Source organism: Micromonospora sp. C41 (genome assembly GCF_018070485.1).
GTDB lineage: Bacteria > Actinomycetota > Actinomycetes > Mycobacteriales > Micromonosporaceae > Micromonospora > Micromonospora chalcea.
Genome location: NZ_JAGPXP010000018.1, coordinates 54,786 through 112,456 on the forward strand (window position 1 = coordinate 54,786; position 57,671 = coordinate 112,456).

The window sequence follows — 57,671 nt, forward strand, 5'->3', positions numbered from 1 at the left end:
TCGCTCTCCCCGCAGGCGGTGAGACCGACGCCGAGGGCGAGCGCGGCGGTGAGTGCGACGGCGAGACGACGCATGGTGTTCCTTTCGGTGGTGCGGGTCGGCGCGCTCAGGCGTCGCCGACGGGGGCGCCGGCCGTGGCCGGCGTGGCGGCCGGAACGGCCGAGGTCTGGGTGAGGGCCGGCACCACGAGCGGGGCGCCGCTGACCGGGCAGGGCACGACCACGCAGTCCAGCCCGAACACGTCGCGGACCAGGTCGGCGGTGAGGATCTCGCGCGGCTCGCCGGCGGCGACCACCGCGCCGTCGCGCATGGCGATCAGGTGACCGGCGTACCGGGCCGCCTGGTTGAGGTCGTGCAGCACGGCCACCACGGTCCGGCCCCGCTCGGCGCGCAGCCGGTGCAGCAGGTCCAGCACCTCCACCTGGTGGGCCAGGTCGAGGTACGTGGTGGGCTCGTCCAGTAGCAGCGCGTCGGTGTCCTGGGCCAGCGTCATGGCGATCCACACCCGCTGGCGCTGGCCGCCGGAGAGCGTGTCCACCGCCCGGTCGGCCAGCCCGGCGACATCGGCCAGCCGCATGGCTTCCTCGACCGCCCGGCCGTCCTCGGTCGACCACTGCCGCCACCAGCGCTGGTAGGGCTGCCGGCCGCGCCCGACCAGGTCGGCCACGGTGATCCCCTCGGGCACCAGCGGGCTCTGCGGAAGCACGCCGAGCCGCCGGGCCACGTCCCGGGTGGGCAGGTCCCGGATCGCCGCGCCGTCGAGCAGCACCGCGCCCCGCCGGGGCGTGAGCAGCCGGGCCATGGTGCGCAGCAGCGTCGACTTGCCGCAGGCGTTCGGGCCGACGATCACGGTGAACGTGTCGGCCGGCAGGTCGAGGTCCAGTCCGTCCAGCACGGTCCGGCCCTCGTAGCCGACGACCAGGTCGCGGGTGGACAGCAGCGCGGTCACGAGCGCCTCCCTCGGGTGCGCAGCAGCACGAAGATCAGGTACGGCCCGCCGATCGCCGCGGTCAGCACGCCGGCCGGCAGTTGGGTGGGCGCCAGCAGCCGCCGGGCGCCCAGGTCGGCGAGCACCAGCAGCAACGCGCCCAGCAGCGCGGCGCAGAGCAGCGGCGGTCGCTCGGTCCGGGCCAGCCGGCGGGCCACCTGCGGGGCGACGAGCGCCACGAAGTCCACCGCGCCCACCTGGGCGGTGACCATCGCGGCGGCCAGCACGCCGGTGCCGGCCAGGCCGATGCGCCGGGCCACCGGCCGCAAGCCGATCCCCCGCGCGGTGTCGTCGTCGAGCGTGCTGCTGCGCAGCGCCCAGCCGGCCCAGAGCAGCACCGGCAGCAGCACGGCGAGCGTGCCGGCGATCCAGGCCGCCTCGCTCCACCCCTTGCCGGCGAGCGTGCCGATGAGCCAGATCTGCGCGCGCAGCCCGTCGATCGGGTCGGCGGTGAGCATGACGACCTCGATCAGCGCCCGGAACGCGAACGCCACCGCCACGCCGGCGAGCACGAACCGCTGGGCGGCCAGGCCGTGCCGGGCGCCGAGCGCGAACACCAGTACCGCCGCGGCCAGGCCGCCGAGCAGCGCCGCCGGCGCCACCAGCACCGCCGCCGCCCCGCTGGTCAGCGCGATCGTGGCGGCCAGCCCGGCGCCCTGGGTGACGCCGATGACGTCGGGGCTGGCCAGGGGGTTGCGGGCCACGCTCTGGATCAGCGTGCCGGCCACGCCGAAGGCCGCACCGGCGACCGCCGCGAGGACGGCGCGGGGCAGTCGCAGGTCGCGCACCACGAGGTCGTACGGGGTGCCCGCGCCGGAGAGCGACCGCACCACGTCGACGGGGGCCACGTACGGCGTCCCCAGCGACAGGCTGACCACCACCGCGAGGCAGAGCAGCACGAACAGCACCAGCGCCAGAACGACAGGACGCCACCGGAACGGCACCACCACCGCCGCCCCGACCCGCAGAACCCCGCGCCCGGCCCCCAGCGGCCCACGTCGTTGATCTTGCACTTGCTGCCCCGACCGCGCCGGGATCGCCCCTTTCGCCGGGGCGGCAAGTGCAAGATCGCGGGAGTCTGTGCAGGGGACCGGGGTGGTCATGTCGTCACCGTTTTGGCTCGGTGGACCAGGTAGGCCAGCAGCGGGGCGCCGAGCAGGGCGGTGATGATGCCCGCGGGGATCTCGCCGGGCGGGGCGACCAGGCGGCCCGTCACGTCGGCCGCCAGCACCAGCGCGGGGCCGAGCAGCGCGGCGACCAGCAGCGTCCACCTGTGGTCGGCGCCCACGAGCGCCCGGGCCAGGTGCGGCACCGCCAGCCCGACGAACGCGATCGGCCCGGCTGCGGCCACCGCGGCGCCGGTGAGCAGCACGCCACCGCCGCCGGCGGCGAGCCGGACCAGGGCGACCCGGTGGCCGAGCCCCCGGGCCACGTCGTCGCCGAGGGCGAGCGCGTCCAGGCCTCGGGCGGCCAGCAGGGCCAGCAGCACGCCGGCCGCCACGAACGGGAGCACCTGACCGGCGACGCCGACGCCCCGGCCGGTCAGCCCGCCGACCACCCAGAAGCGGTACTCCTCGAACGTACGGGCGTCGATGCTGAGCAGCGCGTACACGATGGCGCCGAAACCGGCGTCGATGGCCGCGCCGACGAGCGCGAGGGTGACCGGGCTGGCGCCGTCGCGGGCGCGGTTGGCGACCGCGAACACGAGCAGCCCGGTGAGCAGCGCGCCGGCGATGCCGAACCAGACGTACCCGGCGAGCGTGCCGACCCCGAACACGGCGATGGCCAGCACCACGCCGAACGAGGCCCCGGCGCTGATGCCGAGAATGCGCGGCTCGGCCAGCGGATTGCGGGTGACCGCCTGGAACAGCACCCCGGCCAGCGCCAGCGCGAGGCCGACGACCAGCCCGAGGACGGTACGCGGCAGCCGCAGTTCCCGGACCACGGTGGTGGCGTCGCCGCCGTCCGGAGAGACGAGCGCGTGCCACACCTGGTCGACGGGGAAATGACGGCTGCCGAGCGCGAGACTGGCCAGCAGCGCCAGCAGGAGCAGGAGCGCCGCCGCCACGGTGACCGCGACGCGGCGGACGGTGCCGCGGCGGACGGGAGCCCCGGCCCGCGCGGGCCGGACGGCGACGGTGGTCACGAGGGGTTTCGCCTTCCGGTTAGGTGCGCCTTACCTTAGCTGACCTGCTAAGGCGTACCTAAGCGGGTTGCGCCTCCACCAGGGGGAGGCACGATGGTGGATGCCATGGACGGTGCGGAGCGCTACTCGATCGGTGACCTGGCCCGGCGGACCGGGCTGCCGGTGAAGACCATCCGGTTCTGGTCCGACCGTGGCGTCGTGCCGCCCACCGACCGAGGGCCGGCCGGTCAGCGCCGCTACGACGCGGCCGCGGTGGCCCGGCTCGACCTGGTACGGACGTTGCGCGAGCTGGGTGTGGACCTGCCCACTGTGCGCCGGGTGGTGACCCGGGAGGTCACCCTGGCCGAGGTCGCCTCGGCGCACGCGGACGCGCTGACCGCGCAGATCCGCCTGCTGCGGACGCGCCGCGCGGTCCTCACGGTGATCGCCCGGCGCGGGGCCACGCCGTCCGAGGCCGACCTGCTGCACCGGCTGGCGGGCCTGGCCGTGCGGGAACGACGGCGGCTGGTCGACGAGTTCCTCGACGCGGCGTTCGGCGGCCTGACCGATCCGGGGTTCGCGGGCATCCGCCGGTCGCTCACACCAGAGCTGCCGGACGATCCGGACGACTGTCAGATCGAGGCGTGGGTGGAGCTGGCCGAGCTGACCCTGGACCCGGGATTCCGGGCTGGGCTGCGCCGGCTGGCCGAGCAGCACGCGGCGGACCGGAACGGCGCCGAGGGCGTACGCCGGGACGTGGTCGCCGTGGTCCGGGATGAGGTGGCCCCGGCGCTCGCCGACGGCGTCGAGCCGGCCTCGCCCGACGCGGATCCGATCGTGGCCCGGGCGGCGGCCCGGTACGCGCGGATCTGCGGCCGGCCGGACGACGCCGACCTGCGCCGGCGGATGCTGGACCGGTTGCGGACCGCGAGCGACCCTCGCCGGGAGCGGTACCTGGAGCTGCTCTCCGTGATCAACGGCTGGCCACCGGCCGAGAGCCTGGCGCCGGTGCTGGACTGGTCGATCCGGGCACTGCGCGCCCGGCAGCACCTAGCCTGAGGACATGCGATTCGACAGGCACACGGTGGTGCTCCTGGTCCGTCCGGACGACGCGCCGGACCTGCCGCCCGACGCCCTGGAGCGGATCCAGGACGCCCACCTGGCCCACCAGGCCGGGCTGGTGGAGCAGGGCGCGGTGCTCGCGGCCGGGCCGTTCCTCGACGGCGACGACGAGCGGATCCGCGGCGTCGCGGTGCTGTCGGTGGACCCGCAGATGGCCCGCGAGCTGTACGCGAACGACCCGGCGGTCCGCGCGGGACAGCTCATCGCGCGGGTGAGCAGCTGGATGGTGCCGGAGGGGCAGGTCCGCTTCGAGCAGGTGCCGGTGCCCCGCTCGATGCTGGAGGCCGCAGCCGGCGACTGAGCGCGCGGGTCAGTCCTCGGCGGCCTGCCGGACGCCCGGCACCACAGGCGTCGGCCACAGCGGGGCGCGCGGTCCGGCCGGCACCTCGACCTGCTGGTCGGACCAGACGTACGTCTCGGGCAGCAGGTCGCTCACCGGCACCGCGCGCAGCCCGTCCGGCGGCCCGACGATCACCCGGATCGCCGGGAAGTAGTCGAGCAGCACCTGACGGCAGCGCCCGCACGGCGGGATGACGCCCCGGCCCCGGTCCCCCACCGCGACGATCGTCTCCAGCTCGCCGGCGCCCTGGGTCGCGGCGGCCCCGATCGCCACCACCTCGGCGCACGGGCCGCCGGTGAAGTGGTAGACGTTGACGCCGCTGAACACCCGGCCGTCGGTGCTGCGTACGGCGGCGGCGACGGTGTGGTTGTCGCTGCGGCAGCGCAGCTTCGCCACGGCGGTGGCGGCCTGCACGAGCGCCCGGTCGGTGTCCCGCATGATCATCCCCGCCCCTCGTCGGCCCCGTCGGCCCCCGTCGGCGGCAACTTTATCCCCGCCGGGCGGCCCGCCGGTGACGGCGCGCCCGTCGCCGGTAACCCGGGGGCGGTCCGCCGCGCGGCTGCCTATCCTTGGCGACGACATGCAGAAGCCAGCCGTACCCGCCGCCCCTGACACCGCCCGCGACCTGCACCGCCGCCTCGCCCCGCTGATGTTCCGCGACCAGCGCCGCCTCCAGCGGCGGCTCGACGGCGTGCGGCGGCTGCGTGACCCGCAGCGGCGGGACGCGGCGCTGGCCGAGATCACGGCCGAGGTGACCCGGGCGGAGGCCCGGCTGGAGTCGCGTCGCGCGGCCGTGCCGGCGATCACCTATCCGGCGCAGTTGCCGGTGAGTGAGCGCAAGGACGACATCGCCGCCGCGATCCGCGACCACCAGGTGGTGATCGTGGCGGGTGAGACCGGCTCCGGCAAGACCACCCAGCTCCCCAAGATCTGCCTGGAGCTGGGGCGCGGGATCACCGGCCTGATCGGGCACACCCAGCCCCGCCGGCTGGCGGCCCGTACGGTCGCCGACCGGATCGCCGACGAGCTCGGCACCGAGCTGGGCGACGTGGTCGGCTACAAGGTGCGCTTCACCGACCAGGTGGGCGAGAACAGCCTGGTCAAGCTGATGACCGACGGCATCCTGCTGGCCGAGTTGCAGACCGACCGGATGCTGCGGCAGTACGACACGCTGATCATCGACGAGGCACACGAGCGCAGCCTCAACATCGACTTCATCCTCGGTTACCTCAGGCAGCTCCTGCCCCGCCGGCCCGACCTCAAGGTGGTCATCACCTCGGCGACCATCGAGACCGACCGGTTCGCGAAGCACTTCGCCGACGCCGAGGGCAACCCGGCGCCGGTGGTCGAGGTGTCCGGACGCACCTATCCGGTGGAGGTCCGCTACCGGCCGCTGGTCGAGGTGACCGAGGCCGAGGAGGAGGACGAGGCCGACGAGGAGAACGTCCGGGACCAGATCCAGGCCATCGGCGACGCGGTCGAGGAGCTGGCCGCCGAGGGGCCGGGCGACATCCTGGTGTTCCTCAGCGGCGAGCGGGAGATCCGCGACACCGCCGACGCGCTGGGCAAGCTGGTCCAGAAGAAGCGGTCGCTGCTCGGCGCCGAGATCCTGCCGCTGTACGCCCGGCTGTCCACCGCCGAGCAGCACCGGGTCTTCGCCGCGCACTCCAACCGCCGGGTGGTGCTGGCCACCAACGTCGCGGAGACCTCGCTGACCGTGCCGGGCATCAAGTACGTGGTGGACCCGGGCACCGCCCGGATCTCCCGCTACTCCAGCCGGCTGAAGGTGCAGCGGCTGCCGATCGAGCCGGTCTCGCAGGCCAGCGCCAACCAGCGCAAGGGCCGCTGCGGGCGTACCTCGGACGGCATCTGCATCCGCCTCTACGACGAGCAGGACTTCGACTCCCGCCCCGAGTTCACCGACCCGGAGATCCTGCGCACCAACCTGGCCTCGGTCATCCTGCAGATGACGGCGATCGGGCTCGGCGACGTCGCCGCGTTCCCGTTCATCGACCCGCCGGACCGGCGCAACATCACCGACGGCGTGAACCTGCTGCACGAGCTGGGCGCGCTCGACCCGGCCGAGACCGACCCGGCGAAACGGCTCACCGCGCTGGGCCGGCGGCTGGCACAGCTCCCGGTCGACCCCCGGCTGGCCCGGATGGTCCTGGAGGGCGAACGCAACGGCTGCGCCACCGAGGTGGTGGTGATCGCCGCCGCGCTGTCCATCCAGGACCCGCGCGAACGCCCGGCCGACAAGCAGGCCCAGGCCGACCAGGCGCACGCCCGGTTCGCCGACAAGGAATCCGACTTCGTCGCGTACCTGAACCTGTGGCGCTACCTGCGGGAGAAGCAGCGGGAGCTGTCCTCCAGCGCGTTCCGCCGGATGTGCAAGGCCGAATACCTCAACTACCTCCGGGTACGGGAGTGGCAGGACATCGTCAGCCAGTTGCGCCAGGTGCTGCGAACCTCGGACAAGGGTGAGGGCCGGCGCGGCGCCGGCGCCGACCTGCCGGAGGAGATCGACACCCCGAAGGTGCACCAGTCGCTGCTGCCCGGCCTGCTGTCGCACCTCGGCCTCAAGGACGCGCAGAAGCACGAATACCTGGGCGCGCGGGGCGCGAAGTTCGGGATCTTCCCCGGGTCGGCGCTGTTCAAGAAGCCGCCGCGCTGGGTGATGGCCGCCGAGCTGGTGGAGACGTCCCGGCTGTGGGGGCGGGTGGCCGGGCGGGTCGAGCCCGAGTGGGTCGAGCCGCTGGCCCAGCACCTGGTCAAGCGCAGCTACAGCGAGCCGCACTGGGAGAAGAAGCAGGCCGCGGTGATGGCCTACGAGAAGGTCACGCTGTACGGCATCCCGCTCGTCACCTCGCGCAAGGTGAACTTCGGGCGGATCGACCCGGTGCTCAGCCGGGAGCTGTTCATCAGGCACGCCCTGGTGGAGGGCGACTGGCAGACCCACCACCACTTCTGGCGGGACAACCAGAAGCTGCTGACCGAGATCGAGGAGCTGGAGAACCGGGCCCGGCGCCGCGACATCCTGGTCGACGACGAGACCATCTTCGCCTTCTACGACCAGCGCATCCCCGCCGACGTGGTCTCCGGCCGGCACTTCGACTCGTGGTGGAAGAAGACCCGCCGGGAGCGGCCGGACCTGCTCACGTTCACCCGCGAGCTGCTCGTCAACGACGGCCGGGGCGGGGTGGACGAGGAGGACTTCCCGGACGAGTGGCGGGCCGACGGCGTGACGCTGCCGCTGACGTACACGTTCGACCCGACCGCGCCGACCGACGGCGTCACTGTGGACATCCCGCTGCCGCTGCTCAACCAGGTGCCGGCGGAGAGCTTCGACTGGCAGGTGCCCGGGCTGCGCGAGGAGCTGGTGATCGCGCTGATCCGGTCGCTGCCCAAGCCGGTGCGGCGCAACTTCGTGCCGGTGCCCGACTACGCGCGCGCCGCGCTGGCCGCGATCACGCCGGGCGAGGAGCCGCTGCTGGCCGCGCTGACCCGGCAGCTGCGCCGGATGACCGGCGTGACAGTGCCGCCGGACGCCTGGGACCCGGGGAAGCTGCCGCCGCACCTGCGGGTCACGTTCCGGGTGCTCGGCGAGGACGACAAACCGGTCGCCGAGGGCAAGGACCTGCCGGCGCTGCAACGCGAGCTGCGCCAGGAGGTACGGCAGGTCGTGGCCGCCGCCGCGCCGGACGTGGCCCGTTCCGGGCTGACCGAGTGGTCGATCGGCGCGCTGCCGCGCACCATCGAGCAGGTCCGCGCCGGCTTCGCGGTGACCGCGTACCCGGCGCTGGTGGACGAGGGCGCCACCGTCGGGGTGAAGGTGTTCGACTCGGCCGCCGAGCAGGAGGCCGCGCACTGGGCGGGCACCCGGCGGCTGCTGCGGCTGACGCTGCCGTCGCCGGCGAAGTTCCTCCAGGGGCGGCTGAGCAACGAGGCGAAGCTGGCGCTGTCCCGCAACCCGCACGGCAGCGTGCCGGAGCTGATCGAGGACGCGGCCGGGGCGGCGATCGACAAGCTGATCGGCGACGCGGGCGGCCCGGCCTGGGACGCCGAGGGCTTCGCCGCGCTGCGCGACAAGGTGCGGGCCGACCTGGTGGACACCGTGGTCGAGGTGATGGACCGGGTCCGCCGGGTGCTGGCCGCCGCGTACACGGTGGAGCAGCGGCTCGGCGCGACCCGCAACTTGGCGGTGGTGGCCGCGCTGGCCGACATCCGTGCCCAGCTCACCGGCCTGGTGCACAAGGGCTTCATCACCGAGACCGGCTACGCGCGCCTGCCCGACCTGCTGCGCTACCTGACCGCGATCGAGCGGCGGCTGGACCGGCTGCCCGGCAACCCGCAGCGCGACAAACAGCAGCAGGACCGGATCGCGGTGGTGCAGAAGGAGTACCAGGACATGCTCGCCGCGCTGCCCCCGCCGCGGCGCGCGACCCCGGCGGCCCGCCAGATCCGCTGGATGATCGAGGAGCTGCGGGTGAACGTGTTCGCCCAGGCCCTCGGCACCCCCTACCCGGTCTCCGAGCAGCGCATCTACCGGGCCATGGACGACGCCGAGGGCCGCTGATCCGCCGCGCCGGCCGACGCCGGCGCGGCGGTCCGGTCAGCGGCGGATCACCGCGCCGAAGCCGAGCCAGCGACCGGCGTACGGCCCCTCCACGAGGCGGACGTGCTCGCGGCCGTTGAGCACCGAGCGGCCGTCGATGGCCACCGCGTCACCGACCCGGTAGGTGGTGGGCACCGACTTCATCAGCCCGGCGGCGTCGATCGAGTACGCCGGTGGCGCGTCGACGGCTATCGTGCCGGGCCGGTGCAGCTTGTAGCCGAACCCGGCGCAGATGCCGACCTGGTACCGGTAGGGCGAGTACTCCTGCACGTAGTAGCCGGCCAGGGTGCCGGCGGTGATCGCGTACCAGATCCCGGTCTGCCGCATGATCTTCACGCGGTCGCCGGAGGGCGCGGCGCTGGCGCGGGCCAGCGTCATCTTCGTCCGCGCGGTCACCGTGCCGGCGCTGTTGAACTTGTACGCGGTGTGCGTGCCGGAGGAGAACCGGATGTTGCCCTTCACGCCGTAGGGCGGGTAGTCGGTGTACCAGAGGTCGGCGAGCTGGGCCAGGTACGTGTCACCGGTGATGGCGTACTGCTGGACGAACTGGAACATGTGGGTGGAGTGGTACTGGCCGGCGTCGATGCCGTGGGTCAGGCAGTAGCGGCTGCGCCAGTGCCGCACCCGGGTCTTCTCCCACACGTCCCGGTAGGTGGTGATCGCGCCCTGCAGCATGAGTTTGGCGTCGGCGTTGCGGGTGAGCACCCAGTAGTCGTAGAGGCCGTACGCGGAGAACATGTGCCCGTTGTAGGTGCGGTCGCCGCGGACCGCCTTCGGGTGCGGGTACTCCTCCAGCCACAGCAGACCGTCCACCACGTACACGCCCCACGGCTGGCCGGCCACCGCGGGCAGCAGGTACGAGGCGAAGGTGGCGTCCGCGGCGCCCTTCCACTTCGTCTCGCCGGTGCGCTGGTAGAGCCGGGTGAACAGGCTCAGCGCCTGCCCCTGGGCCATCATCGAGTACCAGGGCGCCGGGTAGAGGTCGGGGCCGCCGTGCAGCCGGTGGTCGAACGGGTACGGATAGAACCACGCGCCGGAGCGCAGCGTGCGGCGGTCGATCAGGCGCTGCGCCTGCCGCTTCGCCCGGTCCAGGTATGTCAGGTTCCCGGTGATCCGGTGGGCCTCCATCAGGTGCAGGCCGTACTGCGCCTGCGCGACCGGGTGGTCGTAGAGGCGGCCGCCGAGGCGCACCATGCGCACACCGGTGGAGTCGTGCACACCGGGATCGACGAGCGGGACCGGCGAGGTCATGTGGTAGGGCTCGATGCCGATCGGCAGTTCCCGGATCTCGAAGTCGTCGTACCGGAACTGGAACGGCACCGACGCCGCGCCGGCGAACCGGCGGGTCGGTCCGCCGACGCGGCCGGCGCCCGGGGTGGAGGCCGCGCGCGGGGCCAGCCGGGGCATGTCCCGGGCCGGGATCGCGGACAGGTTCGGCAGTGGCTCGACCGGCCCCGGCGGGCCGATCTCCAGGGCCGGGTCGATGACCGGGTCCGCCGGCGCCAGGAGCGAGGTCGCCGGGGACGCCGCGGCCCAGGCGGGGCCACCGCCGAGCAGCGGGACCGAGGCGGCGGCCAGGGAGCCGGCGACGACGGCACGCCGGCTCAGTGCAGGTGTCGGGCCGGCGGCCCCGGACGGGTCTTGATGGCGCATGCGAACCTCCCGTGTCTTCACATGCTGGGCATCAGCCTTCCCATGCTGTTCCGGTCGGCCGGGACGAGCAAGGACATTCGTCGCGACATGTCGGAGATCCGTCAAATGGCGGCAAGCGGCTCGACACCGGCGGGGAGCTGGTCGGCGGCGGTGGCGTCGTGGACGTACTCCAGGAGGATGCGGCGCAGCTCGCGCCCGGCGTGGGTGGGGACCACGTCGCGGCGGCGGGCCACCGCGATGGTCCGGCGGACCCCGGGCGGTACGAGCCGGGTGACCCGGATGCCGGCGCGGCGGGCCACCACGATGCCGGGCACCAGCGCGACGCCGAGCCCGGCCTCGACGAAGCTGAGCACGGCGTCCATCTCTCCGCCGTCGACGGACAGGGTCGGCTCGAACCCGGCCGCCCGGCACGCCTGGAGCGTGGCGTCGCGCAGGTCGTAGCCCTCGCGGAACATGACCAGCGGCTGGTCGCGCAGGTCGGTGATGCGCAGCTCCCCGGCTTCCGAGGCGCCCGGCAGCGGGTCGACCGAGGCGACCACCAGGCTCTCGCGCAGGATCGGGTCGGCGCGCAGCCCCGGGTCGGTGCCGGCCGACGGCATGATGATCAGGGCGAGGTCGAGGTCGCCGCGGAGCAGGTCCCGGACGAGATCCTGCGAGCCGCCCTCCTCCACGCGCAGGTCGATCGTGGGGTGCGCGTCGCGGAACCGGCGCAGCACCGGCGGGGCGAGCGAGGTGGCCAGGCTGGGCGTGGCGCCGAGCCGGACCCGGCCCCGGCGCAGCCCCACCAGTTCCTGCACCTCGCGGGTGGCGGTCTCCACGTCGGCGAGGATCCGCTTGGCCAGCGGCAGCAGCACCTCGCCGGCCGCGGTGAGGGTGATGTTGCCCCTTACCCGTTCGAACAGCGGGGCCCCCAGGTCGGCCTCCAGCGCGTGAATTTGCTTACTCAACGAGGGCTGGGTTATGCCGACAAGATCGGCCGCCTGGGTGAAATGTCGTACTTCGGCGACCGCCACGAAGTACCGAAGCTGATGGAGCTGCATCTACATAGCCTACGGCTATCAACGCTGCGATTTCGATGCATTGGACGCCTGATCGAAGTGCTCCTAGCGTCGTTCGCGTGGTAATCACGAAAACTCGGTCGCCCATCCGCTCCAATGTCGGCCTCAAGGCCGTCATGGCGGTGACGGGCATCATTCTGGTGCTGTTCCTGATCGCGCACATGCTCGGCAACCTGAAGATCTTCACGGGCGAGACCTCGTTCGACCACTACGCGCACTGGCTGCGCGACATCGGCACGCCACTGCTGCCGACGACGTGGTTCCTGTGGATCCAGCGCACCGTGCTCACCGTCGCCGTGCTGGGGCACATCGGCGCGGCCACGCTGCTCGCGATGCGGTCCCGGGCCGCCCGCCCGGTGCGGTACGCGCACCGCCGCAAGATCCACGTGAACTACGCGGCCCGCACGATGCGCTGGGGTGGTGTGATCATCCTGCTCTTCGTGATCTACCACATCCTCGACCTGACCACGGGTCACCTGAACCCGCAGGGCGACCCGGCCAACCCGTACGGCAACGTCGTCGCCGACTTCGCGCCGGAGCGGTGGTACGTCACGCTCTTCTACACCCTCGCGCTGGTGACCCTCGGCTTCCACCTGCGCCACGGCGCGTTCAGCGCGTTCCGCAGCCTCGGCCAGCAGACCCCGAAGGGCGAGCGCCGGGCCAGGATCGCCGCGCTCGTCTTCGCCGTCGCGCTCGTCGGCGGCTACCTGCTGGTCCCGTTCGCCGTGATCACCGGATTGGTGTCCTGACATGGATCTGTACCGCGAAGGCGACCCGATCGCCGACACCCGGGCCCCGGACGGCCCGATCGAAACGCGGTGGGAGCGCCACCGCTTCGAGATGAAGCTGGTCAACCCGGCCAACCGCCGCAAGATGACGGTGATCGTGGTCGGCACCGGCCTGGCCGGCGGTTCCGCCGCCGCCACGCTGGCCGAGCAGGGCTACCAGGTGCGGTCCTACTGCTACCAGGACAGCCCGCGCCGGGCCCACTCGATCGCCGCGCAGGGCGGCATCAACGCCGCCAAGAACTACCGCAACGACGGCGACTCGGTGCACCGCCTCTTCTACGACACGGTCAAGGGCGGTGACTTCCGCTCCCGCGAGTCGAACGTGCACCGGCTGGCCGAGGTGTCGGTCAACATCATCGACCAGTGCGTGGCGCAGGGCGTGCCGTTCGCCCGCGAGTACGGCGGCCTGCTGGACACCCGCTCCTTCGGCGGCGCGCAGGTGCAGCGCACCTTCTACGCCCGGGGCCAGACGGGCCAGCAGCTGCTGCTCGGCGCGTACCAGGCGCTGGAGCGGCAGATCGGCCTGGGCAACGTGGAGATGAACGCCCGCCACGAGATGCTCGAACTGGTGATCGTCGACGGCCGGGCGCGCGGCATCGTGGTCCGCGACATGGTCACCGGCGAGATCAGCACCGAGATGGCCGACGCGGTGGTGCTCGCCACCGGCGGCTACGGCAACGTCTTCTACCTCTCCACGAACGCCAAGGGCTGCAACGTCACCGCCTCCTGGCGGGCGCACCGCAAGGGCGCGTACTTCGCCAACCCCTGCTACACGCAGATCCACCCGACCTGCATCCCGGTCTCCGGCGACCACCAGTCGAAGCTGACCCTGATGAGCGAGTCGCTGCGCAACGACGGCCGGGTGTGGGTGCCCAAGGCCAAGGGCGACCAGCGCAGCCCCCGGGAGATCCCCGAGGACGAGCGGGACTACTACCTGGAGCGGATCTACCCGTCCTTCGGCAACCTGGTCCCCCGCGACATCGCCTCCCGCGCCGCGAAGAACGTCTGCGACGAGGGACGCGGCGTCGGCCCGACCGGCCTCGGCGTCTACCTCGACTTCGCCGACGCGATCAACCGGCTCGGCCGCAAGGCCATCGAGGCCAAGTACGGCAACCTCTTCGAGATGTACGAGCGGATCACCGGCGAGGACCCGTACGAGGTCCCGATGCGGATCTACCCCGCCGTGCACTACACGATGGGTGGCCTCTGGGTCGACTACGACCTGCAGTCGAGCATCCCCGGCCTGTTCGTGATCGGTGAGGCCAACTTCTCCGACCACGGCGCGAACCGGCTCGGCGCCTCGGCGCTGATGCAGGGCCTCGCGGACGGCTACTTCGTGCTGCCGAACACGCTCGCCAACTACCTGGCCTCCTCCGGCCCGCTGGACAAGGTCGACGCGAGCCACCCCGAGGCGGTCGCGGCGCGTACCGACGTCGAGGACCGGATCAAGCGGCTGCTCGCGATCAACGGCGACCGCACCGTGGACTCGTTCCACCGTGAGCTGGGCCAGATCATGTGGGAGCACTGCGGCATGGAGCGCTCCGAGGCCGGGCTGCGCAAGGCGATCGACGAGATCCGCGCGCTGCGCGAGCAGTTCTGGCAGCGGGTGCGCGTGCCGGGCGACGGCGAGGGGCTCAACCAGTCGCTGGAGAAGGCCGGCCGGGTGGCCGACTTCTTCGAGCTGGCCGAGCTGATGTGCATCGACGCGCTGCACCGCGAGGAGTCCTGCGGCGGTCACTTCCGGGCCGAGCACCAGACGCCCGACGGCGAGGCGCAGCGCGACGACGACCGGTTCGCGTACGTGGCGGCCTGGGAGTACACCGGCACCGGTGAGCCCGTGCTGCACAAGGAAGACCTGACCTTCGAATACGTCCACCCCACGCAGCGGAGCTACAAGTGAACCTGACCCTGCGCATCTGGCGCCAGCACGGCCCCGAGGACAAGGGTCGGATGGTGACCTACCCGGTGCAGGACGTGTCCCCGGACATGTCCTTCCTGGAGATGCTCGACGTGCTCAACGAGCGGCTGATCCTCGACGGCGAGGAGCCGGTCGCGTTCGACCACGACTGCCGCGAGGGCATCTGCGGCATGTGCAGCCTCATGATCAACGGTGAGGCGCACGGCCCGCAGCGCGGCACCACCGCCTGCCAGCTGCACATGCGGCAGTTCTCCGACGGCGACACGATCGACATCGAGCCGTGGCGGGCCCGGGCCTTCCCGGTCGTCAAGGACCTGGTGGTCAACCGCAACGCGTTCGACCAGATCATCGCCGCCGGCGGCTACGTCACCGCGCCGACCGGCAGCGCACCGGAGGCGCACTCGGTGCCGGTGCCGAAGGCCGACGCCGACGCCGCGTTCGAGTCGGCCGCCTGCATCGGCTGCGGCGCCTGCGTGGCGGCCTGCCCGAACGGCTCCGGCATGCTGTTCACCGCCGCGAAGATCACCCAGCTCTCGCTGCTGCCGCAGGGCCAGCCGGAGCGCTACACCCGGGTGATCGGCATGGTGGACGCGCACGACGAGGCCGGCTTCGGCGGCTGCACGAACATCGGCGAGTGCGCGGCGGCCTGCCCGAAGGGCATCCCGCTGAACACCATCGGCCGGCTCAACCGGGACTACCTGAAGGCGACGGCCAAGCGCGCCGGCTCCTGACCGGACACGGCACGACCCACGCGACCGCCGCACCCGCATCCAGGGGTGCGGCGGTCGCGCTCGTACGGGGGCCGCCGCCGATTCAAGCCGCCTCTCGCGGGTAGCAGTCCGATGGACGGCACCGGAGAGGGGACATACAGGCATGAAGGCACTGACCTGGCACGGCAAGCGGGACGTTCGCGTCGAGGACGTCCCGGACCCCCGGATCGAGGAGCCGACCGACGCGATCGTCCGGATCACCTCGACCGCCATCTGCGGTTCCGACCTGCACCTGTACGAGGTGCTCGGGCCGTACCTGAAGCCCGGCGACGTCCTCGGGCACGAGCCGATGGGCATCGTCGAGGAGGTCGGGCCCGGGGTGACCCGGCTCAAGAAGGGCGACCGCGTGGTCGTCCCGTTCAACATCTCCTGCGGCTCGTGCTGGATGTGCGAGCGGCAGCTCTACGCCCAGTGCGAGACCACGCAGGTCAAGAGCCAGGGCAAGGGCGCGTCCCTGTTCGGCTACACCTCGCTGTACGGCTCGATCCCCGGCGGCCAGGCCGAGTACCTGCGCGTGCCGCAGGCCCAGTTCGGCCCGATCACGATCCCGGACACCGGCCCGGACGAGCGCTGGCTCTACCTCTCCGACATCCTGCCAACCGCCTGGCAGGCGGTGAAGTACGCGGACGTCCCGCCCGGCGGCACGCTCGCCGTGTTCGGGCTCGGCCCGGTCGGGCAGTTCAGCGCCCGGATCGGCCGCCACCTCGGCGCGGGCCGGGTGATCGGGCTGGACCTGGTCCCCGAGCGGCTGGAGATGGCCCGCCGGCACGGCATCGAGGTGCTCGACGTCAGCCAGCTCGACGACGTGCCCGGCACGCTCATCGACCTGGTCGACGGGCGCGGCCCGGACGCGGTGATCGACGCGGTCGGCATGGAGGCGCACGGCGCGCCGCTGGGCAAGATGGCCCAGACCGCCGCCGGGCTGCTGCCGGACAAGCTGGCCCAGGCGATGACGGACAAGGCCGGCGTGGACCGGCTCGTGGTGCTGCACGCCGCGCTCAAGGCGGTACGGCGCGGCGGCACCGTGTCGATCTCCGGCGTGTACGGCGGCGAGCAGGACCCGATGCCGCTGATGGAGATGTTCGACAGGGGCATCCAGCTGCGCATGGGCCAGTGCCACGTACGCCGCTGGGTCGACGAGATCATCCCGCTGCTGGAGCGCGACGACGACCCGCTGGGCGTCGAGGACCTGCGGACCCACCGGCTGCCGCTGACCGACGCGCCGCGGGCGTACGAGATGTTCCAGAAGAAGGAGGACGGCTGCGTCAAGGTCGTGCTCGCGCCGTGACCCGGACGGTGGTCGTCACCGGCGCGACCAGCGGGATCGGCCGGGCGACCGCCCTGGAGCTGGCGGGCCGCGGAGACCGGCTGGTCCTCGCGGCCCGCTCCCCCGCCACGCTCGACGAGGTGCGCGACGAGTGCCGGGCCGCGGGCGCGCGGGCGATCGCCGTACCGATGGACGTGACCGAGCCCGGCGCGGTGGCCGCGCTCGCCGACGCGGCGCAGGCCGAGTACGGCCGCGTCGACGCCTGGGTGCACACCGCCGCGGTGATGGCCTACGGCCGTTTCGACGAGACGCCGGCCGAGGTGTTCGACCAGGTGGTCCGCACCGACCTGCTGGCCGCCGCGGCGGTGGCCCGGGAGGCGCTGCTCCGGTTCCGGGCCGGCGGCGGCACGCTCGTGCTCACCGGCTCGGTGCTCGGGCACATCACCGCGCCCTACATGAGCGGCTACGTGGCCGCCAAGTGGGGCCTGCAAGGGCTGGCCCGCACGCTCCAGCAGGAGGCACGGGAGACGCCGGGCGTCGCGATCTGCCTGGTCAACCCGGGCAGCGTGGACACACCCGTCTACCGGCAGGCGGCCAACTACCTCGGCCGGGTCGGCCGTCCGCCGCCGCCGATCGCCTCGCCCGAACGGGTGGCGCGGGCCATCGCGCACTGTCTCGACCGGCCGCGCCGCGAGGTGTCGGTGGGGCGGCTCAACGTGGTGATGCGCTTCGGCTTCACCGCCCTGCCCGGGGTGTACGACGCGCTGGTCGGACCGCTGATGCGCCGGGCCGGGCTGACCCGGCAGCCGATCGCCGCCCACCGGGGCATCGTGTTCACGCCGAACCCGGCCGGTGAGGCGGTCCGGGGCGGGTGGCTGCCGGAGGTGTCCCAGGTGGTCCGGGCCGTGGGCGGACGCGCGGCGACTGTGGCGTCCGCGGTACGCCGCCGGCTGCCCTGACCGTGGCGTGGGTGGCCGGGCGTGCGGGCGGACCGGGACGACTGTGGTTACCGTGTACGGCGGGACACGGCGGAGGGACGAATATGCGGGAAGCAACGGGGCAGGAGCCGGACCGGACGCGCGGCGGGCGGGTGTGGAAGCTCGCCGGGCTGGCCGCCGTCGCCGGGCTGGCCTGGGCGGCGCGGGACGTACCGGCGCAGCTCGGCGGACGGCTCACCGGCGCCCGGGCGGAACGGGCGGCCCGGTCACCGCGCTTCCGCGACGGCACCTTCCACAACCCGGCCGGCGCCAGCGCCACGATGGTCGCCGACCCGGGCCGCAACCTGCTCCGGGAGCTGGTCTTCGGCAAGCAGAAGCGGCGGCCGGGCAGCCCGGTGCCGCTGCTGCGCCCCGGCGCCGCGCCCGCCGCCGACCCGGCCCGCGAGCTGAACGTCGTCTGGTACGGCCACGCCTCCACGCTCGTCGAGATCGAGGGACACCGGGTGCTGCTCGACCCGGTGTGGAGCGACAGGTGCTCCCCGTCCGGGCTGGTCGGCCCGCGGCGCATCCACGAGCCGCCGGTCCGCCTCACCGACCTGCCCCCGCTCGACGCGGTGCTGATCTCACACGACCACTACGACCACCTCGACATGGAGACCGTCCGCACGCTGGCCGATCTCCAGTCCGCACCGTTCGTGGTGCCGCTCGGCGTCGGCGCCCACCTGGCCCGCTGGGGCGTACCCGAGCACCGGATCGTCGAGCTGGACTGGTCGGAGAGCCACCGGGCCGGCGGGCTGACGCTCACCGCCACCGCCGCGCAGCACTTCTCCGGGCGCGGACTGCGCCGCGACGGTACGCTGTGGAGCTCCTGGACGATCACCGGTACGCACCGGAAGGTCTTCTACACCGGCGACTCCGGCTACTTCGACGGATACGCCGCGATCGGCGCCGAGCACGGCCCGTTCGACGTGACGCTGATGCAGATCGGCGCGTACGACAGGGCGTGGCCGCACATCCACATGTTCCCGGAGGAGGCGGTCGCCGCCCACCTCGACGTACGCGGCGGACTGCTGGTGCCGGTGCACTGGGGCACGTTCAACCTGGCCCTGCACGACTGGTCCGAGCCGGTGGACCGGCTCTGGGCCGAGGCGAAGGCGCGCGACGTGCGGCTCGCAGTGCCGCGCCCGGGCGAGCGGGTGGTGGTCGACGAGCCGCCGGCGGTGGACGGCTGGTGGCAGTCGGTCGCCTGAGCCACGCCGAAAAATTCGGACAAGGCAATCTTCTGCGCATATTTGCGTACTCTGTTCGCTGACGAGTCAGCGGCCGGAGGACAGCATGCAGGTTCGCCTCTCCCCAGGCGTGGAAGAGCCCCGCACACCCACACCGCAGGCAGGCGTCGCCGCCACCGTCAAACGGGGTGTCGACGTCGTCGTCTCGGCGACCGCCCTGCTGGTGACGGCACCGATCCTGGCCGCGGTGGCGGTCGCGGTGCTGCTCGGCATGGGCCGCCCGGTCCTCTTCCGCCAGCAGCGCATCGGCCGGTACGGCGGGGAGTTCACCATCCTGAAGTTCCGGTCCATGGCGGGCGGCGGCGACGGCTTCTCCCCCGGCGACGACCAGGCACGGCTGACGCCCCTGGGGCGTTGGCTGCGGGCCACCAGCCTGGACGAGCTGCCCAGCCTCTGGAACATCCTGCGCGGCGACATGAGCCTGGTCGGCCCGCGCCCGTTCCCGACCAGCTACCGCGACCTCTACACGCCGGAGCAGTTCCGCCGGCACGACGTCCGGCCCGGCCTCACCGGGCTCGCGCAGGTCAACGGCCGCAACGAACTGGGCTGGGCGGAGCGTTTCGCCTACGACCTGCGCTACGTGGAGCACTGGAGCCTGCGGCTGGACGCCCGCATCCTGGCCCGGACCGCAGTCGCGGTGCTGCGGCGGCAGGGCATCAGCGCGCCCGGCGCCGCCACCGCGCACGAGTTCCGTGGCACCGCCGCGGAGGATCCGGTGGCGGCGACCGCGGGAAGCGGGTCCCGGTGACCCTCGACCTCGTCGTCGTCGGGTGCGGCGGCCACGGCCGGGAGATCGCCCAGATCGTGGCGGCGGTCAACGAGTCCGCCGCTCGACCGCCGTGGCGGCTGGCCGGCTTCGTCGACGACAACCCGTCCGAGCGGAACCGCAAACGCGCCGAGTCGTGTGGCGCGCCGTACCTGGGGACCGTGGCGGCGCTCGGCCAACTACCGCCGCAGACCCACGTCGTCCTCGGCCTGGGCGACCCACGTGTCCGGCAGAAAGTGGGCGCGCGGGTCGACACGTACGGCAGGCCGGCGGCGAGTCTCGTCCACCCGGACGCCACCGTCGGCCCGGACCTGGTGTCGGCCGAGGGCCTCGTGGTGTTCGCCGGTGGCCGGATCACCACCAACGTCACCGCCGGGCGGCACCTGCACGTCAACCAGAACGCCACGCTCGCGCACGACTGCGTGGTCGGCGACTACGTCTCCCTGCACCCGCTCGCGGCCGTGTCGGGCGACTGCCGCCTCGACACCGCCGCGCTGATCGGAGCGGGCGCGGTGGTGCTCCCCGGCCTGCGGGTCGGCGCCGGCGCGACGGTCGGCGCCGGCGCGTGCGTGGTACGCGACGTGCCGCCGGAGATCGTGGTCAAGGGAGTACCGGCCCGCTGAGCGGTCCTCAGAGCACGAAGGCGTCGGTCCAGAGCGCGCCGGAACGGCCCGACAGCGCGTCCAGCATGGCCACCGCCTGACCGTCGGTGAGCTGCGCGACGAAGTCGACGATCGCCCGGCCCCGGGCCCGGCCGATCCGGTCCGGGGTACGCGGGTGCAGCTCCGCCTCGGCCAGCTCCACCAGGTCGTGCAGCCGGCGCGGCAGCCGGGACTCCTCGTCCGGGTCCAGCAGCCACTCCCAGAGCGCCTCCACCAGCGTGCCCAGCAGCCGGGCCTGGCCGCGCTGGTGCAGCGCCAGGTCCGGGCGGGCCAGCACGAACCGGTGGTGCACGAACTTGAGCACCTGCACCTCGTGCCACTGCGCCTTGGCCAGCAGCACGTACCCGGAGCGGACGTGCGGGTCCGGGGTCACCGTGATGGCGTCCACGAAGCGGGTGGACCAGCGCGCGGAGAACCGGGCGACGTACTGCTCCGCCTCGATCGAGCCGTCGAACGGCAGCGCCAGCAGCCCCTCCACCAGCTCCTCGCGGACGTGTTCGACTGCGGCGGCGAACGCCTCGTCGTCGGCGATCCAGCCGTCCTTGCGGTGCAGTTGCCGGCGCAGCCGCTCGATCGCCGCGCCGGGGCGCCGGCCCGCCGCCTCCAGCGCGGACGCGGTGATCGACCGCAGGTGCCCGCACTCGCGCTGCCAGGCCATCAGCTCGGCCGCCACCGCGCCCTGCTGGAGCACCCCGACACGGTAGAAGTCCTCCACGTCGTGGATCGCGTACGCGATGTCGTCGGCGGTGTCCATCACTGACGCCTCGGGCGTCTGCTGCCAGTCCGGGATGCGGCCGGCGAACGGCTCCCGCGCCTGACGCAGGTCGTCCAGCTCGGTGCGGTACGCGCCGAACTTCACCGACCCGCTCTCCGGGTCCTCCGGCGGGGCCGCCGCGCCGCGGGGCGCCGGGTCGAGGTGCCGGGGGTGCGGGTCGGGATGGTCCAGCCGGGTCCACGGGTACTTCAGCATGGCGGCCCGGACCGCCGCGGTCAGGTCCAGCCCGGTGGTCGCCGCGCCGCGGATCTCGGTGCTGGTGACGATCCGGTACGACTGGGCGTTGCCCTCGAAGCCGTCGGCCAGCCCGAGCCGCTGCCGGGCCAGCCGGTCCAGCACCCGCTCCCCCAGGTGCCCGAACGGCGGGTGGCCGAGGTCGTGCGCGAGCGCGGCGGCCTCCACCACCTCCGGGTCGCAGCCGCCGAGCTTGTCCAGCAGGTCCCGGTACGCCGGGTCGGCCATGAGCCGCTCGGCGATCGCCCGGGCCACCTGGGCGACCTTGAGGCTGTGGGTGAGCCGGTTGTGCACCAGAAGCCCCGACCCGCCGGGACTGATCACCTGGGTGACACCGTTCAGCCGGGCGAAGAACGGCGAGCCGACGATCCGGTCCCGGTCGGCCCGGAACGGGCCGGCCGCCAGGTCGCCGAGCGCCCGGGCGCTGCCCCCGAAGAGCCGCCGGGCCCGCGGATCCGCAGGTGCCTCCATGATCGCCACGCTAGCGCAGCGACTCGCCCGGCGCGCCGCGACCTGTGGCTAGGGCAGCGGGGGCGCGTCCCCCAGCACCAGCCCGGGGGCCGCCGGCAGCCAGTAGCCCAGGTAGGTGCCGGCGGTGACCTGGTAGCTCAGGCGGCCGTTCACCCAGGCACTGGCCCCCATCGGCGCGCCCGAGGTGCGCGGGAAGGTGACGGTCTTGGACCCGACCACCTGCCACCTGCTGTCGTAGGCGTAGCCGGTGTAGGTGCCGGGCTCCACGGTCAGCAACCGGGTGGGCGCGTACGTGTGCTGGACGAACTTCCCGGCGAGCCACCGGTTCGCGGCGTCCTCCTCGACGAACATGCCGGCGAACACGCCGTTGGCCATGCGGTAGTAGACGCCCCGGCCGGTCACCCGGACGCGCTGGTCGGCGGTGGCGGTGGAGAAGCGGATCAGATTGATCGACTTCTGCGCGACGATCCGGCCGGCCGCATCGAACTGGTAGGCGACGTGGGAGCCGGGACCGAACCACACGATGCCGTCGACCGGTGGGTACGGATAGTCGGCGCGCAGCACGTCGGCGTACGCGGCGAACACGCCGGCATGGGTCAGCTGGTGCAGCGAGAGCATCTGCTGGATGTGCACCTGGTGGTAGCTCGGGTAGGAACGCGCGCAGCCGACCGAGTACCGGCTGGCCCACTGCGGGACGCGCAATATGGCCGGCACGTACCGCCGCACCGTCGTGGCCGTCCCGTCCATCAGGCTCACCGCCCGGCTGTCCCGGGTGATCCGCCAGTAGTCGTACACGCCGTAGAACGCGTAGATCATGCCGTTGAGGACCCGTTCCCCGCGCACCCCCGGGCTGTCCGGGTATTCCTCCAGCCACAGGTAGCCGTCCGCGTCGGTCCAGCTGACCCAGGGCACGCCGAGCTGCGGTTCGAGCGTTAGGCTGAGGAACGTGCGGTCCGCCGCCGTACGCCACGTGGCGTCGCCGGTCACCTCGTACAGCCGGACGAACAGGCTGAGCAGCTCCCCCTGCGCCATGGCGCTGTACCAGGGCGCCTGGAGCACCAGCCCGGTGCACCGGGGCAGGTCGAAGGGGTACGAGTACCACCACGCCCCGCGGGACTCCACCTTGCGGTCCAGGTTCCGCCGGGCCTGCGCGATCGCCCGGTCCAGGAAGAAGCGGTCACCGGTGACCTGGTAGGCGTTGAGGTTGTCCAGCCCCCAGTCGGCCTGGACCACCGGGTGGTCGTAGAGGACGTCCTGCCAGTTGAAGAGCCGCACCCCGGAGGCGTCGTGCGCCAGCGGGTCGGTCCGCGGGACTGTCATCTGCCGCGAGGTCGGTGAGACCGAGCCGGGCAGCAGGCGCGGCAGGTAGCCGTCCCGGGCGTACGCGCTGAGCGTCGCGCTCCGCTCGGGGAGGGCGGCCGCCGCGCCGGTCACCGGCGTCCCCGCCAGGCCGAGGGCGAGCACCGCGGCCACCGGCGCGCGCCAGGACAGGCGGATCCTCATGGGACCTCCAAGGTCGGGATTGTGCCTCCCATCCCAGCAACCTCTTGTCGCTTTTGCCACCCTCGTTTCATCATGCGTGGAATAGACGTACATAACGTGAATATTTCTGACTGTTAGGGATCCTCCGCCGGACGCGGACGGGCGCGGACGCCGGCGTCGCACCGGGACGGCAGAATGCACGGGAACCCACCCGAGAAGGCGGATCAGATCGTGACCCAGTCAGTGCACCAGCGGATCGCCGAGGAACTCGGCGTCGCCGAACGTCAGGTGCGGGCAGCAGTCGAGCTGCTCGACGGCGGCGCCACAGTGCCGTTCATCGCCCGCTACCGCAAGGAGGCCACCGGCCTGCTCGACGACGCGCAGCTGCGCACACTGGAGGAGCGCCTGCGCTACCTGCGCGAGCTGGACGAGCGGCGCGCGGCGGTGCTGGAGTCGATCCGCAGCCAGGGCAAGCTCGACGAGGCGCTGGAGGCGCAGATCCTCGCCGCCGACTCGAAGTCGCGCCTGGAGGACATCTACCTGCCCTACAAGCCGAAGCGGCGCACCCGCGCGCAGATCGCCCGCGAGGCCGGGCTGGAGCCGCTCGCGGACACGCTGCTCGCCGACCCGGCGCAGGACCCGAAGGCGGTCGCCGCCGGGTTCGCCGACCCGGACAAGGGCGTCGCGGACGCCGCCGCCGCGCTGGACGGCGCGCGGGCCATCCTGATCGAGCGCTTCGCCGAGGACGCCGACCTGATCGGCACGCTGCGCGAGCAGATGTGGTCGCGGGGCCGGCTGGTCTCCCGGGTACGCGACGGTCAGGAAACCGCCGGGGCGAAGTTCGCCGACTACTTCGACTTCGCCGAGCCGTACCCGAAGCTGCCCTCGCACCGCATCCTCGCCATGTTCCGGGGCGAGAAGGAGGGCGTGCTGGAGCTGACCATGGATCCGGAGGCCGACGGGGACGCCGACGCGAACCCGGGCCCCAGCCGGTACGAGGCCGCCGTGGCGGGACGCTTCGGCGTCAGCGACCAGGGACGGCCCGCCGACAAGTGGCTGGCCGACACGGTGCGCTGGGCCTGGCGTACCCGGATCCTCATCCACCTCGGCGCGGACCTGCGGATGCGGCTGTGGCAGGCGGCCGAGGAGGAGGCCGTGCGGGTCTTCGCCACCAACCTGCGTGACCTGCTGCTGGCGGCGCCGGCCGGCGCGCGTCCCACCATGGGTCTGGACCCGGGCCTGCGCACCGGTGTGAAGGTGGCGGTCGTCGACGCCACCGGCAAGGTGGTCGCCACCGACACGATCTACCCGCACGAGCCACGCCGGCAGTGGGACGCCTCGCTGCACACGCTCGCCACGCTCGCCGCCGCGCACGGCGTCGAGCTGGTCGCGATCGGCAACGGCACCGCCAGCCGGGAGACCGACAAGCTCGCCGCCGACCTGATCAAACAGCACCCCGAGCTGAAGCTGACCAAGGTGGTGGTCTCCGAGGCGGGCGCGTCGGTCTACTCCGCCTCCGCGTACGCCTCGCAAGAGCTGCCCGGCCTGGACGTCTCGCTGCGCGGCGCGGTGTCGATCGCCCGCCGTCTCCAGGACCCGCTGGCCGAGCTGGTGAAGATCGACCCGCGGTCGATCGGCGTCGGGCAGTACCAGCACGACCTGTCCGAGGTGAAGCTGTCCCGCTCGCTCGACGCGGTGGTCGAGGACTGCGTCAACGCGGTCGGCGTGGACGTCAACACCGCCTCCGCGCCGCTGCTCACCCGGGTGTCCGGCATCGGCGCCGGGCTGGCCGAGAACATCGTGCTGCACCGCGACGCCAACGGGCCGTTCCGCACCCGGGCGGAGCTGAAGAAGGTGCCCCGGCTCGGGCCGAAGGCGTTCGAGCAGTGCGCGGGCTTCCTGCGCATCCCCGGCGGCGACGACCCGCTGGACTCCTCCAGCGTGCACCCCGAGGCGTACCCGGTGGTGCGTCGCATCCTCTCCTCCACCGGGCAGGACCTGCGCGCGCTGATCGGCAAGTCGGCGATCCTGCGCGGCCTGCGCGCGACCGACTTCGTCGACGACACGTTCGGCCTGCCCACCGTCACCGACATCCTCGCCGAGCTGGAGAAGCCGGGTCGTGACCCGCGTCCGGAGTTCCGTACCGCGACGTTCGTCGAGGGCGTGGAGAAGATCAGCGACCTGACGCCGGGCATGGTGCTCGAGGGCGTGGTCACGAACGTGGCCGCGTTCGGCGCGTTCGTCGACGTGGGCGTGCACCAGGACGGTCTGGTGCACGTCTCGGCCATGTCGCACACGTTCGTCAAGGACCCGCGCGACGTGGTGAAGTCCGGCGACGTGGTGAAGGTCCGGGTGCTCGACGTGGACGTGCCGCGCAAGCGGATCTCGCTGACGCTGCGGCTGGACGACGAGGCGCCGGCCGGCGGCGGGCGCCCGGCGGGCGGCGACGGCCGACGGGACCGGGGCGGTCAGGGCGGCGGGCCACGCGGCGGCGGCCAGGGACGCATCGGCGGCCAGCAGAACGGGCAGCGCGGTGGTGGCCAGCAGGGCGGCCAGCGCGGCGGCTCGGGCGGCGGGCAGAGCGGAGGCGGCCAACGCGGCGGCTCGGGCGGCGGCGGGCAACGCGGTGGCGGACAGGGCGGCACGTCGCGCGGTGGCCAGCAGCAGCGGCCCGGGCGCGGTGGCGGCGCCCCGGTCAACGACGCCATGGCGGAGGCGCTGCGCCGCGCCGGCCTGGCCTGACACGTCCCGCTGCCGGGCCGAGGTCACGAACGCCTCAGCCCGGCAGCCCCGCCGGGGAACAGCGACGCGCCGGCCCGTGTCGCGGTCACGCGCCCCGGCAGGGCGACGGCCGCGGGGACGGGCCGAGGCACCGGCATGGAACCCTTGATCAACACGATCTCGCCGAGGTGGTGGCATCAGAGGCTCCGCGACACCACCACTTCGGCGAGCTGGAGTTGATCACACCGGGCAGCGCGCCGGGAAAGGAACGGGTCACGCCTGCCGGAGCCGCGAACACCACTCACCAGTCGCGTTGTTGACCAAGGAGTTTGTGGCCTGTTCAGGGCGTTCGACTGACACAAACCCCTTGATCACCGCAGCCTCGGCGGTGCGCGCGCCGGGCCCGACGGCCTGTGCGCCGGGCGGGGCCGGTTCCGCGTACCCTCGCGGTCGTGGGCGGTGAGGACGACGAGCGGTGGCGGGAGCGGCGACGCCACGCGGTGCGGGCGCACGCGGAGGCCGCCGCCCGCGAACGCGAGGCCGAGCAGGCGGAGGCCGCGGAGCTGGTGGCCCGGTTCGCCGCCGAGGCGCTGCGGCGCGGGCTGCGCGCCGGCCGGCTGACCGCGACCGGGCACGACGGGCGCGGTCGCTACCGCACGCGGATCACCGGCTGGTACGTGGACCGGGCGCACAGCCGCGCGGTGGACACCGACGGGCGTTTCTACCTGCTCACCGTGCCGCCGGGCCTGCGGGCGCGGCTGCTCGGGGCGGACCCGCCGCCCAGTCCGCCGCCGCTCGTGGTCGGCCGGGGCGGCCGGGACGGCGAGTCGGTGCCGCTGGCGACCCTGCTCAGCCGTCGTCTCGACGCGGGCGACGACTGGCGCTGACCGGGGCCGGACGCCGGTCTGCCCGCTGCCGGGGTACCGCGTGCGCGGCCCGCCGGGCGACGTGCCGCCACCAGCACAGCTGGACCACGAGCGTGAGCAGCCCGGCGAGCACGATCGCGGCCAGGTTGATCACCAGTTGGAGGGCGGAGCCGGCGGCCTCGTGCCACACGCCGTACGCGGACGCGACGGCCACGTTCGCCGCCGCCGGCACGGTGGTCACCGAGATCAGCACACCCACGAGCGAGCCGGACTTCTTCGAGGTCAGCGACAGCATGCCGGCCACGCCGGCGAGCAGGCCCACCACCCAGGACAACGCGTCCGGACGCCAGATGAAGTCGGTCATCGGCCGTTCCGCGAGCAGCATCTCCCGGTCGACCAGGCCGGCCGCGGTGAGCGCCCAGGTGCTCAGCGCGGTGGCCGCCATGGCGACGAGGAAACCGACCGTCAGCGCCTTGACCGAGTGGCCGACCACGCGCGGCTGACGCCGCAGCAACGCCACGCAGAGCGCGGCGAGCGGACCGAACTCCGGGCCGACCACCATCGCGCCGACGATCAGGATGGGCTGGTCCAGCAGCACGCCGATTCCGGCGATCATGGTGGCCACCACGATCAGGGCGAGGAACGTGCCGGTGAGCACCGTCTGCTCGCCGGTCTTCGCGGCGATCTCGTCCCACACCACGGCGTCCTCGCCGTGGCCGGGGGCTTCTTCGGCGGCCCGGTCGGCCGCCTCGGACAGGGTCAGCTCGACGTCGTCGGCGGCGATCGCCCCGCGCGCCTCGACACCGAGTTCTTGTAGCCGGCTCAGTACGCCGTCGGCGCTCTCCCGGACCACGTCGCAGGTGACGTAGTCACCCGCGGGCTGGCGGGCGGCGCCGGGCAGCACCACGAGGTGCGTGACGCCGGGGTCGGCGGCCAGCAGCTCCACGACCGCCGACGACTGGTCGCGCGGCGCGATCACCCTCAGGTGCAGCACTCGGGACTCCCGGATCGTTGATTCCTGGCGGGGCCGCCGAACTCTACTCGTTCCCGGGCTCAGCGGTTCCCGGCTCGACGGCGTCGCGCGGCACGATCGTGTGCTTTTCGGCACGAACACGGCGTACGCCATCACTCCTTGCCGGTTGTCCCGTTTTACCGTCCGTGACCCTTCGCTGCCACGACCGTGATCCCGCTGCGGGGACGGAGGCTCGATGACCGGCCGGATCTACCTTTCCCCGCCCGATGTCGGGCCCCTGGAGGAGTCCTACGTGCTCCGCGCGATCCGCTCCGGTTGGGTCGCGCCGCTCGGCCCCGAGGTGGAGGCGTTCGAGCGGGAGGTCGCGGACCGCGTCGGGACGGCCGGCGCGCTGGCCCTGAACTCCGGCACGTCCGCGCTGCACCTCGCCCTGCTCGCCCTGGGGGCCGGACCGGGAAGCGTGGTGGTGGCGCCGACGATGACGTTCGCGGCCACCGCCAACGCCGCGGTCTACACCGGCGCCGAACCCGTCTTCGTCGACTGCGACCCGGCGACCGGAAACATGGACGTGGCAGCGCTCGCCGAGATGCTCGGCGTGCTGCGCCGATCCGGCGAGAAGGTCGCCGCGGTACTGATCGCGGACATGTTCGGCACCTGCGCCGACTACGACGCGCTGCTGCCGGTGTGCGAGGCGGCGGGCGTACCGGTGGTCGAGGACGCCGCGCAGGCGCTCGGCGCGACCTACCGCGGGCGTCCGGCCGCCTCCTTCGGGCGGCTCAGCGCGCTGTCGTTCAACGGCAACAAGATCATCACAACGTCCGGTGGGGGCATGCTGCTCTCCGACGACGAGGCGTTGCTGGCCCGCTGCCGGCACCTGGCCACCCAGGCGCGCGAGCCCGTGCCGCACTACGAGCACGTCGACGTGGGTTACAACTACCGGCTCAGCAATCTGCTCGCCGCACTCGGCCGGGCCCAGTTGCACCGGTTGGACGGAATGATGCGCCGGCGCCGCCTGGTGCGCGAACGGTACGCCAAGCTGTTCTCCGGCGTGCCCGGGGTCCGCCTGCTCGGGGACGGGGACGAAGGCTCGAACTGCTGGCTGACCAGCATCGTGGTCGACCCCGAACGGACCGGGTGGGCGGCGGCGGAACTCGGGGCCCAGCTGTCCGCGCGGGACATCGAGACCCGGCACGTGTGGAAGCCGATGCACCGGCAGCCGGTTTTCGCCGGGTGCCGATCGGTCGTGACGGGCGCCTCGGACCGCCTGTTCGCCCAGGGCCTCACGCTACCCAGCGGCTCCGTCCTGGACGACGGCCGTCTGGCGCGGGTCATCGGCGCCGTCGAGCAGTTCCTGGACGCCCGGTGACGGCCGGCGCGGGCACGCGCCCGCTGCGGATCGCCGTCCTGCTCAAGACCGACCAGGGTGGACTCTGGATCGTCCCGCAGGTGGAGGAACTCCGCCGCCGCGGGCACGAGGTCGTGGCGATCCTGCCGCGCGAGACCGGGCGGCTCACGGGGGAGCTGCGGCAGCGAGGTGTCGAGGTGCACGACTCGCCGTTCGACTTCCGCTTCGGGCCGCGCCCGTCGACGCTGCGGGACCTGTGGCGGCTGCGCCGCCTGATCGGCCGGATCCGCCCGGACGTCCTGAAGTACCACCTGTACGCGTCAGCGCTCGCCGCCCGCTTCGCGAGCCTACGCATGCCGCTGCGGCGGGTGCACATGGTGGCCGGGCCGCTGTACCTGGAGTCTCCGCTGATCAAGCTGGTCGAGCGGGCGTTGTGGCGGCTCGACCACGTCACCATCTGCGGCACCGGCCACACCTCCGGCCTCTACGGCGCGCTCGGATGTCCCGCGCCCCGGCGCCCGGTGGTCACCTACGGCGCCCGGACCGCGCACTTCGCCGAGCTGGAGGGCTCGACCGGCCGGCGGGAGGTACGGGCGAAGGCGCGCGCCGAACTCGGCATCGAGGAGGACGCGTTCGTCGTCATCATGGTCGCCTACGTCTATCCACCCCGGAAGCTGGTCCACCAGGGCCGCGGCATCAAGGGACACGACGTGCTGCTGGCGGCGTGGCGCGAGTTCCGCGCCGCCCACCCGGACGCCCGGCTGCTCCTGGTGGGCGCCGGTTTCTCGGCGGCCGGCGAGGCGCACCGCCGCGAGTTGATCGGGCGTTTCGGGGTCGACCGCGATCCGAGCGTGACGTGGTTGACGTCGGTGTCGGACGTCCGGGCCTGCTACCGCGCCGCCGACGTGAGCGTCAGTCCCTCGCTGTCCGAGGGACACGGCGCCGCCTGTGAGGCGGGAGCCACCGGGGTGCCCAGCATCGTCAGCGACGCCGGCGGTCTGCCCGAGACGGTCGACGAGACGACCGGCTGGGTGGTGCCGCGCAACGACGTGGCCGCGCTGGTCGCCGGACTGGAGCAGGCCCACCGGGAGTTCACCGACGGACGGCTCCGCCTGCGCGGTGAGCGGGCCCAGCAGTTCGCCCTGCGGCACTTCGACAACCAGGTGGCAGCCGCCGACGTCGCCGACGTGGTGGAGGCCGTCTGCCGCACCGGTGGGAGATCCTGATGCGGGTCGTGGTGACGTCCGAGTCGCGCTTCACCCGGACTCCCGACGGCGCGGTGTGGGTCGAGGCCGGGCCGGACAACTCGATCTGGCGACGCTACCTGGTCGCCTTCGACCGGGTGCGCGTCGCCGCCCGGGTCCGGGACGTCGACCGACGGCCGGAGGCCGCGGCCCGGGTCGACGGGGACGGCGTCGAGGTGTGGGCGTTGCCGTACTACGTCGGGCCCCGGGGTTACCTGCTCGGGCGGCGGGCGATCGCCGCGGCGGTGAGCGCCGCTGCGGAACCAGCGGACGCCGTGGTGCTCCGGGTACCGTCACCGATCGGCTCACTGCTGGCCCGGGCGCGTAGCCGGGCGCGGCTCCCGTACGCACTCGAAGTGATCGGCGATCCGTACGACGTGCTCGCCCCGGGAGTCGTCCGGCATCCGCTGCGGCCGCTGCTGCGCACGCTGTCCACCCGGACGCTGCGCGGGCAGTGCCGCGAGGCCGCCGCGGTGGCGTACGAGACGGAACGGCGCCTGCAACGCCGGTATCCCACGTTGCCGACCACGCCCACGGCCGGCATCTCCAGCGTCGACCTGCCGCCGGCGGCGTTCGTGCCGCGGGCCCGGCCGGTCCGGCGGCTCCCGGACGAGGCGACAGTGGTTTCCGTCGGCTCCCTCGAACAGCTCTACAAGGGGATCGACACGCTCGTCTCCGCGTTGGCGCTGATGCCCGCCGACGGTCCCCGGGCTCGGCTCGTGCATGTCGGCGTGGGCGCCTACCGCCCCCACCTGGAGCGGTTGGCCGACCGGTCGGGAGTGGCCGACCGGGTGAGGTTCACCGGTCCGCTGCCCGATGCCGACGCGGTCCGCCGCCAACTGGACGCGGCCGACCTGTTCGTGATGCCGTCCCGCACCGAGGGCCTGCCCCGGGCGCTCATCGAGGCGATGGCCCGGGCGGTCCCGGCGATCGGTTCGACCGCCGGGGGCATCCCGGAGTTGCTCGATCCGGAGTGCCTGGTTCCACCCGACGACCCGGCCGCTCTGGCCGGCGCCGTCACCGCGATGCTGGCCGACCCGCGTCGGCTCGCGGACGCCTCGGCCCGCAACCTGCGCCGGGCCCGCGACTTCTCCGCCGAGACGCTGGACGCCCGCCGGGCGTCGTTCTACCGGACCGTCGCCGAGACCGCCGCCGGCCGGGTGGGCGGGCGGGTACCGGCCCCGCTTCCGTCCCGGCGCTGACGTCCGGTGCCCCGCGCCTGATGATGCGGGGCGCCGGACGTCAGCGGACGGGACGACGAGCAGGCTCGCCCGGTCCGGCGGCGTCCCGGAGGATGTCGAGGTAGCGGCCGAGCTGATCCTCCCGGAACAGTCCGTCCAGCGCGGTGGCCGGCACGGCCGGCACCCGCCCGGTCCGCTCCTTCACGGCCAGCCACTCCCGCAACTGGGACGCGATCGCGGCCGGTTCGTTCGCCACGACGCCCGCGCCGCGTTCGCGCAGCAGGCGTGCGGCCACGCCGTTCTCGTAACCGAGCAGCAGGACGGGGCGGCGGGCCTGGAGATAGTCGAAGATCTTGCCGGTCATCGTGCCGGCGTCCCGCGGATCGTTCCACATGAGCAGGACCAGCGCGTCCGCGTCGGCCTGGATCCGCCACGACTTCTCCGGCGAGACCGGGCCGAGCAGCGTGACGGAGTCGGCCACGCCGGCCCGCTCCGCGGCGGCGCGGGTGATGCCGTGGTCCTCCCCCGCGAAGATCACATGCACCCGAGCGGCGTCCGCGCCGAGCAGGGCGATCGCGTCGACGAGCGGGCCCGGGTCACGCCTGCCCGGATAGATGTAACCGGTGTGTGCGAGCGTCAGAGTGGCCGCCGACGCATCGACGCCGGCGGGAGTCGCGGCGGACTCCGCCGGCACCGGCCGACGGTCGATGCCGTTCATCACCACATGCGTCCGCACCCCGAACGTGTGGTGGATCGTGTCGGCCAGCGGCTCCGAGACCGTCACGCACGCCGCGACCGTCCGCAGCACTCGCCGCTCCAGCCTCTTGTCGACCGCTCGGCGTAGCGCTGTCCGGACCCAGTGGTCGTTGCCGACCGACCACAGATCCCGGTAGTCCGCGACCCAGGGCGCCCGGAACCGCCGGGCGAGCGTCGCGGCCACCACGAACCCGGAGAAGGGCGGGCCGGAGGCCAGGATGACGTCCGGGCGCCAGCCCGCGGCGGCCCGGTCGAAGGTGCGCGCCGGTGGACGGATCCAGTTGAGCTGCGGGTCCGGCAGCAACAGCTCCATGCCGACCTTCACCAGGAGGCGATCTGCGCCGGCGCGGATCCGCCGGAGCCGGGATGGCGACGCTGTTCCGCCGCCGGTCACCGCGCCGCCCCCGCCTCGGCCGGGCCGTGGCAGCCGTGGTGACGGCGCGACCCGGATCAGGTGCTCCTCGGGCACCGGGACGGGAACCGTGCCCTGGTTCGCCCCGACCGCTGTCAGTACCCGGACGTCCCACCCCTGTCGTGCCGCGAACGCCGCGAGGGCCGCGGGACGACGGGCGCCGACGGTCTCCGCCGGTGGGAAGTGGTACGAGACGATCAGCAGGCGCGGTGCCGGCTCCGGATGCAGGTCGTTCGTCATGTAGGGATAAACGATTTCTTCCCGGACAAGAAATGACGAAAGGCGTCGAACGCCTCACCCCTGCGACACGAGTTGCGGCGCGGGGCGGGGACGACCGCGGTCCCGGCCGGCCGCCGTCACGACCCGCAGCGACATCAGCCACCCGACGCCGTACGCCAGCGCGCCGGACACCCCGAACGCCCACACCGCGGTCAGCGGTGACCCGCCGACCAGAGCCACCACGGACACGGCTCCCGCCACCAGCGCGACGCGGCCCGCGTCCCAGGCGAGCTGAAGACCCTGTCGTTCGAACACGACAAGCGTCTGCGACAGCGGAGAGACCACGAGTTGCGCCGCCATGAAGACGGCCAGGGCCTGGGCATAGGCGCCGCTGCTGTGCCACTGCGCGCCGAAGACCAGGCTGAAGGCCGCGGGCGCGCCGACCACCACGAGGAGCGCGCCGGGACCGGCGACCAGCGCCAGCCTCCGGCTGGCGCGCAGAAACGCGCGCCGGCCGCTCCGGGGCTGCTCCCTGGCGATCCGGGCGATCTCCCCCAGGTAGACCTGGGCCACCGCGGACGCCACGAGCGCGGCGGGCATGGCGAGCACCCGCTGGGTCAGTCCCAGCCAGCCGGCCACCGCCGAGCCGTACCAGTAGGCGATGAGCAGCACCGGCAACTGCGTGCCGAGGACGTTGAGCAGACCGGACGGGGCCAGGAGGAACGGGAACTGCCGGTACCGGCGTGCGACCGCCAGCAGGCGTGGCGGCCGCCGGCCGGCCCGGGCGGTCGCGCCGCGCCGACGGGCGTCCCGGAGCAGGACCGCGGCGGCCGCGACCTGACCGAACCCGAAGCCGAGCGCCAGGCCACCGGGGCGAAGTCCCGCCACTCCGGCCACGATCTGGGTGACCACCACCGCCACGGACTGGAAGAGGTTGCGCCGGCCGATCGCGCCGTAACGACGGTGCCGCACCGCGAACTGGTTCAGCACGAGGACGACACCCATCGCGGCGGCGGAGGGCGGCACCACCCAGAGCCAGCGGGCCAGTTCGGGCTGACCGAACCAGAGCGCCGCCCGGTCCCCCGCCAGCAGGACGACCGCCGATGCCAGGATCGCCGTGCCGGCGGCCGCGACGAGGCCGAGCCGCACCAGCGCGCGCGCGTCCTCCTCCCGCTCGGGAAGCGGAACGGCCATCTCGAACCGGAGCGCGGCCACCGTGCCCACTGTGAGCACGAGCGCGGCGACCACGGCGAGCACGCCGAAGTCAGCCGGGCGGTAGAGCCTCGCGAGCAACGGGACCGCGGCCAGCGCCAGCAGTTGACCGCCGGCCGACCCGGCGGCGATGCCGAGCACTCCGCGCCGCCCGCTCGACATGGCGAGCCGCGCCCGCCACCTCACCCAGCGACCCCCGGGCGGTCGACCGGCCGCGTCCGCCCGGCGCGAGCCCGCACCCCGGCGGGCAGTGTCGCCCCGGCCAGCACGAGCACGCCGAGGGCCAACGCGGCGAAGAGCGGACGACCGGCGTTCACGTCCCCGGACGTCGACACCGCCACCACGTTGAAGGCCAGCACGGCCAGGACGAACCCAGCCACCGGATCACGCCTGGTCGCGCGCCAGAGCCCCGCCGCGACGACCACGGTGGCCAGGATGAAGGCCCCGCCCACCAGCCAGCCCGCCTCGGCCGGCAGTTCCAGCCACAGGTTGTGCGGATAGTTGTGCACGAGCATGCCGGAGTAGTCGCCCCAGTTGCCGTAGCCGACGCCGCCCGGATTCTCGGCGATCATCGGCACGCTGACCTCCCGCATCTCCGCTCGGGCGGTGCCGAACATCTCCTCGCTCGGATCGACCAGGAGCGCGTACACCCGGGGCGGCAGCAGCGACGGCAGGGCGAGGACGGCGAGCACCAGGCCGCCCATCAGGCCCAGACCTACCCACTCACGCCGGCCCCGCCGGATCTTCAGGCGGAACCCGGCCAGCACCAGGATGAAGAGGGCCACCACAGTGGCCAGCAGCGGTCCCCGGGAGCCGGTCGCCAGAAGACCGAGGCCGAGCAGCACCGCCAGGCCCGCCGCCCACCACGCCGGCACCCGTTTGCGCAGATAGAGCCAGGTGAGAGCGACGAGCGCACCGCCGATTGCCCGGGCCAGCCAGATCGGGTTGGAGCCGAAGCCGTCGGCCCGGCCGTCCTGCGGATCACCGTTGAGCGTGGCGATCGCGAGCACCACCCCCGACAGGACGAAGACGGCGGCGAACATCTCGACGTCACGCCGCCCGCGCAGCACCGCCACCGCCGCCGTGGCGAACACGGTCAGCGTCATGAGCAGCAGGAACTTCTGCCGGCCGTAGTCCGTCTCCGGCGGGTGCAGGATTCCCGGCAAGGCGAGGACGCCGAAGACCACGAGGGTCCAGAAGATCACTGTCCGGGACCGCGAGGCCGGACGGAGCAGCTCGTGCAGGAGCAACGGGACCGCGAGCACCACCGCGGCGATCAGGAACCCGCGGCCGACCATGCGCGGGAACTGGTCGAAGTTGAGCACCAGCACCACGGCGGTGGCGCGCAGCACCGTCGAGACGAGACCACCCGTGCGCCGCACCGGTGTCTCCGGTCCGGCGGGCCCACCGGGGCCGCGGACCGTGCCGATCGCCGACGACCGGCGGCTGTCCTGCATCACCATCACGTTCGAGCCTCCTGCGGCACCGAGCTTGGAACCCGTCACACCGCCCGGTCGGAGCGGTAACGCGCGAGATTGGCCGGATCGAGGAACCACTCGACTGTCGCCTTCAGCCCCTCGTCGATGCTCGTGACGGGCTGCCACCCGGTCCGCGACCGGAGCAGGCCGGCGTCGCCGAGCAGGCGTTCCACCTCGGACTCCGCCGGGCGGAGCCGGGACTCGGTGACCACCACCTCCGGCTGGGCGCCGAACATCGCGGCGATCTTGCGGACCAGGTCGCCGACCGAGGTCTCCCGGCCGGTCGCGGCCTGGAACACGCCGCCCACCACAGCGTCGTCGGGTGCCGTGCCGACGGCCTGGAACGCGGCCACGGTGTCCGTCACGTAGAGGAGGTCCCGGGTGGTACGCAGCGCGCCCAGCCGGATCACCCCGTCCTCCTTTGCCAGCTGGCTGATGATGGTGGGGATGACCGCCCGGGTGGACTGCCGGGGGCCGTACGTGTTGAACGGCCGCAGCGTGACCACCGGCAGGCCGAAACTGAGGTGGTAGCTCTCGGCCAGCTTGTCCGCGCCGATCTTGGAGGCGGAGTACGGCGACTGCCCGCGCAACCGGTGCTGCTCGGTCATCGGGACCGTGGTGGCCGTCCCGTACACCTCGCTCGTGGAGGTGACCACGACCCGGCCGACGCCGGCCGTCCGCGCGCTCTCCAGCACGTTGAGCGTGCCGGTGATGTTGGTGTCCACGTAGGACTGCGGCGCGAGATACGAGTACGGGATGCCACCCAGCGCGGCCAGGTGATAGACGGTGGAGGCGCCGTCGACAAGCCGCTGCACCATCCCCCGGTCGCGGATGTCCCCCGCGACGACCTCGACGCCGGCCAACTGGTCCGGGCCGAAGGTGTCCAGCCAGCCGTGCGATCCGGCGCCGTTGTAGCGCACGAGGGCGCGTACCGGGTGGCCCGCGGCGACGAGGGCCTCCACCAGGTGGGAGCCGATGAAGCCACCGGCTCCGGTCACCACCACCGGCCCGTCGGACGACTGTGCGGTCATGATTCGCTCCTCCTCTTCACCGGTCCGGCCGTACCGGTACCGGGTCGGCTCAACGAGCCGGCGCAGCCGCCGGAGCCGCCTGGCTCCACAGCGCGCCGACCGAGTCGTACAGGTCGTGTTCGGGCGTCCACCCCAGGACCGAGGCGGCCCGGCCGACGTCGGCGCGCATCCAGCCCACGTCGGCGGAGCGGGGGGACGGCGCATGGTCCTCCCGGACGCGGACCGGCCGGCCGGCCGCCGAGACCAGCAGGTGGACGGCGTCGCGCACCGGCACCGCCCGGCCGCTCGCCACGTTGAGGACACGGGCTCGCGGCGCCGTGACGGTCACCGCCCGCCCGACCGCGGCGGCCACGTCCCGCACGTCCACGAAGTCCCGGTACGCGTCCAGCGGGCCGGTGCGCAGGTCCTCGCCGGGCGCGAGGCGCGACAGCAGCGCCGCCACCCGGCCGAGCAGCGTCGTGCGGGGCATGCCGGGACCGACGGGGTTGAACACCCGGAGCACTACCGCGTCCACCCGGCCGGCTGCGGCCGACAGCTCCGTGAGGCGGGTCGCCGCGGCCTGACTCACGCCGTAGGCACTGACCGGCGCCGCTGGCAGGTCCTCGGCGGCCGCGGCGCCGAACGGAACGGGACCGTACTCGGCGGCGGAGCCGAGGCGGACCAGGCGGGCGCGGGGCGCGGCGACGGCGACGGCGTCGACCAGCTTGGCGGTCACCAGCGTGTTGGCCCGGACGAGGTCCTCGGCGGTGCCGCTCACCGCGCCGGCACAGTTGACCACCGCATCCGGCCGGACCGTGTCGAGCAGCGCACGCAGCGTCTCCGGCGCCGCGGTGACCAGGTCGCACTCGTCGCGCGACGGGCACGTGAGGTCCGCCGTGGCGGCCAGCTCCCGTCGTACGTGCGCGCCGATGAAGCCGGAGGCGCCGAAGAGGAGTACGCGCATCATGCCCCGGCCGGGGTGCCGGCGGGCAGGAGCAGGTCCCGGACCTCGGCGAAGCACCGGTTGGCCTCGTCGTAGTCCTCGGGGCGGCCGATGTCCAGCCAGTAGCCGTCGAACTCGTAGCCGGCCGGTGGTTCGCCCCGCCCCAGCAGGTCGAGCACCAGCTGGTCGAACCCGAACGGCTGCCCGACCGGGTAGCGGGCGATGGTGCTGCGGGAGAGTCCGTAGACGCCCATGCTCACCCGGTAGTGCAGGACCGGCTTCTCGGAGAAAGATGTGATCTTGTCGCCGGCCAGTTCAAGAACCCCGAAGTCGATCTTGACGGTACGCCGGTAGGTGGCCACCGTCAGCGGCGCGCCCGACCGCGCGTGGGTGGCCAGGAGGTCGGCGTAGTCGAGGTCGGTGAGCACGTCGCCGTTCATCACCAGGAAGTGCTCGGGCAGCCGGTGCCGGATGCCGAAGAGCGGGCCGATGGTCGACAGCGGCCGGTCCTCCTCGACGTAGTCGACGGCCAGGCCGAACCGGGAGCCGTCGCCGACGAAGGCCCGGATCAACGCGCCCAGGTGGTTGATCGCCAGGGTGACCTGGGTGAAGCCGCGAGCGGCGAGCTGCCGCAGGACGATCTCGAGGATCGCGTAGCTCTCGCCGATGGGCACGAGCGGCTTGGGCAGGGTGGAGGTGTAGGGACGCAGCCGTACTCCCGCGCCGCCCGCCATGATCACGACATGCATCGACTCTCCACTCGTTCCCCCGTCCTACCTCGCTTCCAACGAACCGGACCCACCCGGGGGTACGGAAATCACCTGTTCGGGGGCGTTTCCCCGGCTTCGCGCCCGCGGGTGGGCCCGCCGCCGCGCGCCGCTGTGATGAGCTGTACCGGTGGCGGGAGATGTGCTGGGGCTGGTGCTGCACCCCACCCGGGACGTCTCCGAGGTGGTGCGGATCATCGTGGACTGGGCGGCCCGGCACCGGATCACCCTCGCCGTACGCGCCGAGGACCGTACGCGCGTGCCGGCCGCGGTGGAGGCGGTCGCCGCGGACGAGCTGGCCGACCGCTGCGCCGCGCTGATCAGCATCGGCGGCGACGGCACCATGCTGGGCGCGCTGCGGATGGCCGTACGCGACCCGAAGCCGGTGCTCGGCGTCCACCTGGGCCGGGTCGGCTTCCTGGTCGAGGTGGAGCCGCCGGACCTGCCCCGGGCGCTGGAGCGGCTGGTGGAGCACGACTTCACCGTCGAGTCGCACGCCTGCCTGGCCTGCGACGTCTGCGGCGACGACGTGGTGGCGTTCAACGACATCGCCCTGGTCCGGCAGCCCGGCGCCGGGTTCGTCACGGCCACGCTGGCGGTGGACGGCCAGCGGTACGGCTACTACCGCTGCGACGCGCTGGTGGTGAGCACGCCGACCGGCTCGACCGCGTACAGCTACGCCGCCGGCGGCCCGTTGATCTCACCGGCCACGGAGGCGATGGTGGTGACGCCGTCCGCGCCGATGGCCGGGATCTCCCGCTCGGTGCTGCTCTCCGCGCACGAGACGGTGCACCTGGAGCTGCGCGCGGACTCGGCGCCGGTGGCGGTGGAGATGGACGGGCTGCTGATCCGGCAGGCGGCGACCGAGGGCTCGGTGCACATCCGGTACGTCAAGGACGCCGGCCGGGTGGTCCGCCTCGACCCGCGCCGCTACCAGGAGCGCAACCAGCTCAAGTTGAGCCTGCTGGACCTGCCGCTGCTGCCGGACCAGCTGCGCGAGCTGTTGCCGGACGGGTTGCGGGAGCAGCTCAACCGCCGGGAGCTGCCCCCGCCCCGGTGACCGTCAGGACGCCCCGAGCACCCCGTCGACGAGCGCCTTGGCCTCCTCCTGGATCCGGGCCAGGTGCTCCGGGCCCTGGAACGACTCGGCGTAGATCTTGTAGACGTCCTCGGTGCCGGACGGGCGGGCGGCGAACCAGCCCGACTCGGTGGTCACCTTGAGGCCGCCGATCGCGGCACCGTTGCCGGGCGCGGTGGTGAGGATCGCGGTGATCGGCTCACCGGCCAGTTCGGTCGCGGTGACCTGCTCCGGCGACAGCTTCGCCAGGACCGCCTTCTCCTCGCGCCCGGCCGGGGCGTCGATGCGGGCGTACGCGGGCGCGCCGAAGCGGTCGGCCAGCTCGGCCCAGTGCTCGCTGGGCGTACGCCCGGTGGTGGCGATGATCTCGGCGGCGAGCAGGCAGAGCAGGATGCCGTCCTTGTCGGTGGTCCAGGTGCCGCCGTCGCGGCGCAGGAACGACGCGCCGGCGCTCTCCTCGCCGCCGAAGCCGACGGCGCCGTCGAGCAGGCCGGGCACGAACCACTTGAACCCGACCGGGACCTCCAGCAGCGGGCGGCCGAGGTCGGCCGCGACCCGGTCGATCATCGAGGAGGAGACGAGCGTCTTGCCCACCGCCGCGGCCGGGCCCCACTGCTCCCGGGTACGGAACAGGTGGCCGATCGCGACGGCCAGGTAGTGGTTGGGGTTCATCAGGCCGCCGTCGGGCGTGACGATGCCGTGCCGGTCGGCGTCGGCGTCGTTGCCGGTGGAGACCGCGTAGTCGTCCCGGGCGGCGATCAGCGAGGCCATCGCGTTCGGCGACGAGCAGTCCATCCGGATCTTGCCGTCGCCGTCGAGCGTCATGAACCGCCACGTCGGGTCCACCAGCGGGTTGATCACCGTCAAGTCGAGGCGGTGCCGGTCGGCGATCTCCCCCCAGTACGCCACGCTCGCCCCGCCCATCGGGTCCGCGCCGATACGCACCCCGGCGTCGCGGATCGCGTCGATGTCCAGCGCGGCGGGCAGGTCGTCGACGTACCGGGCGAGGAAGTCGTACCCCCCGGTGGTGTCGGCGGCGCGCGCCCGCGCGTACGGGATGCGTCTCACCTCCTTGAGCCCGGCGGCGAGGATCGCGTTCGCGCGGTCCTGGATCCACTTCGTGGCGTCGGTGTCGGCGGGCCCGCCGTGCGTGGGGTTGTACTTGAACCCGCCGTCGGACGGCGGGTTGTGCGACGGGGTGATCACGATGCCGTCGGCGAGGCCGCTGGTGCGGCCCCGGTTGTGGGTGAGGATGGCGTGCGAGACGGCGGGCGTCGGGGTGTAGCCGTCACGGCTGTCGCGCAGCACGGTGACGCCGTTGGCGGCGAGCACCTCCAGCGCGTCGGCCTCGGCCGGCGCGGACAGCGCGTGGGTGTCCCGGCCGAGGAACAGCGGCCCGTCGAGGCCCTGCTCGCGCCGGTAGTCGCAGAGCGCCTGGGTGACGGCGAGGATGTGGTCGGAGTTGAACGCGTGGCGCAGGCTGGACCCGCGGTGCCCGGAGGTGCCGAAGGAGACCTGCTGCGCCGGGTCGTCCGGGTCCGGGTGCTCGGCGTAGTAGGCGGTGACCAGCCGGGGCACGTCGACCAGATCGTCGGGCTGCGCGGGCTGGCCGGCACGGGGGTGGGCCACTGCGGGATCCTCCTCGGGTTGCGGTGGTGCTGCTCAGGGCTCGACGCGCTGGCCCTTGCCGATCACGACGATGCCGTTGTCGGACACGGTGTAGCGCTGGCGGTCCTTCTCCAGGTCGACGCCGATCTCGGCGCCCTCCGGGACGTGGACGTTCTTGTCCAGGATCGCGCGCCGGACGACCGCGTGGCGGCCGATCTGGACACCCTCCATCAGCACGGCGCCGTCGACGTGCGCCCACGAGTGGACCTTCACCTTCGGCGACACGATCGAGTTCTCCACCAGCGAGCCGGAGATCACCGAGCCGGGCGACACCATCGAGCTGACCGCGCGGCCGACCCGCTCGCCCCAGGCGTGCACGAACTTGGCCGGCGGGTACGGCGGCTGCTCGGTGTAGATCGGCCACTCGAAGTTGTAGAGGTTGAACACCGGGTGCACGTTGATCAGATCCATGTGCGCGTCGTAGAACGAGTCGAGCGTCCCCACGTCCCGCCAGTAGCCGCGGTCGCGGTCGGTGCTGCCCGGCACCTCGTTGTCCTTGAAGTCGTAGACGTTCGCCTCGCCGCGCTCGACCAGCATCGGGATGATGCTGCCGCCCATGTCGTGCTTGCTGGTCTTGTCCGCCGCGTCGCGCTCGACCGCCTCGCACAGCGCCTTCGTGGTGAACACGTAGTTGCCCATCGAGGCGTAGATCTGGTCCGGCGCGTCGGGCAGCCCCACCGCGTCGGTGGGCTTCTCCCGGAACGCGCGGATGCGCTTGCCGTCCTCGCCGACCTCGATCACGCCGAACTGGTCGGCCATCGACAGCGGCTGCCGGATGCCGGCGACCGTCACCCCGGCGCCGGAGGCGATGTGGTCGTCGACCATCTGCCGGGGGTCCATCCGGTAGATGTGGTCGGCGCCGAAGACGATCACGTAGTCGGGCTGCTCGTCGTTGATCAGGTTGAAGCTCTGGTAGATCGCGTCGGCCGAGCCGGCGAACCACCACGGGCCGCGGCGCTGCTGCGCCGGCACCGGCGTGACGTAGTTGCCGAGCAGCGTCGACATCCGCCAGGTCTTGGTGATGTGCCGGTCCAGCGAGTGCGACTTGTACTGGGTCAGCACGACGATCTTGAGGAAGCCGGCGTTCGCCAGGTTGGACAGGACGAAGTCGACCATGCGGTACATCCCGCCGAAGGGGACGGCGGGCTTCGCCCGGTCGGTCGTCAGGGGCATCAGGCGCTTGCCCTCCCCGCCGGCCAGGACGATCGCGAGCACCTTGGCAGCCATGCTCAGACGCTAACGACCCGGAACCGACTTCACCACTCGGACGCCCACACTTGCGCACCGCGTGCGACACGCCGCTCTGCACTAGGGTGCGGGCATGGCACCGATGCGCGTCGACCTGCTCACCCGCGAGTACCCGCCGGAGGTGTACGGCGGCGCCGGCGTGCACGTGGAATACCTCGCCCGCGAGCTGCGCCGGCTCGCCGACGTGCGGGTGCACTGCTTCGGCGCGCCGCGCGACGAGCCCGGCGTCACCGCGTACGCCGAGCCGGCCGCGTTGGCCGGCGCGAACGCCGCGCTGCGGGTCATGGGCGTCGACCTGGAGATGGCCGCCGGCACGGCCGGCACCGACGTGGTGCACAGCCACACCTGGTACGCGAACCTGGCCGGGCACACCGCGAAGCTGCTGCACGGGGTGCCGCACGTGGTCACCGCGCACAGTCTGGAGCCGCTGCGCCCGTGGAAGGCCGAGCAGCTCGGCGGCGGGTACGCGCTCTCCTCCTGGTGCGAGCGGACCGCGTTCGAGGCCGCCGACGCGATCATCGCGGTGAGCGCGGGGATGCGCCGCGACGTGCTCACCGCGTACCCGGCGGTTAACCCGGACCGGGTCCGCGTGGTCTACAACGGCATCGACACCGCGCAGTACGCCCCGGACCGGAACACCGACGTGCTCGACCGGCTCGGCATCGACCCGTCCCGGCCCAGCGTGGTCTACGTCGGGCGGATCACCAAGCAGAAGGGCCTGCCGTACCTGCTGCGCGCCGCCCGCGAGCTGCCCGCCGACGTCCAGCTGGTGCTGCTGGCCGGCGCACCTGACACGCCGGAGATCGGCGCGGAGGTCGAGGAGCTGGCCGCCGAGCTGCGCGCGAAGCGGTCGGGGGTCGTCTGGGTGGCGGCGATGCTGCCCAAGCACGAGGTGATCCAGGTGCTCACGCACGCCACGATCTTCGTCTGCCCGTCCGTGTACGAGCCGATGGGCATCGTCAACCTGGAGGCGATGGCCTGCGAGACGGCGGTGGTGGCGACCGCCACGGGCGGCATCCCGGAGGTGGTGGCAGACGGCGAGACCGGGCTGCTGGTGCCGATCGAGCAGGCCGGTGACGGCTCCGGCACGCCGCTGGACCCGGAGCGTTTCGTGGCCGACCTGGCCGCGCGCATGAACGAGCTGCTGGCCGACCCGGAGCGGATCGCCGCGTTCGGGGCGGCGGGGCGGCGGCGGGCCGTGGAGCACTTCTCCTGGGACGCGATCGCCCGCCAGACGCTCGAGGTCTACCGCTCGGTGGGCGGGTAAGGAAGGGCCCCTTCTTAACGCCTCCGGTAGAGGAAGGGCCCCTTCTCAACAGCCCGCCCCTCGCGGTCGGCGGCGGATACAGTCCCCGGATGCCGGATGCGATCTTCGCCCATCCTCGGCTCGCGCCGGTCTACGACGCGTTCGACGGCGACCGGGACGACCTGGACGCGTACCTCGCGATCGCCGACGAGCTGGACGCGCGCGTGGTGCTCGACCTCGGCTGCGGCACCGGGAACCTGGTCCTGCTGCTCGCCCGGCACGGCCGTACCGTCGTGGGGGTCGACCCGGCCAGGGCGTCCCTCGCCGTCGCCCGGTCGAAGGACCGCGAAGGCCGCGTGCGCTGGGTGCACGGCGACGCCACGACGCTGCCACCGCTGCGCGCCGACCTGGCCGTGATGACCGGCAACGTGGCGCAGGTGTTCTGCGCCGACGACGACTGGGCGCGCACCCTGCGGGGCGTCCACGCGGCGCTGCGGCCCGGCGGGCATCTCGTGTTCGAGACGCGGCGTCCCGAGCGCCGCGCGTGGGAGGAGTGGGCGGCGGACACCGCGCCGGTGACCCGGGACGTGCCGGGCGTCGGGCCGGTGGAACGACGTCTCGAGGTCACCGCTGTGGACCTGCCGTTCGTGTCCTTCCGGTTTACGTACCGGTTCCCGGCCGACGGCGCCGTCGTCACGTCGGACTCGACGCTGCGGTTCCGCGACCGGGACGAGGTCGAGGCGAGCCTGGCGGCCGCCGGCTACCGGGTGCTCGACGTGCGGGACGCGCCCGACCGCGCCGGCCGGGAGTTCGTCTTCGTCGCCCAGCGGTCGACCTGAACGTCGCCGTCGGCGGGCCAGAGCGCCCGCAGCCCGCCGACCCTGTGCCCGAGGCGCGGAAAGAGGCCGTTCGTGGCACGGGGCCGGGCCGCCGGAAGTCCGCCACCCGTTCGGTGGAACGCCATGGGTGCCTCAGCGCCCTTTTGACACCCATAGCGTTCCACTCACCGCAGCCCACGCTCGTTCGGTGGAACGGCACGGGTGCCTCACCGGCACGAACTCGACGCCCTCGTGAGCGGGTTGAGGGCTCAGGTGAAGTCGCCGAGCGCGAGAGGATCTCGCGCAGTAGGTTGAGCGGGTGACTGGACGGTTCCCGATCGAAGACGTCTCCCCCGTCGTCTCCTGCGGTCGCTACCCGGCCAAGGCGGTGGTCGGCGAGGTCGTGCCGGTGTCGGCGCGGGCCTACCGCGAGGGCCACGACGCGCTCGGGTGCAACGTGGTCTGGCTCGGCCCGGACGGCGCGGCCCGCCCGTTCACCCGGATGCGCCCGGGCGAACCCGGCCAGGACCGCTGGCACGCCACCATCCGCCCGGACGCGGTGGGCCTGTGGCGCTTCGCCGTGGAGGCGTTCCAGGATCCGTACTTAACCTGGCAGAACGCGGTCACCAAGAAGCTCGCCGCCGGCCAGGGCCCGGCCGAGCTGGCGAACGACCTGGCCGAGGGCGTACGGGTGCTGACCGCCGCGCTGGAGCTGGTGCCGAAGGCCGACCGGGATCGCGTACGCGAAGCCGCGCGGGCCCTGGCCGACGACGAGCGGGACCTGCCGCGGCGGGTGAGCGCGGCGCTGGACCTGGCCGACCTGCTCTGGGAGCACCCGGTCCGTGAGCTGGTCACCACCGGCGAGGAGCGCACGCTCTGGGTGGACCGGCCGCGGGCGCTCTTCTCCGCCTGGTACGAGTTCTTCCCCCGCTCCGAGGGCGCGGTCCCGGCCACCGTCGACGCGCCCGCCCGTTCCGGCACGTTCGCCACCGCCATGGAGCGGCTGCCGGGTGTCGCGGCGATGGGTTTCGACGTGCTCTACCTGCCGCCGATCCACCCGATCGGCCGGGTCAACCGCAAGGGCCGCAACAACGCGCTCACCGCCGGGCCGGACGACGTGGGCTCGCCGTGGGCCATCGGCGCGGCCGAGGGCGGCCACGACGCCATCCACCCCGACCTGGGTACGCCTGAAGACTTCCGCGACTTCGTCGCTGCCGCCGCCGAGCAGGGTCTCGAGGTGGCGATGGACCTGGCGTTGCAGTGCGCGCCGGACCACCCGTGGGTCACCGAGCACCCGGAGTGGTTCACCACCCGCGCCGACGGCAGCATCGCGTACGCGGAGAACCCGCCGAAGAAGTACCAGGACATCTATCCGCTGAACTTCGACAACGACCCCGAGGGCATCCGGGCCGAGGTGCTGCGGGTGGTGCTGCACTGGGTCGGCGAGGGCATCCGGATCTTCCGGGTGGACAACCCGCACACCAAGCCGTTCGACTTCTGGCACTGGCTGATCGCCGAGGTCAAGAAGGTCGACCCGGACGTGCTGTTCCTGGCCGAGGCGTTCACCCGGCCGGCGATCATGCACGGGCTCGGCAAGATCGGTTTCACCCAGTCGTACACCTATTTCACCTGGCGCACGACGGCGGCCGAGATGCGGGAGTACTGCGAGGAGCTGGTCGCCTCGGTCGACTGGATGCGGCCGAACTTCTGGCCGAACACGCCGGACATCCTGCACTCGTCGTTGCAGCACGGCGGCCCGCCGATGTTCAAGATCCGGGCGGTGCTGGCCGCGCTGCTCTCCCCCTCGTGGGGCATGTACGCCGGGTTCGAGCTGTTCGAGCATGTGGCCCGTCCGGGCGCCGAGGAGTACCTGGACAACGAGAAGTACGAGCTGCGGCCCCGGGACTGGGACGCCGCGCTGGCGCAGGGCCGGTCGCTGGCGCCGTTCATCACCACGCTGAACCGGGTACGCCGGGACAACCCCGCCCTGCACCAGCTGCGCAACCTGCGGTTCCACGACATCGACAACCCGGCGCTGCTGTGCTGGTCGAAGCACGACCTCCAGACCGGCAACACGGTGATCGTGGTCTGCTCGTTCGACTCCCGCGAGGTGCAGTGGGGCAACACCACGCTCGACATGCCGGCGCTCGGGCTGGACTGGCACGAGCGGTTCACCGTGCGCGACGAGCTGACCGGCGCCGAGTACGACTGGGGGCAGCGCAACGCGGTACGCCTCGACCCGTACCTGCAACCGGCGCACGTGCTCACCGTGCGCCGCCCGGCCGCACCGGCCCCCGCCGAACCGGAGCAGCCGGCCGCACCAGACCTGACAGTCGAAGACGTACCCGCCGACCTCTCCGGCGGCACCGCCCCGACCGCACCGGCCGACAAGGACGACGCCCGATGGACCAGCTGATCACCGGCGAGGTACACGACCCGCACGCCGTGCTCGGCGCGCACCCGGCCGGCGGGAGCACCACGATCCGGACGCTGCGCCGGGGCGCCGGCGAGGTGACGCTGCTCGTCGCCGGCGAGGCGCACCCGATGAAGCGGGTGCACGACGCCGGTGTCTTCGAGGCGGTGCTCCCCGGCGAGGTGCTCGACTACCGGGTCGAGGTGGACGGCACGACGCACGACGACCCGTACCGTTATCCGCCCACGCTCGGCGACCTCGACCTGCACCTGATCGGCGAGGGCCGGCACGAGCGGCTCTGGGCGGCGCTCGGCGCCCGGGTCTTCGACGAGGGCGTCGCGTTCACCGTCTGGGCGCCGAACGCCCGCGCGGTGCGGCTGATCGGCGACGTGACCGGCTGGGCCCCGGACGACGGGTGGCCGATGCGCTCGCTCGGGTCCAGCGGCGTGTGGGAGATCTTCGTGCCCGGCCTGCCGGTGGGTAGCCGCTACAAGTACCGCATCCTCGGCGCCGACGGCAGGTGGCGGGACAAGGCCGACCCGATGGCCGCGCGCACCGAGGTGCCGCCGGCCACCGCGTCGGTGGTGCACGAGTCACGGTACGAGTGGGGCGACGCGGACTGGCTCGCGCGCCGGTCGCGGCAGGCGCCGCACCAGGAGCCGATGAGCGTGTACGAGGTGCACCTGGGCTCGTGGCGGCCCGGCCTCGGCTACCGGGAGCTGGCCGAGCAGCTCACCGCGTACGTGCTGGAGATGGGCTTCACCCACGTGGAGTTCCTGCCGGTGATGGAGCACCCGTTCGGCGGCTCGTGGGGTTACCAGGTCACCGGCTACTACGCGCCCACCGCCCGGTTCGGCGACCCGGACGACTTCCGGTATCTGGTGGACCGGCTGCACGCCGCCGGCATCGGCGTGCTCCTGGACTGGGTGCCGGCGCACTTCCCGAAGGACGAGTGGGCGCTCGCGCGTTTCGACGGCACCCCGCTGTACGAGCACCCCGACCCGCGTCGCGGCGAGCACCCCGACTGGGGCACGTACGTCTTCGACTTCGGCCGCAACGAGGTCCGCAACTTCCTGGTCGCCAACGCGCTGTACTGGCTCGACGAGTTCCACATCGACGGGCTGCGGGTGGACGCGGTGGCCTCGATGCTCTACCTGGACTACTCCCGCTCCGACGGGCAGTGGGCGCCGAACGTGCACGGCGGCCGGGAGAACCTGGAGGCGATCGCGTTCCTCCAGGAGGTCAACGCCACCGTCTACCGGCACCACCCGGGCGTGCTGATGATCGCCGAGGAGTCCACCGCCTGGCCCGGCGTCACGAAGCCCACCTCCGAGGGCGGGCTCGGTTTCGGGTTCAAGTGGAACATGGGCTGGATGCACGACACCCTGCTCTACACCTCGAAGGACCCGATCTACCGGCAGCACCACCACCATCAGCTCACGTTCTCGCTGGCGTACGCGTGGAGCGAGAACTACGTGCTGCCGATCAGCCACGACGAGGTGGTGCACGGCAAGGGCTCGCTCGCCGGCAAGATGCCCGGCGACACCTGGCAGCGGCTGGCCACCGTGCGGGCGCTGCTGGCGTACATGTGGGCGCATCCGGGCAAGCAGTTGCTCTTCATGGGCTGCGAGCTGGCCGACGACAGGGAGTGGAGCGAGGAACGCGGCCTCGACTGGTACCTCACCCACGACCCGGCCCGCGCCGGTGTGCAGCGGCTGGTCGCCGACCTGAACCGCGTCTACCGGGCCAGCCCGGCGCTCTGGGCGCAGGACACCGACCCGGCCGGCTTCCGCTGGATCGCCGGGGACGACGTGGCCAACAACGCGGTGTCGTTCATCCGGATCGCCCCGGACGGGCAGACGCTGGTGTGCGTGGCGAACTTCTCCGCGCTGCCGCTGGACGACTACCGGATCGGCCTGCCCGCGGCCGGTACGTGGGCCGAGGCGCTGAACACCGACGCGAACCACTACGGCGGATCCGGGGTGGGCAACCTGGGCGAGGTGCACGCGGAGAACATCCCCTGGCACGGCCTGCCCGCGTCGGCCTCCCTGCGTATCCCCCCGCTGGGCGTGCTCTGGCTCCTACCCGCAACTGCCTGAGTGCGAGTACCGCCAGAACAGCCACGGCGGCCGGCACTGAGACAGCGTCTTCGGTTGGGCGGGTTGGTTCAGCGCTCGTTCTGTTCCTGGAAGTCGATGATCGCTTCGCCGTTGTCTCGAGCCCAGTCGGTCAGAACCTTGATCGGCTCGACCAGGGTCTGCCCGAGTGGAGTGAGGCTGTACTCGACGCGTGGGGGTGCCTCGGCGTAGGCGTGGCGTTCGACCAGGCCGTATGCCTGCAGGCGGCGCAGGGTCTGGGTGAGGACCTTGTGGGAGATGCCGCCGATGAGTTGGGCCAGCTCGCCGGGGCGCCGGGGTTGCAGGCTGAGTGCGAACAGCACGATCACCGCCCACTTCTCGGTGATGATCTCGACGGCCAGGCGGGTGGGGCAATCGGCGAGGAAGACCGGGCCCGGGGTGTCGTGCACAAAGTCGAAAGGTACCAGCGGGTTCCTATCGGCTCCGTAGCGTCTTGCGGCGAAGCCCTTCAGGAACGCAAGGAGCCATTCATGCCACGAGTAGTCGTGTTCGACGAGACCGGCGGTCCGGACGTTCTGCGCGTCGTCGACGAGCCGGTCGTCGAGCCCGCGGCCGGCGAGGTACGCGTACGGATCGAGGCCTTCGCGGTCAACCCGCTCGATCAGATGGTCCGGGCCGGGCAGTCCCCGCGGCCCGTGCCGTTGCCGCACGCGCGGCTGGGCGTCGAGGGGACCGGTGTGATCGACGCGCTCGGGTCCGGGGTGACCGGGCTGGCCGTCGGCGACCCGGTCATCCTCGGTGCGATACCCGACTTCGAGACCAGGGGTGCGTACGCCGAGTACACAGTGCTGCCGGCCGACCCGGTCGTGCCACGGCCCGCCGGGCTGGAGCCCGTCGCTGCGGCGGCGCTCTGGGTGTCGTACTTCACCGCCTACGGCGCGCTGGTGGACAGAGCCGGGATGCGGCCCGGGGACCAGGTCCTGATCACCGCGGCGTCGGGCGGTGTCGGGCGGGCCGCGATCCAGATCGCCAACCAGATCGGCGCCGTGCCGATCGCGGTCACCCGGCAGAGCGCCAAAGTGGAGAGCCTGTTGGCTGCCGGAGCCGCCGCGGTGATCGCCACCGACCGGGAGGACATCGGGGAGGCCACCCGGCGGCACACCGGTGGGGTGGGCGCCGACATCATCCTGGACGCTGTCATGGGCCCGGGCCTGGCCGAGCTGTCGCTGGCTGCGAAGCTCGGCGGCACCCTGGCCACGGTGGGCTGGCTGGACCCGCGCCCGGCGTCGTTCCCGGCGAATCCGTCACTGACCATCTATCGCTACATGAGTTTTGCGGACATGGTCGACCCGGTGACTGCCCGGCGCGTCGCCGCGTTCCTGGCCGCTGGTGTCCGCACCGGCGTGCTGCAACCGATGGTGGACCGGGTGTTCACGTTGAACGACATCGTCGAGGCGCACCGGTACCTGGAGAAGGGAACGGCGACGGGCAAGATCGTGGTGACGCCGTGACAGTCGGCCGCCGATCATGAGGTTGACGGCAGTTGTTGATCTCTACAAGGCGGTCAACCTCATGATCGACGCGAAGAGGAGGGGCCGGCGGTCAGACCAGGTCGGCTTCTCGGAGGAGCTTCCAGAGGCCGGCGCCGTCGGGGGCGCTCAGCCACTTCTGGCCGACCGGGCCGGACGACGGCCGTCCGGCGGGGGCGGGCAGGCTGCCGGCCAGCACCGACTGGGTCGGCGACAGCTGCCGGATCGCCACCCCTGCTACGTGGTCCGGGTGCGCGGCGGCGAACTCCCGGTAGATCTCCGGGTCGTGCTGCCCGTCGTCGCCGATCAGCAGCCACCGCACCTCGGGGAACTCCCGGGACAGCCGGGCCAGCGTGGCCCGCTTGTGCTCCCGGCCGCTGCGGAACCACCGGTCGGCGGTCGGCCCCCAGTCGGTGAGCAGCAGCGGCCCGGCCGGGTAGAGGTGGCGGGACAGGAACCGGGTGAGCGTCGGCGCGACGTTCCAGGCGCCGGTGGACAGGTAGAAGACCGGCGCGCCCGGGTGGGCGGTGGCCAGCCGCTCGTACAGCACCGCCATGCCCGGCACCGCCGTGCGGGCGTGCTCGTCCAGCACGAACGTGTTCCACGCGGCCAGCAGCGGCCGGGGCAGCGCGGTCACCATGACGGTGTCGTCGATGTCGGAGAGGATGCCGAACCGGACGGCCGGGTCGAGCACGCGGACCAGCGCCTCCACCGGTTCGGCGTCGGCGACGCTGAGGCGTACGCAGCCCCAGCCGGGGGTGAAGTCGGCCTCGATCACGGTGTCGACGAACCCGCTGCGGTCGGCGGTCACCTCCTGGCGCACGCCGTCGGCCTCGATGGTCACCCGGATGTGCTTGGCGGGCAGCGTGGCGAAGCTGCGCCAGCCCCGCACCTTGTCCAGGCGGCCCCGCCGCCGGGTGTCCGGGCGGCCCAGCAGCACCCGGCAGAGCACCCGCGCCCAGCCCGGGGCGCCGTAGCCCGCGTACGCGATGATGTTGGGCTGCCACCCGGTGCGCCGCAACCGGCGCTCGACCAGGCCGTGCACGGCGTCCTCGAAGCGCGCGGCGCGGTGCAGTCGCGGTACGGCAAGCTGGTCCGGTGGTGTGGGTGGCACGCTGCAACACTGCCACACCCGGCCGGGCCCGGCCACGCGAGTGATCCACACCGATCGGCCCTCGGAGCCGCGTTCCGCCGTGACAGACTGCGGTCGGGGCGACGACGGGGGCGTTGGTCGTGTCGACGACGAAGCGGGACCGGGTGCGGCCGCGTCCGGACGCGCCGGCGCTGGTGGCGTTGCTGCTCGGTGTGGCCGGAGTCGGCTACCGCCTGGTGCTGACGCTGCTCACGGTGCCCGCGTCGAACAGCGACGAGGCCACGTTCGGGCTGGCCGCGCTGCACATCGCCGAGCGCGGTGAGCGGCCGGTCTTCCTCTACGGCCAGCGCTACATGGGCGTGCTGGAGTCCTACCTGGCCGCGCCGCTGGTCGGCTGGGCCGGGCCGAGCTGGCCGGTGCTGCGGCTGCCGCTGCTCGCGCTGTTCGCGGTGTTCCTGTGGCTGGCGTACCGGCTGACCCGCCGCCTGTTCTCCCCCTGGCTGGCGGTCGTCGTGGTGGGCCTGCTGGCGCTCGGCTCGGAGCGGGTGGTCCGCGACCAGCTCACAGTGGTCGGCGGCCGTCCCGAGGTGAAGCCGGCGGTGCTGGCGATGCTGCTGCTCGCGGTCGCGCTCGGCGAGGAGCGGGTCCGGCACCGCTGGCTGGCCACCGGCGCGTTCGGGCTGCTCGCCGGGCTGGCGCTCTGGTCGGACTGGCTGATCGCGCCGTACCTGCTGGTGGCGGGCGTGGTGCTGGTCCTGGCCATGCCCCGGGAGCTGATCGGCTGGCCGGGCGTGCTGCTGGTGGCGGGCTTCGCCGCCGGGATCGCGCCGATGGTGAAGGACAACATCGTCGCGCCGGCCGGACAGGACTCGCTGTCGGTGTTCCGGGAGATCAGCACCAAGGAGGGCGTCGCGCCGTCGCTCGCCGAACGGCTGCGCGGCGGACTGCTGGAGGGGGTGCCGCTGGCGTCGGGCATGTGCCCGATGGACGGCTGCGCGCGCTGGGCGCAGTGGTTCGGCGTGCTCTACCCGGTGCTGCTGGTGGCCGCCGCGGCGCTCGGGCTGGTCGCGTACCGCCGGGCCGCCGACCACGCCGCGCGGGTCCGGGCCGCGGCGATCCTCGCGCTGGTAGTGGGCGCGGCGTTGACCCTGCTGGCGTACGTGCGCAGCCCGCTCGCCGCGACCGACCCGCTGAGCAACTCCAGGTACCTGTCGGTGCTGCAGATCTCGCTGCCGGCCGTGCTGTGGCCGCTCTGGCTGGCCGCCGCGCACGCGCTGCGCAGAACCGCCGGTCCGGCCGCCCGGCTCGGCGGCGCCACGGCGGCCGTGGTGCTGGCCGGGCTGACCGCCGCGACGCTGGCCGGCACCGTGGCGTTCCTGGCCGGCGTGCCGGGCGTACGGGACGAGGAGCGCACGGCCCGCCGCCTGGCCGACACGGTGCGGGACGCCGGTCTGCACGAGGTGTACGGGGACTACTGGACCTGCAACCGGCTGATCTTCAACACCGGGGAGACGGTCGCGTGCGGTGTGCTCGACGGGGCGCTCACGCCGGGGCAGAACCGCTATCCGGCGTACTGGCAGCGGGTGGCGCGCGCGCAACGGCCCGGGTACGTGCTGGACGTCGGCTCCCCCGCCGAGCGCACACTGCGGCGGCTGCTGGGCGACCGCGCCGACGCGGCGGTGGTGGCCGAGGTGGGCGGCAGTCGCGTGTACCACCCCGACCGTGCCGTGCGGCCGTGGCGCTGAGCCCGGCCCGTACGCTGTGCCGGTGCTCATCCTGCTGCCCCCGTCGGAGGGGAAGGCCGAGGCCGGCACCGGCCGCCGGCTGGACCTGTCCCGGCTGTCCCTGACCGAGCTGAACCCGGCCCGGGAGGCGGTGCTGACCGCGCTCGTCGACCTGTGCGCCGGGCCGGACGAGGCGGCGGCCCTGGCCGCGCTGGGCCTCACCGAGGGGCAGCGCGGCGAGCTGCGCCGCAACGCCCGGCTGCGGGAGGCGGCGACCGCCCCGGCCGGGCGGCTCTACACCGGCGTGCTCTACGAGGCGCTGGGCCTGGACACGCTACCGCCCGACGCGCAGCGGGCGGCCCGCCGCCAGGTGCTGATCAGCTCCGGGCTGTGGGGCGCGGTACGCCTCGCCGACCGGATCCCGCCGTACCGCTGCCCGATCGGGGCGCGGCTGCCCGGGCTCGGGGCGCTGTCGGCGTACTGGCGTGGCGCGCTCGGGCCGGTGCTGGAGCCCGCCGCCGGACGCGGCCCGGTGCTGGACCTGCGCTCCGGCGCGTACGCGGCCACCTGGACGCCGCGCGGCGCGCTCGCCGAGCGGACGGTGACGGTGCGGGTGCTGCACGAGCGGACCGTGGACGGCACGCCGACCCGGTCGGTGGTGAGCCACTTCAACAAGGCGACGAAGGGCCGGCTGGTACGGGATCTGCTGCTCGCCGACGCCCGGCCGCGTACCGCCGACGCGCTGGTGGGGGCGCTGCGGGAGCTGAAGTACACGGTCGAGGAGGCGCCCCGGGCGGCCGGGCGGCCCCGGCAGGTCGACCTGGTGGTCACCGAACTCTGACCGGCGGGCTTCCCGCAAATTTTGCTCAAGGCTCGGCCGCATCGGTTCCCGACCCGGCCGTTGGCGGCAACGGTAGAGGTACCCCGACTCTGACCGAGGAGCTGCGCCGATGCTCGCCGAGCCCACCTCGCTGCTCGACCGCCCCCGCCCGTCCCCGCCGCTGGACTGGCTGACCCTGACCGACGCCTTCGAGATCGCCTGCATGGTGCGCTGCACGCCGCCGCCGGCCGCCGACGTACGCCGCCTGGACCCCGGACCGCACCGGGGCGGGATCGCCGAGTTCAACCGCGAGGACGCGGCACACCGGATGCGGCAGCTGCTGGGTCGACTCGACGTGCCGGTGCAGCACGAACTGACCACCGGTGGCCTGCGCCGCCGCTACGAGCTGCACCGGCTGGCGGTGCCGCCGCAGCACCGGGCGACGTACGCGAATCTGCTCACCACGGGCTGGCGGCAGGGCCGCCGGGAGCTGCTCGGCGGGCCGTTCCCGGGCGCCTCGGCGGCGCGGCGGCTCTGGCGGCCCCGGCTGGCGGCGGCGGCCTGGCGGGCGGCGCTGCTCGCCGGCGGCCGGCACGTACGCCGGCACTGCCTCGGCATCCGGCTGGCCGACCGTGACCTGGCCGCGGTGCTGGTCCGCAGCGCGGCGCTGCTGGAGGTGCCGGCGGCGTTGCGGCCGGGCGCGGGCTGCTTCCTGGTGATCGTGCCCAACGGAGAGCACCGGACCCGGATCACCGAGAGCGCGGAGCTGGCCGCCGCCGGCTGACCGGCCCGGCGGCGGGCTTGCGCGGCGGCGGGTGTACGGCGCAGAGTGCAGCCCGTGAGCCGACACTGGCCTGTGCGCGCCGCCGCCCCGCTCGTGCTGGTGCTGCTGCTCGTCTCCGGCCTGGCCGGATGCCGGGACGAGCCGGCCGAGCCGACCCGGATCCGCATCGCCACCGGCAGCCCGACCGCCGTCTACCACGCCTTCGGCCAGTCGCTCGCCGCCGTGCTCAACCGGGAGCTACCCGGGGTACGGGCCGAGGTGGTGGTCACCGCCGCCTCGGCGCAGAACGTCCGGCTGGTCGGGTCCGGCGCGGCGGAACTGGGCTTCACCCAGGCCGACGTGCTCCCGGCACGTGAACCCGAGCATCCGTCCGTGCTCGCCGTGGCCCGCGTCTACGACGACCTGCTGCACCTGGTCACCCGCGCCGGCGGCCCGATCCGCACGCTCGCCGACCTGCGCGGCCGGCGGGTCTCGGTGGGCGCCGACGGGTCCGGCACCGAGATCACCGCCACCCGCCTACTGGAGGTGGCCCAGCTCGACGGCGACCGGATCCGCCAGGAGCACCTCGGGCTGGACGACTCGATGACCGCGCTGCGGGAGGACCGGATCGACGCGTTCTTCTTCTCCGGCGGACTGCCCGTACGCGGCGTCGCCGACCTGGCCGAGCGGACCTCGCTGCGGATCGTGGACCTGGGCGAGTGGACCGAGGCGCTGCGCCGCGGGTACGGGCAGGTCTACGTGACCCGGGACATCCCCCGCTCCATGTACCAGGCGGAGCCGGTCAGCACGGTGGCGAACCCGAACTACCTGATCGTCCGCGCCGACCTGCCCGCCGCGCTGGTGCGCGACGTGACCCGGCTGCTGATGGAGCGCCGGGCGGAACTGGCCGCCGCGCACCCGGCGGCGGGCCGGATGAGCCAGCGGTCGGCGATCGTCACCACCCCGCTGCCGCTGCACCCGGGCGCGGCGCAGTGGTACCGCGCCGCGAAGCCCTGAGCTCGCGCGCGGTCAGCGGGTGGCCGGCTCGCCGTCGTGTCGCGGGCCCACTGGCTCGGCGGTCTCGGCCTCCCCGCCGGCCTCACCCGGATCGTCGGCGGGCGCCGGGAACCACAACTCGGCGACCAGGCCCCGGGGCTCGCCCCGGCGCATGGTGAGCCGGCCGTCCGAGGCGTCCACGAGCACCGCCGCGATGGTCAGCCCGAGGCCCGCGCCGTCCACGTTCTGCACGTCCGGCGCCCGCCAGAACCGTTCGGTGGCCTGGTCGAGCTGGCTGGCCGTCATGCCCGGGCCGGTGTCCCGGACGGTGAGCGTCGTACCGCCCTCGGCGGCGCGGACCGTCACCGTCACCTCTCCCCCGGCCCCGCTGAACTTCACCGCGTTGTCGATCAGGGCGTCCAGCGCCTGGTCGATGGCGGTGGGTACGGTGCGGGCGTACACCGGCTCGCCGTCCGCGTCCAGGCGCAGCGCGACGTCGCAGTGCCGGGCCAGCGGCAGCCAGGCGGACACCCGGGACGCGGCGGTGGCGGCGGCGTCCACGGTGACCCGCTGGTTCTCCTCCCGCTCGGCGCGGGCCAGGGTCAGCAGCGCGTCGAGCACGGTGGCCAGCCGGTCGGTCTCCTCCAGCGCCAGCCGGTGCTCGGCCCGCCCGTCCGCGTCGCTGAGGCTGGGACCCAGTTCCTCGACCCGCAGCCGCAGCGCGGTCAGCGGGTTGCGGAGCTGGTGGCTGGCGTGCGCGACGAAGGCGCGCTGCCGGTCCATCACGTCGGAGACCGCGTCGGCCATGTCGTTGAAGCTCGTCGCGAGCCGGCGCAGCTCGGGTGGGCCGAGCCGGGGGCGCACCCGCGCGGTCCGGCGGCCCTCGGCGATCTCGTGGGTCACCGCGTCCAGCTCGGTGACCGGGCGCAGCACCCAGCCGGCCAGCCCGAACGCGGTCGAGACGCAGGCCAGCACCGCGAGCAGGCCGATGCCGGCCAGCAGCAGCCACCACGCGCTGACGGTGCGGCGCACCCCGTCCGCCGGGCTGGTGGTCACCACCGCGCCGAGCACCTCGCCGCCGTCGTTGATCGGCACGGCCGTCACCACCGGCCCGCCGTCCCACGGCCAGACCGACTCGGGGCCGCTGAACTGCTGCCCGGACAGCGCGGTGTCGAGCGCCGCGCCGGTGCCCGCGCCCGGCTCCCAGGCCGACGAGGCGGCGACGGTACGGCGCTCCCGGTCCACCACCGCGGCACCGATGCCGTAGAGGGCGTCGTAGGCGGCCAGTTCCCCGTCGAGCGGACCGGGGCTGCCGCCGCGCAGCGCCGGGCCGGCGAGCGAGGCGAACCGGGTGGCGTCGGCGAGGCGGTCGGCGCGTACCCGGTCGGTCTCCCGGGAGGCCAGCGTGAACGCCAGCGGCGTCTCCAGGGCGATCAGGACGAGCACCATCAGCAGCAGGTAGCTGATCACCAGTCGGCGCCGCACGGGCCCCTCCTCACGCGCCGCGGAGCCGGTAACCGACCCCGCGCACGGTCTCCACCAGCGTCGCGTCGCCGAGCTTGCCGCGCAGCGACCCGACGTGCACCTCCACGGTGTGCCGGTCGGCCCAGGTGGTGCCCCACACGTCGAGCAGGATCCGCTCGCGCGGCACCGCCACCCCCGGCTGGCGGGCCAGCGAGAGCAGGATGTCGAACTCCTTGCGGGTGAGCGACACGTCCCGGCCGTCCACGCTCACCGTCCGGCCGCCGACGTCGATGCGCACCGGCCCGGCCTCGATGAGGTGACGCTCCGGGACGGTGTGCGCGGCGC

At 73.3% G+C, this 57,671-nt stretch carries 48 protein-coding genes (2 of these 48 cut by a window edge); 26 read left to right on the plus strand and 22 right to left on the minus strand.

From position 1 onward, the window contains the following. The 4 genes from KBX43_RS19880 to KBX43_RS19895 form a co-directional block, all read right to left on the minus strand. On the minus strand, positions 1 to 74 hold the beginning of the coding sequence (locus KBX43_RS19880) for an ABC transporter substrate-binding protein (RefSeq protein ID WP_043325074.1). Its footprint begins 871 nt before the window's first position; only the first 74 of its 945 coding nucleotides appear in the window; it begins with the start codon at positions 72 to 74; the stop codon falls past the left edge of the window. A 32-nt stretch (positions 75 to 106) separates the two neighbouring features. Beyond that, positions 107 to 949, minus strand: a complete 843-nt coding sequence (locus KBX43_RS19885) for an ABC transporter ATP-binding protein (protein WP_210886434.1) — start codon at positions 947 to 949, stop codon at positions 107 to 109. After that, a complete protein-coding gene (locus KBX43_RS19890; RefSeq protein ID WP_281604769.1) occupies positions 946 to 1,935 on the minus strand; it encodes an iron chelate uptake ABC transporter family permease subunit in 990 nt (329 codons plus the stop codon). The genes KBX43_RS19885 and KBX43_RS19890 overlap by 4 nt, the downstream gene beginning before the upstream one ends. Positions 1,936 to 2,087: 152 nt before the next feature. After that, positions 2,088 to 3,134, minus strand: a complete 1,047-nt coding sequence (locus KBX43_RS19895; RefSeq protein ID WP_210886437.1) for an iron ABC transporter permease — start codon at positions 3,132 to 3,134, stop codon at positions 2,088 to 2,090. A 105-nt stretch (positions 3,135 to 3,239) separates the two neighbouring features. Between KBX43_RS19895 and KBX43_RS19900 the strand changes: the two genes are divergently transcribed. Both KBX43_RS19900 and KBX43_RS19905 read left to right on the plus strand, forming a co-directional pair. Further along, positions 3,240 to 4,172, plus strand: a complete 933-nt coding sequence (locus KBX43_RS19900) for a MerR family transcriptional regulator (RefSeq protein ID WP_104113625.1) — start codon at positions 3,240 to 3,242, stop codon at positions 4,170 to 4,172. 4 nt (positions 4,173 to 4,176) lie between these two features. Then, positions 4,177 to 4,536 carry a YciI family protein gene (locus KBX43_RS19905; RefSeq protein WP_210886440.1) on the plus strand — a complete coding sequence of 120 codons (360 nt, stop codon included), beginning with the start codon at positions 4,177 to 4,179 and terminating at the stop codon, positions 4,534 to 4,536. 9 nt (positions 4,537 to 4,545) lie between these two features. Here KBX43_RS19905 and KBX43_RS19910 read toward each other — a convergent pair whose 3' ends face one another. Next, positions 4,546 to 5,013 (minus strand): cytidine deaminase, encoded by a 468-nt coding sequence (locus KBX43_RS19910; RefSeq protein ID WP_233607707.1) that lies wholly within the window; start codon positions 5,011 to 5,013, stop codon positions 4,546 to 4,548. Positions 5,014 to 5,155: 142 nt separating this feature from the next. Here KBX43_RS19910 and hrpA point away from each other — a divergent pair, with 142 nt between their 5' ends. Beyond that, complete coding sequence (gene hrpA, locus KBX43_RS19915; protein ID WP_209961086.1) at positions 5,156 to 9,151, plus strand: ATP-dependent RNA helicase HrpA; 3,996 nt, start codon at positions 5,156 to 5,158, stop codon at positions 9,149 to 9,151. Between the two features lie 36 nt (positions 9,152 to 9,187). On the opposite strand, the gene KBX43_RS19920 is transcribed toward hrpA, so the two are convergent. Further along, positions 9,188 to 10,843 carry a D-glucuronyl C5-epimerase family protein gene (locus KBX43_RS19920; RefSeq protein WP_113973196.1) on the minus strand — a complete coding sequence of 552 codons (1,656 nt, stop codon included), beginning with the start codon at positions 10,841 to 10,843 and terminating at the stop codon, positions 9,188 to 9,190. A gap of 101 nt (positions 10,844 to 10,944) precedes the next feature. Continuing rightward, positions 10,945 to 11,883, minus strand: coding sequence for a LysR family transcriptional regulator (locus KBX43_RS19925; protein WP_043325079.1), 939 nt, complete (start codon positions 11,881 to 11,883; stop codon positions 10,945 to 10,947). A gap of 35 nt (positions 11,884 to 11,918) precedes the next feature. On the opposite strand from KBX43_RS19925, the gene KBX43_RS19930 reads away from it, so the two are divergent. From KBX43_RS19930 to KBX43_RS19965, 8 genes are all read left to right on the plus strand, one after another. Beyond that, positions 11,919 to 12,650 carry a succinate dehydrogenase cytochrome b subunit gene (locus KBX43_RS19930; RefSeq protein WP_176722908.1) on the plus strand — a complete coding sequence of 244 codons (732 nt, stop codon included), beginning with the start codon at positions 11,919 to 11,921 and terminating at the stop codon, positions 12,648 to 12,650. A 1-nt stretch (position 12,651) separates the two neighbouring features. Next, entirely contained in the window at positions 12,652 to 14,589 is a 1,938-nt protein-coding gene (locus tag KBX43_RS19935) for a fumarate reductase/succinate dehydrogenase flavoprotein subunit (protein ID WP_043325081.1), read from the plus strand. Continuing rightward, the gene (locus KBX43_RS19940; protein ID WP_030499798.1) at positions 14,586 to 15,338 is read left to right on the plus strand and encodes a succinate dehydrogenase/fumarate reductase iron-sulfur subunit; all 753 of its coding nucleotides are present in this window, start codon (positions 14,586 to 14,588) and stop codon (positions 15,336 to 15,338) included. The genes KBX43_RS19935 and KBX43_RS19940 overlap by 4 nt, the downstream gene beginning before the upstream one ends. Positions 15,339 to 15,480: 142 nt before the next feature. After that, positions 15,481 to 16,665: a zinc-dependent alcohol dehydrogenase gene (locus KBX43_RS19945; protein ID WP_043325082.1), complete on the plus strand. Its 1,185-nt coding sequence runs from the start codon at positions 15,481 to 15,483 to the stop codon at positions 16,663 to 16,665. Further along, the gene (locus tag KBX43_RS19950) at positions 16,662 to 17,603 is read left to right on the plus strand and encodes an SDR family NAD(P)-dependent oxidoreductase (RefSeq protein WP_064447498.1); all 942 of its coding nucleotides are present in this window, start codon (positions 16,662 to 16,664) and stop codon (positions 17,601 to 17,603) included. The genes KBX43_RS19945 and KBX43_RS19950 overlap by 4 nt, the downstream gene beginning before the upstream one ends. A gap of 83 nt (positions 17,604 to 17,686) precedes the next feature. Further along, positions 17,687 to 18,832: an MBL fold metallo-hydrolase gene (locus KBX43_RS19955; RefSeq protein WP_210886450.1), complete on the plus strand. Its 1,146-nt coding sequence runs from the start codon at positions 17,687 to 17,689 to the stop codon at positions 18,830 to 18,832. Between the two features lie 85 nt (positions 18,833 to 18,917). Next, a complete protein-coding gene (locus tag KBX43_RS19960) occupies positions 18,918 to 19,619 on the plus strand; it encodes a sugar transferase (protein ID WP_205796923.1) in 702 nt (233 codons plus the stop codon). Further along, complete coding sequence (locus tag KBX43_RS19965; RefSeq protein WP_064447495.1) at positions 19,616 to 20,260, plus strand: NeuD/PglB/VioB family sugar acetyltransferase; 645 nt, start codon at positions 19,616 to 19,618, stop codon at positions 20,258 to 20,260. Before KBX43_RS19960 ends, KBX43_RS19965 begins: the two co-directional genes overlap by 4 nt. A 7-nt stretch (positions 20,261 to 20,267) precedes the next feature. Here KBX43_RS19965 and KBX43_RS19970 read toward each other — a convergent pair whose 3' ends face one another. Continuing rightward, positions 20,268 to 21,779, minus strand: a complete 1,512-nt coding sequence (locus tag KBX43_RS19970) for a deoxyguanosinetriphosphate triphosphohydrolase family protein (RefSeq protein WP_043330360.1) — start codon at positions 21,777 to 21,779, stop codon at positions 20,268 to 20,270. A 48-nt stretch (positions 21,780 to 21,827) separates the two neighbouring features. Beyond that, the gene (locus KBX43_RS19975) at positions 21,828 to 23,282 is read right to left on the minus strand and encodes a D-glucuronyl C5-epimerase family protein (protein ID WP_210886453.1); all 1,455 of its coding nucleotides are present in this window, start codon (positions 23,280 to 23,282) and stop codon (positions 21,828 to 21,830) included. Positions 23,283 to 23,492: 210 nt separating this feature from the next. Between KBX43_RS19975 and KBX43_RS19980 the strand changes: the two genes are divergently transcribed. Further along, positions 23,493 to 26,003, plus strand: coding sequence for a Tex family protein (locus tag KBX43_RS19980; RefSeq protein WP_210886456.1), 2,511 nt, complete (start codon positions 23,493 to 23,495; stop codon positions 26,001 to 26,003). A 431-nt stretch (positions 26,004 to 26,434) separates the two neighbouring features. After that, positions 26,435 to 26,869 (plus strand): hypothetical protein, encoded by a 435-nt coding sequence (locus KBX43_RS19985; RefSeq protein WP_043325086.1) that lies wholly within the window; start codon positions 26,435 to 26,437, stop codon positions 26,867 to 26,869. Here KBX43_RS19985 and KBX43_RS19990 read toward each other — a convergent pair. Beyond that, positions 26,832 to 27,842, minus strand: a complete 1,011-nt coding sequence (locus KBX43_RS19990; protein ID WP_113973201.1) for a DUF389 domain-containing protein — start codon at positions 27,840 to 27,842, stop codon at positions 26,832 to 26,834. The genes KBX43_RS19985 and KBX43_RS19990 overlap by 38 nt on opposite strands. Positions 27,843 to 28,056: 214 nt before the next feature. Between KBX43_RS19990 and KBX43_RS19995 the strand changes: the two genes are divergently transcribed. The 3 genes from KBX43_RS19995 to KBX43_RS20005 are packed head-to-tail and all read left to right on the plus strand — an operon-like array spanning position 28,057 to position 31,612. Further along, the gene (locus tag KBX43_RS19995; protein WP_210886482.1) at positions 28,057 to 29,187 is read left to right on the plus strand and encodes a DegT/DnrJ/EryC1/StrS aminotransferase family protein; all 1,131 of its coding nucleotides are present in this window, start codon (positions 28,057 to 28,059) and stop codon (positions 29,185 to 29,187) included. Further along, a complete protein-coding gene (locus tag KBX43_RS20000) occupies positions 29,184 to 30,392 on the plus strand; it encodes a glycosyltransferase family 4 protein (RefSeq protein ID WP_210886485.1) in 1,209 nt (402 codons plus the stop codon). The genes KBX43_RS19995 and KBX43_RS20000 overlap by 4 nt, the downstream gene beginning before the upstream one ends. After that, positions 30,392 to 31,612, plus strand: coding sequence for a glycosyltransferase (locus tag KBX43_RS20005; protein WP_210886487.1), 1,221 nt, complete (start codon positions 30,392 to 30,394; stop codon positions 31,610 to 31,612). The genes KBX43_RS20000 and KBX43_RS20005 overlap by 1 nt, the downstream gene beginning before the upstream one ends. Before the next feature lie 40 nt (positions 31,613 to 31,652). Here KBX43_RS20005 and KBX43_RS20010 read toward each other — a convergent pair whose 3' ends face one another. From KBX43_RS20010 to KBX43_RS20035, 6 genes are read right to left on the minus strand one after another with little or no spacing between them, the layout of a single operon-like run. Then, the gene (locus tag KBX43_RS20010; RefSeq protein ID WP_069089941.1) at positions 31,653 to 32,999 is read right to left on the minus strand and encodes a glycosyltransferase; all 1,347 of its coding nucleotides are present in this window, start codon (positions 32,997 to 32,999) and stop codon (positions 31,653 to 31,655) included. 54 nt (positions 33,000 to 33,053) lie between these two features. Then, complete coding sequence (locus tag KBX43_RS20015) at positions 33,054 to 34,376, minus strand: lipopolysaccharide biosynthesis protein (protein ID WP_210886489.1); 1,323 nt, start codon at positions 34,374 to 34,376, stop codon at positions 33,054 to 33,056. Further along, entirely contained in the window at positions 34,373 to 35,653 is a 1,281-nt protein-coding gene (locus KBX43_RS20020; RefSeq protein WP_210886491.1) for an O-antigen ligase, read from the minus strand. Before KBX43_RS20020 ends, KBX43_RS20015 begins: the two co-directional genes overlap by 4 nt. 38 nt (positions 35,654 to 35,691) lie before the next feature. Beyond that, positions 35,692 to 36,699: an SDR family NAD(P)-dependent oxidoreductase gene (locus KBX43_RS20025; protein WP_069089944.1), complete on the minus strand. Its 1,008-nt coding sequence runs from the start codon at positions 36,697 to 36,699 to the stop codon at positions 35,692 to 35,694. Positions 36,700 to 36,748: 49 nt separating this feature from the next. Then, a complete protein-coding gene (locus KBX43_RS20030; protein WP_166456397.1) occupies positions 36,749 to 37,645 on the minus strand; it encodes an NAD(P)-dependent oxidoreductase in 897 nt (298 codons plus the stop codon). Beyond that, positions 37,642 to 38,370 carry a sugar phosphate nucleotidyltransferase gene (locus KBX43_RS20035; RefSeq protein ID WP_210886493.1) on the minus strand — a complete coding sequence of 243 codons (729 nt, stop codon included), beginning with the start codon at positions 38,368 to 38,370 and terminating at the stop codon, positions 37,642 to 37,644. Before KBX43_RS20035 ends, KBX43_RS20030 begins: the two co-directional genes overlap by 4 nt. Positions 38,371 to 38,518: 148 nt before the next feature. On the opposite strand from KBX43_RS20035, the gene KBX43_RS20040 reads away from it, so the two are divergent. Further along, positions 38,519 to 39,448: an NAD(+)/NADH kinase gene (locus KBX43_RS20040; RefSeq protein ID WP_043325094.1), complete on the plus strand. Its 930-nt coding sequence runs from the start codon at positions 38,519 to 38,521 to the stop codon at positions 39,446 to 39,448. Positions 39,449 to 39,451: 3 nt separating this feature from the next. Here KBX43_RS20040 and pgm read toward each other — a convergent pair whose 3' ends face one another. Further along, complete coding sequence (pgm, locus tag KBX43_RS20045) at positions 39,452 to 41,095, minus strand: phosphoglucomutase (alpha-D-glucose-1,6-bisphosphate-dependent) (RefSeq protein ID WP_069089946.1); 1,644 nt, start codon at positions 41,093 to 41,095, stop codon at positions 39,452 to 39,454. Positions 41,096 to 41,128: 33 nt separating this feature from the next. Continuing rightward, positions 41,129 to 42,361 (minus strand): glucose-1-phosphate adenylyltransferase, encoded by a 1,233-nt coding sequence (gene glgC / locus KBX43_RS20050; protein ID WP_043325096.1) that lies wholly within the window; start codon positions 42,359 to 42,361, stop codon positions 41,129 to 41,131. Positions 42,362 to 42,455: 94 nt separating this feature from the next. Between glgC and glgA the strand changes: the two genes are divergently transcribed. The 4 genes from glgA (at position 42,456) to glgB (ending at position 48,958) form a co-directional block, all read left to right on the plus strand. Further along, positions 42,456 to 43,649: a glycogen synthase gene (gene glgA, locus KBX43_RS20055; protein ID WP_043325097.1), complete on the plus strand. Its 1,194-nt coding sequence runs from the start codon at positions 42,456 to 42,458 to the stop codon at positions 43,647 to 43,649. Between the two features lie 89 nt (positions 43,650 to 43,738). Further along, positions 43,739 to 44,467 carry a class I SAM-dependent methyltransferase gene (locus tag KBX43_RS20060; protein WP_064447488.1) on the plus strand — a complete coding sequence of 243 codons (729 nt, stop codon included), beginning with the start codon at positions 43,739 to 43,741 and terminating at the stop codon, positions 44,465 to 44,467. 298 nt (positions 44,468 to 44,765) lie between these two features. After that, positions 44,766 to 46,862, plus strand: coding sequence for an alpha-1,4-glucan--maltose-1-phosphate maltosyltransferase (locus KBX43_RS20065; protein WP_210886495.1), 2,097 nt, complete (start codon positions 44,766 to 44,768; stop codon positions 46,860 to 46,862). Continuing rightward, the gene (glgB, locus tag KBX43_RS20070; protein WP_210886497.1) at positions 46,850 to 48,958 is read left to right on the plus strand and encodes a 1,4-alpha-glucan branching protein GlgB; all 2,109 of its coding nucleotides are present in this window, start codon (positions 46,850 to 46,852) and stop codon (positions 48,956 to 48,958) included. Before KBX43_RS20065 ends, glgB begins: the two co-directional genes overlap by 13 nt. A gap of 68 nt (positions 48,959 to 49,026) precedes the next feature. Here glgB and KBX43_RS20075 read toward each other — a convergent pair whose 3' ends face one another. After that, positions 49,027 to 49,386, minus strand: coding sequence for a helix-turn-helix domain-containing protein (locus tag KBX43_RS20075; RefSeq protein WP_069089950.1), 360 nt, complete (start codon positions 49,384 to 49,386; stop codon positions 49,027 to 49,029). Positions 49,387 to 49,467: 81 nt separating this feature from the next. Here KBX43_RS20075 and KBX43_RS20080 point away from each other — a divergent pair, with 81 nt between their 5' ends. Further along, entirely contained in the window at positions 49,468 to 50,448 is a 981-nt protein-coding gene (locus tag KBX43_RS20080; RefSeq protein WP_247677557.1) for a zinc-dependent alcohol dehydrogenase family protein, read from the plus strand. Positions 50,449 to 50,539: 91 nt separating this feature from the next. Here KBX43_RS20080 and KBX43_RS20085 read toward each other — a convergent pair whose 3' ends face one another. Then, on the minus strand, positions 50,540 to 51,580 hold the full coding sequence (locus KBX43_RS20085) for an App1 family protein (RefSeq protein WP_043330371.1): 1,041 nt from the start codon (positions 51,578 to 51,580) through the stop codon (positions 50,540 to 50,542). A gap of 119 nt (positions 51,581 to 51,699) precedes the next feature. Here KBX43_RS20085 and KBX43_RS20090 point away from each other — a divergent pair, with 119 nt between their 5' ends. From KBX43_RS20090 to KBX43_RS20105, 4 genes are all read left to right on the plus strand, one after another. Next, positions 51,700 to 53,304, plus strand: a complete 1,605-nt coding sequence (locus KBX43_RS20090) for a hypothetical protein (RefSeq protein ID WP_210886505.1) — start codon at positions 51,700 to 51,702, stop codon at positions 53,302 to 53,304. A gap of 16 nt (positions 53,305 to 53,320) precedes the next feature. Then, entirely contained in the window at positions 53,321 to 54,124 is an 804-nt protein-coding gene (gene yaaA / locus KBX43_RS20095) for a peroxide stress protein YaaA (protein ID WP_082931064.1), read from the plus strand. A 109-nt stretch (positions 54,125 to 54,233) separates the two neighbouring features. After that, positions 54,234 to 54,887 (plus strand): hypothetical protein, encoded by a 654-nt coding sequence (locus tag KBX43_RS20100; RefSeq protein WP_210886507.1) that lies wholly within the window; start codon positions 54,234 to 54,236, stop codon positions 54,885 to 54,887. A 54-nt stretch (positions 54,888 to 54,941) separates the two neighbouring features. Further along, positions 54,942 to 55,883 (plus strand): TAXI family TRAP transporter solute-binding subunit, encoded by a 942-nt coding sequence (locus KBX43_RS20105; protein ID WP_083297126.1) that lies wholly within the window; start codon positions 54,942 to 54,944, stop codon positions 55,881 to 55,883. A gap of 12 nt (positions 55,884 to 55,895) precedes the next feature. On the opposite strand, the gene KBX43_RS20110 is transcribed toward KBX43_RS20105, so the two are convergent. Further along, positions 55,896 to 57,347 (minus strand): HAMP domain-containing sensor histidine kinase, encoded by a 1,452-nt coding sequence (locus tag KBX43_RS20110; RefSeq protein WP_064447481.1) that lies wholly within the window; start codon positions 57,345 to 57,347, stop codon positions 55,896 to 55,898. 10 nt (positions 57,348 to 57,357) lie between these two features. Further along, positions 57,358 to 57,671: the 3' end of a response regulator transcription factor gene (locus KBX43_RS20115; RefSeq protein ID WP_043325105.1), read on the minus strand. Its footprint extends 343 nt past the window's final position; 314 of the gene's 657 nt are visible here — the last part of the coding sequence; the start codon falls outside the window, past its right edge; its stop codon occupies positions 57,358 to 57,360.

Bases quoted from the DNA above. Each gene is read 5' to 3' on its own strand.
- KBX43_RS19900 (WP_104113625.1), top strand. From the start codon at position 3,240: ATGGACGGTGCGGAGCGCTACTCGATCGGTGACCTGGCCCGGCGGACC.
- KBX43_RS19905 (WP_210886440.1), top strand. From the start codon at position 4,177: ATGCGATTCGACAGGCACACGGTGGTGCTCCTGGTCCGTCCGGACGAC.
- KBX43_RS19910 (WP_233607707.1), bottom strand. From the start codon at position 5,013: ATGCGGGACACCGACCGGGCGCTCGTGCAGGCCGCCACCGCCGTGGCG.
- hrpA (WP_209961086.1), top strand. From the start codon at position 5,156: ATGCAGAAGCCAGCCGTACCCGCCGCCCCTGACACCGCCCGCGACCTG.
- KBX43_RS19920 (WP_113973196.1), bottom strand. From the start codon at position 10,843: ATGCGCCATCAAGACCCGTCCGGGGCCGCCGGCCCGACACCTGCACTG.
- KBX43_RS19925 (WP_043325079.1), bottom strand. From the start codon at position 11,883: ATGCAGCTCCATCAGCTTCGGTACTTCGTGGCGGTCGCCGAAGTACGA.
- KBX43_RS19930 (WP_176722908.1), top strand. From the start codon at position 11,919: ATGCATTGGACGCCTGATCGAAGTGCTCCTAGCGTCGTTCGCGTGGTA.
- KBX43_RS19935 (WP_043325081.1), top strand. From the start codon at position 12,652: ATGGATCTGTACCGCGAAGGCGACCCGATCGCCGACACCCGGGCCCCG.
- KBX43_RS19945 (WP_043325082.1), top strand. From the start codon at position 15,481: ATGAAGGCACTGACCTGGCACGGCAAGCGGGACGTTCGCGTCGAGGAC.
- KBX43_RS19955 (WP_210886450.1), top strand. From the start codon at position 17,687: ATGCGGGAAGCAACGGGGCAGGAGCCGGACCGGACGCGCGGCGGGCGG.
- KBX43_RS19960 (WP_205796923.1), top strand. From the start codon at position 18,918: ATGCAGGTTCGCCTCTCCCCAGGCGTGGAAGAGCCCCGCACACCCACA.
- KBX43_RS19970 (WP_043330360.1), bottom strand. From the start codon at position 21,779: ATGGAGGCACCTGCGGATCCGCGGGCCCGGCGGCTCTTCGGGGGCAGC.
- KBX43_RS19975 (WP_210886453.1), bottom strand. From the start codon at position 23,282: ATGAGGATCCGCCTGTCCTGGCGCGCGCCGGTGGCCGCGGTGCTCGCC.
- KBX43_RS19995 (WP_210886482.1), top strand. From the start codon at position 28,057: ATGACCGGCCGGATCTACCTTTCCCCGCCCGATGTCGGGCCCCTGGAG.
- KBX43_RS20005 (WP_210886487.1), top strand. From the start codon at position 30,392: ATGCGGGTCGTGGTGACGTCCGAGTCGCGCTTCACCCGGACTCCCGAC.
- KBX43_RS20010 (WP_069089941.1), bottom strand. From the start codon at position 32,999: ATGACGAACGACCTGCATCCGGAGCCGGCACCGCGCCTGCTGATCGTC.
- KBX43_RS20020 (WP_210886491.1), bottom strand. From the start codon at position 35,653: ATGGTGATGCAGGACAGCCGCCGGTCGTCGGCGATCGGCACGGTCCGC.
- KBX43_RS20025 (WP_069089944.1), bottom strand. From the start codon at position 36,699: ATGACCGCACAGTCGTCCGACGGGCCGGTGGTGGTGACCGGAGCCGGT.
- KBX43_RS20030 (WP_166456397.1), bottom strand. From the start codon at position 37,645: ATGATGCGCGTACTCCTCTTCGGCGCCTCCGGCTTCATCGGCGCGCAC.
- KBX43_RS20035 (WP_210886493.1), bottom strand. From the start codon at position 38,370: ATGCATGTCGTGATCATGGCGGGCGGCGCGGGAGTACGGCTGCGTCCC.
- glgC (WP_043325096.1), bottom strand. From the start codon at position 42,361: ATGGCTGCCAAGGTGCTCGCGATCGTCCTGGCCGGCGGGGAGGGCAAG.
- glgA (WP_043325097.1), top strand. From the start codon at position 42,456: ATGGCACCGATGCGCGTCGACCTGCTCACCCGCGAGTACCCGCCGGAG.
- KBX43_RS20060 (WP_064447488.1), top strand. From the start codon at position 43,739: ATGCCGGATGCGATCTTCGCCCATCCTCGGCTCGCGCCGGTCTACGAC.
- glgB (WP_210886497.1), top strand. From the start codon at position 46,850: ATGGACCAGCTGATCACCGGCGAGGTACACGACCCGCACGCCGTGCTC.
- KBX43_RS20080 (WP_247677557.1), top strand. From the start codon at position 49,468: ATGCCACGAGTAGTCGTGTTCGACGAGACCGGCGGTCCGGACGTTCTG.
- KBX43_RS20100 (WP_210886507.1), top strand. From the start codon at position 54,234: ATGCTCGCCGAGCCCACCTCGCTGCTCGACCGCCCCCGCCCGTCCCCG.